Source organism: Stenotrophomonas sp. STEN063 (assembly GCF_056854515.1).
On record NZ_JBXFWF010000035.1, the window covers coordinates 1 to 46,022 of the forward strand.

The window sequence follows — 46,022 nt, forward strand, 5'->3', positions numbered from 1 at the left end:
CCCTCCCCTTGCCTGCGGCAAAGGGAGGGGTTGTAGTGCCGAGCAATGCGGGGCAGGGACATTCCCGGTATTGCCCCAGCCGAGCATGGCTCGGCTCTACAGATGAAGCTTTGTCGGTAATGCCCCAGCCGAGCATGGCTCGGCTCTACAGGTGAAGCTTTATCGGTTATGCCCCAGCCGAGCATGGCTCGGCTCTACAGGTGAAGCTTTGTCGGTATTGCCCCAGCCGAGCATGGCTCGGCTCTACAAAACAGCAAGGGCGCCGTCAGGCGCCCTTGCTGTTTGCGTAAGCCCTTCGGGCTTACTTCGCCATTTCCGACATCACCACCATGTCCAGCACATAGGCCTGCGACGGTGCATCAGCCGGCGGGTTCTTGATCTCGTAACGCTTCAGGCGCAGTACGTTGCGCACGCCCGGCTCGTGGGTGTAACCCTCGATGTTGCCGTAGAAGTTGGTGAACTCACCGCGCTTGCCCTGCTCCAGGCCCTGCTCGTTGTACTTCACCTCGCGCACCTGCAGGCAGGTGGCGTCCTTCATCAGCGGGTGCGGGCAGGGCTTGGTCTGCGGCTCCACTTCCATGAACACCGTCTCGCCCGGGCCACCGTAGCGGGTCTCGGCGGTCGGCTCGGCGCGGAAGCTCAGCACATCGCCGGAAGCGGTGACCAGGGTCAGTGCCGAAGCATCCAGTGCGCGCACGGTCAACTTGCCCTGCAGGCGCTCGCTGATCAGGCCGTCAACCGCCATCAGCGGGCCCTGGCAGGCCTTGTTGGTGGACATCAGGTTGCCGACGGTCAGTGCACCGGCGTCCAGTGTGTAGCCGCCGCCGATGTTGTTGCAGGCGTTGCTGACCGACAGGCGGTTGTCCTTGAAGTCCAGGGTCAGCGGCTTGTCAGCCTGTGCGAACAGGCCGTCGATGCGCTTGCCGCTGGCGTCCACGGCGTTGTCCAGCAGCCAGTGGTTGGCGCCGAGCTGGCTGGCGTCGATGTTCGCCGTTGCAGCGGCAGGCGTCGCGGCAGCTGCGGTCGCAGCAGGGGCCGCCGGATCGGTGGCGTCCTTGGCGGCCGGCGGGTTGCTGCAGGCGGTCATCAGGGCGAACGGCAGGGCCAACAGGAGGATGCGCTTCATTTGGAACTCCTTGGGAGCGTGGAAAGATTCAGGGCGATAAACGGGCCGGCGTGGGCGCCGGGGTCAACTCCGCAGTGACGCATTCAGTTTCCAGCAGGCAAAAACAACAGCAGGCCGATGCCCAAGGCGATCCGATACAGGGCGAAGCCGCTGAAGGAATGACGCTTGATATAGCTCAACAGCCATTTGACCACAATGAAACCGGTGACCACGGCGGCGGCGAAGGCCACGCCGACGTCGGTCCAGTTCTCGCTGCCAAGCTTGCCGTCCTTGGCCAGTTCCAGGAACGCATAAGCGCTGGCGGCGAACATGGTCGGGATGCCGACCAGGAAGACGAACTCGGTTGCCGCCGAGCGCCGGCTCAGGCCCAGCAACATGGCCAGGAAGATGGCCGCGGCCGAGCGCGAGGTACCGGGGAACACACCGGCCACCACCTGCGCCAGGCCGACGGCAATGGCCACCTTCCAGGTCACCGTTTCGTTGTCGGGCATGCGTGCGGCAAAGCGCTCGGCGACCAGCATCCAGACGCCGCCGATGACCAGTGCCCAGGCCACCGGGGTAACGGTTTCGGGCAGTTCCCAACCAGCCAGGCGCACCGGCAGGCCGACCAGCGCGGTGACCAGGAAGGCCACGCCCAGCTTCATCACGTAGTCGCGGTTCTCGCGCTGGTTCAAGCCGGTGGCCAGCGACCACAGCCGCTGCCGCAGCACCAGGGTGACGGCGATGATGGCGCCGGCCTGGATGACGATGTTGAAGAAATCCGAGCGCTCACCCAGCCAATGCTGGGCGATCAGCAGATGGCCGGTGCTGGAGATCGGGAGGAATTCGGTGAGGCCTTCGAGAATGCCAAGGAGCAGGGCGGAGAGCAGGTCGGACATGGAAGCGGATTGAGGGGAGTCGGGCACAGCATAGTCCATTGCGCTTTTCGCACCCGAACGGTGCGTGACGCATGCATAGCACCAATGTGGTGCGACCATAAAGGTGCAAGTGCAACCATTGCCTATTCAAAACAACGACTTACATCGCTTCAAAAGTTGGCACGGCGTTTGCTGTAATACACACATTCTTCATCCATCCGAGGTTTCACCCGATGTCCCTGGAAAACGTTGAGAAGCTGATCAAGGACAACCAGATCGAGTTCATCGACCTGCGTTTCGTCGACATGCGTGGCATCGAGCAGCACGTGACCTTCCCGGCATCGATCATCGAGCCGTCGCTGTTTGAAGAAGGCAAGATGTTCGATGGCAGCTCGATCGCCGGTTGGAAGGGCATCGCCGAGTCGGACATGGTGCTGATGCCGGACCCGGCCAGCGCCTACGTTGACCCGTTCTACGCCGACCCGACCCTGGTGCTGACCTGTGACGTGCTTGACCCGGCCACCATGCAGGGCTACGGCCGCTGCCCGCGCGGCATCGCCAAGCGCGCCGAGTCGTACCTGAAGTCCTCGGGCATCGCCGACCTGGCCTTCTTCGGCCCGGAACCGGAATTCTTCATCTTCGATTCGGTCCAGTTCGCCAACGACATGGGCCACACCTTCTTCAAGATCAACTCCGAGGAAGGCTCCTGGAACACCGGCAAGAGCTACGACGGCACCAACACCGGCTACCGTCCTGCGGTGAAGGGCGGTTACTTCCCGGTGCCGCCGACCGACTCGCTGCACGATATCCGCGCCGAGATGTGCAAGGTGCTGGAAAAGGTCGGCATCGAAGTCGAAGTGCACCACCACGAAGTGGCCAATGCCGGCCAGTGCGAGATCGGCGCCAAGTTCAACACCCTGGTGACCAAGGCCGACGAACTGCAGCGCATGAAGCACGTCATCAAGAACGTTGCCCATCGCAACGGCAAGACCGTCACCTTCATGCCCAAGCCGCTGGTCGGCGACAACGGCAGCGGCATGCACGTGCACCAGTCGCTGGCCAAGGGTGGCAACAACCTGTTCTCCGGTGACGGTTACGGCGGCCTGAGCCAGATGGCGCTGTGGTACATCGGCGGCATCTTCAAGCACGCCCGTGCCATCAATGCCTTCGCCAACTCCGGCACCAACAGCTACAAGCGCCTGGTCCCGGGCTTCGAGGCACCGGTGATGCTGGCCTACTCGGCCCGCAACCGTTCGGCGTCGTGCCGCATTCCGTGGGTGTCCAACCCGAAGGCACGCCGTATCGAAATGCGTTTCCCGGATCCGATCCAGTCCGGCTACCTGACCTTCACCGCGCTGATGATGGCCGGCCTGGACGGCATCAAGAACCAGATCGACCCGGGCGCACCGAGCGACAAGGATCTGTACGACCTGCCGCCGGAAGAAGAGAAGCTGATCCCGCAGGTCTGTTCCTCGCTGGACCAGGCACTGGAAGCGCTGGACAAGGACCGCGAGTTCCTCAAGGCCGGCGGCGTGATGAGCGACGACTTCATCGACGCTTACATCGCGTTGAAGATGAAGGAAGTCACCGCGTTCCGCGCAGCGACCCACCCGCTCGAATACCAGCTGTACTACGCAAGCTGAGTCAACAAACTGATGTAACGGCGGCCCTCGCATCGCGCTGGCCGCCGGCAACACCAGGTGTAGTTACTAGCTGTTTTTAGGCGGCGGTGGCGTGGACCCTCCCCCTCCCATCTGCGTCCATCGCCGCCGCCTTTGTTGCTGGGGAGCACACAGGCGAAGCAGCAGCCAGCAACACACCTGCAGGGGCAAGAGAATCCGAGCGCGCGGCATGGGCCACTCCTCCCTCCCGCGTGGTTGCGGTCGCCGGCAGCGATGCCGGCGGCAACAGCCAGGCCCATGATGCGTTCGGCGCAACAGCCAGCGGCCGCACAACGGCCGGTGGAAGACACGATGCCGGCCCGCAGCCGCAGGCCGGTCTCCTCCACATCGGGACATGCGCATGAAATTAATCTCCGCGATCATCCGTCCGTTCAAGCTCGACGAAGTGCGTGAAGCCTTGGGCGCCGCAGGCGTTTCCGGCATCACCGTCACCGAGGTGAAGGGCTTTGGACGGCAGAAAGGCCACACCGAGCTGTACCGTGGCGCCGAATACGTCGTCGATTTCCTCCCCAAGATCCGCATTGAAACCGCCGTCACCGACGACAACGTCGAGGCGGTGATCGAAGCCCTGCAGGGCGCAGCTGGCACCGGCAAGATCGGTGACGGCAAGATCTTCGTTACCGCGCTTGAACAAGTGGTGCGTATCCGCACCGGCGAAACAGGCGCCGACGCGCTTTAAGAGCCCGCTACCGACCCGTCCTCCGGCGGCAGCGACCGCCAGGTGGCAACAGGTCGCTGGCAGGTTCCACCCCCACAACCGGAGTCGACAATGCGAACGGAATTTTTCACCGGGTTGAAAGCCCGGCTCGGAGGCCTGTGCCTGTCTTTCATGCTCACCGCGATGCTGCTGGGCATGTTTTCCAGCAGTGCCTGGGCACAGGACACGCAGGCGCCGCCTGCTACTGCCACTGAAGTGGCAGCCGCGCCGGCAGAGGCCGCAGCCGCACCTGCTGCTGAAGCAGACGCCGCACCCAGCTTCGACAAGGGTGATGTGGCGTGGATGCTCACCGCCACCTTGCTGGTGCTGATGATGGTGGTGCCCGGCCTTGCGCTGTTCTACGGCGGCCTGGTGCGTGCCAAGAACGTGTTGTCGGTGCTCAGCCAGGTACTGGTGGTGTTCTCGCTGGTGCTGATCCTGTGGGTGGCTTACGGCTACAGCGCGGTGTTCAGTGCGGGCAACCAGTTCTTCGGTTCCTTCACCGAATTCGCCTTCCTCAAGGGCTTCACCCCTGACTCGGTGGGCAATACGCCGATCGCAGGCCTGCCGGACTTCCTGTTCGTTGCCTTCCAGTCGACCTTCGCCGGCATCACCACCGCACTGATCGTCGGCGCCTTCGCCGAGCGCATCAAGTTCCGCGCGGTGCTGCTGTTCTCGGCGCTGTGGTTCACCCTGAGCTACATCCCGATGGCGCACATCGTCTGGGGCGGCGGCTATCTCGGTGAAATGGGCGCGATCGATTTTGCCGGTGGCACCGTGGTGCACATCAATGCCGGTGTTGCCGGCCTGGTCGCCGCATGGTTCGTCGGCAAGCGCCTGGGTTATGGCCAGACCGCATTGAAGCCGCACAACCTGCCGTTGACCTGGATCGGCGCGATGCTGCTGTGGGTGGGCTGGTTCGGCTTCAACGCCGGCTCGGCCGCCGCTGCCGACACCGTCGCCTCGCTGGCCTTCATCAACACCGTGCTGGCAACCGCCGCCGCCGTGCTGGGCTGGACGCTGGTGGAAGCCGTCACCAAGGGCCATCCGTCGGCGCTTGGTGCAGCCTCGGGCGCGGTGGCTGGTCTGGTCGGTGTAACGCCGGCCTGCGGCACCGTTGGTCCAATGGGCGCCATCGTGATTGGTTTTGTCACCGGCATCATCTGCGTCTGGGGTGTTACCGGCTTGAAGCGCCTGCTGAAGGCCGATGACACCGCCGACGTGTTCGGCGTGCATGGCGTGGGCGGCATTGTCGGCGCCATCCTCACCGGCGTGTTCAGCGCGCAGTCGCTGGGCGGCACCAAGGTCGATCTGGATATCGCCCACCAGGTGTGGGTGCAGGTGGTCAGCGTCGGCTTCACCGTGCTGTGGTCGGCCGTGGTCACCGCCGTCATCCTGCTGGTGGTTCGTGCCCTGGTTGGCCTGCGCGTCAGCGAAGAAGCAGAGCGCACCGGCCTGGACGTCACCACCCACGGCGAATCGGCCTACGAGGCTTGAGCGCTTAAGCCCTGATCTAGAAAGAAATCAAAGCCCCTCTCCCGCTTGTCGCTTCAAGCCCCTCTCCCGCGTGCGGGAGAGGGGTTGGGGTGAGGGCAGCTTTGAGGCATTACCGGGAAGGCCCCTGCCGAGCATGGCTCGGCACTACAGGACGCCATCCCGCAAAAAGCAGAGCCCCTCTCCCTCCGGGAGAGGGGGCGGCGAAGCAGCATCACCGCACAGCCGGCATCAAACCGAAGAAACCCAGTGTGCGTCATCCCTCTGCCAGCACCAACGCCTTCACCTTCTCAGCCTTCTCGAAGTGATCCAGGCGATGGATCTTGATCCACCACGTAGCCGCTTCCATCAGCAGTTCCGGATCATCATTCCGATTCGCAAAAAACGCATAGAACGACAACCCAACCGACGGCCCCTTCGCCGCAACCTTTGCATCGCAGACCGCAACAATTTTCTGTTTCAGTGAATCACGCATTGCCGCTCCAGCAGATCGACGAACCATCCATCTGCATAGCCTAGCCACATCGGCCAGCCACCCCCAGCGGAAAGCGTTTTGAACATGCAACGCATGTTTCATGCCGGCATCACGTCGGCTCCCCAACTCCCTGAGCAGGCCCTCCAATGCAAGCAAGCCACATCGCCGCCGTCATCGGCCCCGTTGTCGTTCCATGCCCGAGCGCACTTGCAAAGCAACGCCCGGCAACGTGCAATGGCCCATATGAAGACCAAACTGCTGTTGCCGCTCGCCCTGTTGGCCACGCTGACTGCCTGTACCTCCACACCGGAGCGCAATCCGCTCGCGCACTGGGTGCCGTCGCCGAACTACAACGATCGCCAGCCGGTGTTGATCGTGCTGCACCACACCGAGCAGGACTCGGTGCAGGAGAGCCTGGACACGCTGCGCAGCGCCAACAGCGGCGGCAAGGTCAGCTCGCACTACCTGGTCGGCAGCGATGGTGAGCTCTACCAGCTGGTGGCCGATGGCGAACGCGCCTGGCATGCCGGTGGTGGCCGCTGGGGCGGCTTCACCGACCTCAACTCGACGTCGATCGGCATCGAGATCGACAACAACGGCGACAGCCCGTTCACCCAGCCGCAGATCGCCAGCCTGCTGCGCCTGCTCGACGATCTCTGCAAGCGCTACAACATCCCGCGCAGCCAGATCATCGGCCACGCCGACCTGGCCCCGACCCGCAAAGCTGACCCCAGCCGTTACTTCCCGTGGCAGCAGCTGGCCGAAGCCGGTTTCGGCCTGTGGCCAGACCCGAAGCACGGCCCGGCGCCGGCCGGTTTTGACAGCTGGATGGCGATGCAGGCCTTCGGTTACGCGCTGGACGACCGCGCTGCCGCTGCGCGTGCCTTCCACCGTCGTTTCCGTGGCAGCGACAGCCTGCCGGCCGAGCTGGACGCCGAGGACGCCCGTATCCTGTATTCCCTGCTGCAGCAGAAGCAGTGATCGGCCCGCTTTGCACTATATTGGTGCAATGACCGACGCCGATTTCTCGCCCACTCCGGAGTTGCTGGCCACGCCACTGGTCTGGTGTGGCGCGGACGGCCGCATCCAGGGTGCCAATCCGGCCTTCTGCCGGTGGCTGGGGGTCAGTGTGCGGCGCCTGCTGGGCCAGCCGCTGGTGTCGCTGGAAGCGCAGGGCGAGGTGCTGGCACAGCGCCTGGCCAATCCAGCCACTGACATGAGCCGCCTGCCACGGCTGACCCTGGCCCTGCCGGGAGAGACGCCGCGCTTCGCCGATGGCTGGCTGAGCGGCGTGGAGCAGGGCGGTTGGCTGCTGGAAGCGCACCCGGTGGACGAGTTCCAGGGCACGGACCCGGCGCAGGTCTTGCCCGGCGCGTTCAGTGCGGCCTTGAAGGGCCTGGCCCATGAGCTGCGCAATCCGCTGGCCGGCCTGAAAGGCGCGGCGCAGCTGCTGGCTCGCCGTGCGAGCGGGCGCGATGCCGACGAGCGCGAACTGATCGAATTGATCGGCGCCGAGATCGAACGGCTCAATACCCTGCTGGAGCAACTGCTGTCGCCGGCACCACAGCGCCCGCATGCGCCGCTGAACATCCATGCCGCGCTGGAACGCGTGCTGCGTCTGGTCGAGAACGAAGCCGGCTGGTCGGTGCGCCTGCTGCGTGATTACGATCCCAGCATTCCCGAGTTCCCCGGCGATGGCGACCGCCTCACCCAGGCTTTGTTGAACCTGGTCCGCAACGCGATCCAGGCCGGCGCCACCAGCGTCACCCTGCGCACCCGCGTCGAGCACGGTCTGCGCATCGCCGAGCAGCCCTATGCGCTTGCCCTGCGGCTGGAAGTGGCCGATGACGGCCGTGGCGTGCCGGAAGAACTGGCCGAGCACCTGTTCCTGCCGCTGGTCAGTGGCCGCGCCGAAGGCACCGGGCTCGGACTGGCACTGGCCCAGCAGGTCGCACGCGAACACCGCGGCACCTTGAGCTACCGCTCGCGCCCCGGCCACACCGTATTCACCGTACTGCTGCCATTGCCAGCCGCCGAGGAAGCGCCGGAGGTGGCAGATGCCTAAGTCCACGCAGGCCGCGACCGTCTGGGTCGTCGATGACGATCGCTCGGTGCGTTTCGTCCTGACCACCGCCTTGCGCGACGCCGGTTACACGGTGGAAGGTTTCGATAGCGCTGCCGCGGCGCTGAGTGCGATGGCGCGGCAGCCGGTGCCGGATCTGCTGTTCACCGATGTGCGCATGCCCGGTGACGATGGACTGGTATTGCTGGACAAGCTCAAGACCGCGCATCCGCAGTTGCCGGTAATCGTGATGTCGGCCTATACCGACGTGGCGAGCACCGCTGGCGCGTTCCGTGGTGGTGCGCATGAATTCCTGTCCAAGCCCTTCGATCTGGACGATGCGGTGGAGCTGGCGCGGCGCGCGCTGCCCGAAGCCGAAGAGCTGCCGCAGCCGGTGGCACTGCCGCCTGCGGCAGCGCAGAAGGAAGAAGGCCCACCGCAGCTGATCGGTGACACCCCCGCCATGCGCGCGCTGTTCCGCGCCATCGGCCGTCTCGCGCAGGCGCCGCTGTCGGTGCTGATCAATGGCGAGACCGGCACCGGCAAGGAGTTGGTGGCCAACGCCCTGCATCGCGAGTCACCGCGCGCAAAAGGCCCGTTCGTAGCGTTGAACACCGCTGCGATCCCGGCCGAGCTGCTGGAAAGCGAACTGTTCGGTCACGAAGCAGGCGCCTTCACCGGCGCGACCAAGCGCCACATCGGCCGCTTCGAGCAGGCTGACGGCGGCACCCTGTTCCTCGATGAAATCGGCGACATGCCGCTGGCGCTGCAGACGCGATTGCTGCGCGTGCTGGCCGAAGGCGAGTTCTTCCGCGTTGGTGGCCGCGAGCTGATCCGCGTCGACGTGCGCGTGGTTGCAGCCACCCACCAGGACCTGGAAACGCTGGTCGAACAAGGGCGCTTCCGTGCCGACCTGTTGCACCGGCTGGACATGGTGCGGTTGCTACTGCCGCCACTGCGTGAGCGTCTGGGCGATGTGCCGCAGCTGGCCGAGAACTTCCTGGCCAATGCCGCGCGGCGACTCGACATGCCGCCCAAGCGTCTGTCGGTTGCTGCGGTGAAAGCGCTGCGCGAGCACCACTGGCCGGGCAACGTCCGCGAGCTGGAGAACGTCTGCTGGCGCCTGGCGGCATTGGCTGTCGCCGATACGGTATCGGCCGATGATGTACAGGCCGCCTTGAACCGCGGCGGGCGTGCCACCGGCAGCACTGCCGCGGTGGCGCCGCAGCACTGGGACAAGGCCTTGGCGGCATGGGCCAGGCAGCGTTTGGCCGAAGGCGCCAGTGGCCTGCATGCCGAGGCGCGTGAGCGCCTGGACAACGTGCTGCTGGAAGTGGCACTGGATTTCACCGATGGCCACCGTGCCGATGCCGCGACCCGGCTCGGACTTGGCCGTAACACCGTTACCCGCAAACTTGGGCCTGGCCGCCGTCGCGGCAGTTGAACATGGCACCGGCCCGCCTGATCTGTTGCAAGGAGATATCGATGCGCATCCTGCTACCCATTACCGCCGCCGTCGCTGCAGCGCTGCTGCTCAGCGCCTGCGGATCGACGCCCGCACCCAAGCCGGAGGCGCCGCCGCCGGTGGCAACGGTCAGCACCGCCAGGATGGCCGAAGCGAATCTCGCACCGGCCTCGGCCAGTCTGGTCAGTGGCCGTCTCGCACTGGTGCCGGAAGCGGGCGGCGTGCATATCACCGGTGTGATCGGTGGCTTGCCGCGCGGCCAGCAGGCCGCCTTCCATGTGCATGAGAAAGGCGATTGCAGCGCGGTGGATGCCAGCAGCGCCGGCGGCCACTTCAACCCGGGCATGCAGCAGCACGGCCGCGCCGCTGGCGGTGCGCATCATGCCGGCGACATGGACAACCTGCAGGCCGATGCCAAAGGCGTGGCGAACGTGGACGTTCATCTTCGCGGCGTTACCCTCGGCGGTGGTGCTGCAAACGATGTCGCTGGGCGCGCACTGGTGGTACATGCGTCAGCCGATGATTACCGCAGCCAACCGGCCGGCAATGCAGGTGCGCGTGTCGCCTGTGCGGTGATTCGTGTGGTGCGTTGAGCGCCACCTGCAATTCCAATCCGGATTCGATCCAGACCAGCAAGGGAGTCAACCAATGCGACTGATCCACACCAGCCTGTTCCTCGCCAGCGCCCTGGCCCTCACCGCCTGCAACAAGGGCGCAGAGCCCGATGCCGCACCGGCTGAGACCGTCGCCGCTGAAGCGGCCACCACGCCAGTTGCCGACCCGGCCGCACCGCCGGAAATGGCCAAGCCGATCGCCACCGCACAGTTGCAGCCGACCAAGGACAGCACGGTCGCCGGCACCATCAACTTCAGCCTGGTCGACGGCCAGCTGCGCGCCAGCGGCGACATCACCGGCTTGAAGCCGGACAGCGAGCACGGCTTCCACATCCACGAGAAGGGCGATTGCAGTGCACCGGATGGCACCAGCGCAGGCGGCCACTTCAACCCGGGCAGCAGCGAGCACGGCAGCATCAGCACCGCCATGCATCACGGTGGCGACATGCCCAACATCAAGGCCGACGCGCAGGGCAACGCGCATATCGATGGCCCGGTGGCGAGCAACGTCAACGTCGGTGTTGGCGATGGCTTCGACATCGTCGGCCGCGGCCTGATCGTCCACGCCGACCCGGACGACTACAAGACCCAGCCGACCGGCAATGCAGGTGCACGCCTGGCGTGCGCGGTGATCGCCAAGGTGCAGTGATTGACCCCAAGGTGCAGTGATTGACCCCCTCCCTTTCGCGCAGCGAAGGGGAGGGTTGGGGAGGGGTGCTTTGGCTTTAGCTTTAGCTTTAGCTTCGGCTGTGGCTTTGGCCTTCACCTTCACCTTCGCACCTGCTCTCCACTCAGAGCGATCAGATTGACCAGCCGCTGAGCTTTCCGGTCGGAAGACCGAGGCAAGACAAAAGGCAACAGCAACAGCAACAGCAACAGCACCCCTCCCCAACCCTCCCCTTGCCTTCGGCAAAGGGAGGGGGCCGGTCGCGGCGAGCATCAACTTGCTGCATGCACTGCTCCCTCCCTTGCGCAACGCGCAGGGTTGGGGAGGGGTGCTGTTGCTGTTGCCCCTGCTTGACCCCGCTTCAAAACAGAAAAGGCCGCTTACGCGGCCTTTTCTGCATTCACCAGCGCACACTCAATGCGCCAGCAGGGCCTTCGCATCCTGCCCGGCATTCACGTGCACATACAGCACGTCGATGCCATGCGCTTCCAACACGGCGGCCATCTGCCGCTGGCGCATCATGTACTGCTCGTACACACGCTGCAGACGATCGCAGTCGTTCTTGTCCTGCGCGTAATGCGCGCACCAACCGGCCGGATCGAACAAGGCCATCCGCACTTCGCCGCCGACGTAACGCAGCAACGGCTCGGGTGAGGCCTCCAGCCACTGTTCTTCGTTCGGCGCAAACATCGCCGTCTCCAGTATTGGCCACAGATCCGCGAGGCCCTGGTTGTCATATTGCATGGCCATCATCGCGGCCAGGTCGTTGACGGTGAAATAGCGCGCGTGTTCGATCTGTGCAGCGAAGCTGTTCTGTGCCAGCAGCGCGGTGTCCGGCTGTGCCATGCCATTGGCCAGCAGCACGTCTTCCAGCGCATCGCGCACTTCATGGCGCACGGCTGCTTCACCGCCAGCCAGCACGAACGGCAGCAGCCGCAGCGCACCGCCGGTCAGCGCGGGATCGGCCTGCAGCGGCAGCGGGATCTCGCCATTGGCATCGGCACCAAACGCCAACAAGCGCGCGCCGTGGTTGCGGCCGGGGGCGCGCATCTGCAGCTCTTCCAGACGCCGATGAATGGGCAGGCCGGGACGCAGGACTTCGGCCGGGTCGAAATGCGCGGCGGCGAAAACCAGGTCCAGTTCGCTGACCTGCGGTACCAGCTTGGTCAGGTCACGGCCGATCAGCGCAGCCAGCTCACCGGCCTGCTCGGAGCCCAGGGCAGCCTTGCCGGGCTGCTCGCCGCCAGCCAGTTCCAATGCCACTACGCCAAGGGCGTTCACGTCGGGGTTTGAATTGCTCATGATTCGCGGTTGGCCCATCACGGCCTCGAAGCTACACTCAACACCATTATGCCTGCTATCGCGTGCAGGCCACTTTGAACACTCTTTCCCATGTCAGGTACCCGCATGCCCAGCGCTCGACCCGTCGCCATCCTCGGTGGTGTCCGCATCCCGTTCTGCCGTCAGAACACCGCTTATTCGGACGTTGGCAACCTTGGCATGTCGGTCCGTACGCTTGGGGCGCTTGTTGAACGGTTCGGCCTGCACGGCCAGCAGTTGGGCGAAGTAGCGATGGGCGCGGTGATCAAGCATCCCAGCGACTGGAACCTCGGCCGCGAGGCCGCGCTGTCGTCCGGCTTGTCACCGCTGACCCCGGGCATCACCCTGCAACGTGCCTGTGGTACCTCGCTGGACAGCATCATCACCGTCGCCAACAAGATCGCCCTGGGGCAGATCGAATCCGGCATCGGCGGTGGTTCGGACACCACCTCCGACGTGCCGATCGTCTACGGCAAGAAGCTGCGCGCGCGCCTGCTGGCCGCCAACCGTGCCAAGAGCACCGGCGACAAGATCCGCACCCTGCTCAAGGGTTTCAAGTTCTCCGAACTCAAGCCCGAGTTCCCGGGCGTGGCCGAGCCGCGCACCGGCAAGAGCATGGGCGACCACTGCGAGGACATGGCCAAGGAATGGAACATCTCGCGTGAAGCGCAGGACGAATGGGCGGTGTCTTCGCACAAGAAGCTGGCTGCCGCTTACGAGCGCGGTTTCTTCAGTGACCTGATCGCGCCGTTCCGCGGCGTCGAGCGCGACAACATCCTGCGCCCGGATACCTCGCTGGAAAAGCTGGCCACCTTGAAGCCGGCCTTCGACAAGGCCTCTGGCCGCGGCACCCTGACCGCCGCCAACTCCACCCCGTTGACCGATGGCGCCGCGGCGGTGCTGCTGGCCAGCGAGGAGTGGGCGCGTGCACACGGCCACGAGCCGCTGGCCTATCTGCGTGATTCGCAGGTTTCGGCGGTGGACTTCGTGCATGGCGAAGGCCTGCTGATGGCGCCGACCACCGCCGTGCCGGAAATGCTCAAGCGCAATGGCCTGACCCTGCAGGATTTCGATATCTATGAAATCCACGAAGCCTTCGCCGCGCAGGTGCTGTGCACGCTGAGCGCGTGGGAAAGCGAGGATTACTGCCGCAACCGCCTGGGCCTGGATGCAGCGCTCGGTCGTATCGACCCGGCCAAGATCAACCCGCTGGGTTCGTCGCTGGCCACCGGCCACCCGTTCGCCGCGACCGGTGCCCGCATCATCGGCACCGTGGCCAAGGAGCTGGCTGCCCGCGGCGGCGGTCGTGCACTGGTGTCGATCTGCACCGCCGGCGGCATGGGCGTGGTCGCCATCGTCGAGCGCTGATGCGCCGTTTGTAGTGCCGAGCCATGCTCGGCAGAGGCCTTACCGGTAATGCCCCCTGCCGACCATGGGTCGGCACTACAGCAGTGGCGTTGCCGGTAATGCTCCTTGCCGACCATGGGTCGGCACTACAATGTCTGCCTACCAAAGGATGGGGCAGGGCATGAAGCGCATTGCGATTGGTTTGGCTGTGCTGTTGGCAGGATGGGCGGCGCCTGCCGCCGCGATGACCTTCATGCAGGTGGAGCATGTCTGCCCGATCGGCGGCGAGCGCTTCAGTGCGCAGGAAATGGGGTCTGGCACGGCGTTTGGCCACTTCCTCGATGGACGCCTGCATGGCGCCATCCAATCGCCGTGGCCACTGGTATCCTGTCCGGGCAACGGCTTCGTCATCTACAAGGACGATTACAGCGCCGACGAGATCAAGCGCCTGACGGCAGTGGTCGAAAGCGACGACTACCAGCGCATGCGTGGTACTGAAACCAGCTACTGGTTGCTGGCGCGCCTGTTCGAAGCCGTCGATGCGCCGTTGAAGGATCGTGCCGGGGTGTTGCAGAGCGCAACCTGGCAGGCATCGCCGGAACAATACCCACGCTACGTGCAAGCCGCATCGGCGGCGGTCGCGCAACAATGTCCGGATGCGCGCGCCGCCGCTGATCAGGACGAACCCTGGCTGTACTGCCAGATGCTGCTGGGCGAATGGGAGCGCAGGTTGTCGCGCTTCGATGCCGCGCGCGCCCGCTTCGAGCGCCTGCAGCCACTGCCGGAGCGTCTGGTGCCTGGGCAGGAGCGCGAACGCGCGCGTCGCCAATACGTCGCCGAGATCGCACAGCAGCTGCAGCTGATCGCCGAAAACAGCGCGATGAACACCATGGCGGTGGACGCGAATGCGCCGCCGGCCAAAGAGGCGGCAGAGGGGGCAACTGCGCGCATTGCCGGCACCCCGGATATGTCGCCAGAGGCAGCGCAGGCGGCAGCAGATACCGCTGCGACGGCGGCCGATGCGTCAGTCGAAGCTGCAGCCTATGCGGCAGAAGCTGCTGCAGATGCCGCCTACACGGGTGGAACGACCATGGATGTCGCTGCTGCCGCAGCGGCCGCTGCGGAAGCAGATGCAGCCGCTGCCGCTGCAGCTGGGGCCGAGTCGACATCGACCAAACGCTGAGTGGCGTTGTTCCGCAGGCAGCTCAGCGGCGGGCCTTCCCCGTCGCGTGGAAAGTGCCAGCGACCGCATGTGATGCCAAGGACGCAGGTTCGGGTCGCCCAGGAGGCGGCCTGTTCGATTCTCACAGGGGACGTAAGGAATGGATGAGTTCAACCCGTATGCCGCGCCGGAGGCCTTGCCGCCACCGCTTGCCAACACCAGCCCGGACAACGGTACCTGCTGGCGTGATGGCGATCAGCTGCTGGCCTTGCCGCATGGCGATCTGCCGCGCTACTGCGTCAAATGTGGAAAGCCGGCGCTCGAGTACCGCCAGCGCAAGTTCTATTGGCACTCGCCGTGGATGTACCTGCTGATCCTGCTGCACATCCTGGTCTACCTGATTGCCGCACTGGCGGTGCGCAAGACGGCAGTGCACAACGTCGGCCTGTGTTCGGCACATCGCAAGCGGCGGCTGAATTTCATCCTGATGGCGTGGGCGTCGCTGGTGCCGCTGTTTGGCTGTTTTCTGTTCGACAGTGGCGCGGTGATCGCCCTGGGGATACTGACCTTCCTGGTGATGGTGCTGTGGGGCCTGATCGGCATGCAGATACTCAAGCCCAGGAAGATCGATGCGAGCTTGGCCGTGTATCGCGGGGTATCGCCGGCGTTTCTGGCACGCCTGCCGCGCTATCCGTATCGCCGCGACTAGTTCGACAGCGGCCAACGAAGCCCGGGCGAGGGCAATGCGCGCGGACGATGCAGCGCCAGCTCAGCCCTCGTTGGCCGCCTGTGCGTGATCCAGCAGGAACTGGCTGATGGCTTGGCGCAGTGGCAGGTCGTCCGTGCGCTGTGCCAATGCATCTGCGCGCAGCGCGTGTTCGTGGGCCGCGGCAACATCGCCCAGGTTGGAATGACGTTCGGCCAGTGCCAGGCAGATCGAGGCTTCGTAGTTGATGGCCTGCGCTGCGTTGGCAAGCATCAATGCGTGGGTGTAGTGCTTGATGGCGAGGTGATCATCGCCGGTGAAGTCTGCCAGCGTTTCCCACAGGAATGGATGATCACGGCCGGCAGCCGCGATTGAGTCGCAGTAAGCATGCAGCTGTGCATACAGCGATGCACTGGCGTCTTCTTCGCCATCTTCGCAGGCGTTGAGGATGGCGTCGGTCAGTGCGACCACGCGCGCATGGATATCCGGAGGTATGTTCATTGCGGCTCGTTACGGAAAGCGTCGAGGGTGCACCTGCAGAGACTCAGCCCGGCAAACGCGGAAAACCATGGGCATCGCGCTCTTCGGCCACGGCCTGGTCCTGGATCTGCTGGTGCAGGGTGCGGCGTTGGATCGGCTGCGGTGTTTCGCCGCGGCGCTGGCGCACTGCATTGAGCAGGCACTGGCTGGCCAGCGCCTGCTCGTCCTGTGCGGCAAACACCTCGCCCAAGGCTTCCCAGGCGTCGGCGCCGGCATCCCGGGCGATGGCCCGGTGCAGGAACTCCTCGGCCTGCGACCATTGGCCCTGGCCAACGGCAAGACGGGCCAGGCCCAGCAGCAGTGCGGGGCTGTTGGGATGCGATTGCAGCCAACGCTGGGCGCTGGCCCGGCGCGAATCGAATTTCTCCACCGGCAGCTGCGTGTACAGGCTGACCAGGGCTTCGTCCCAGTGGCTGTCCAGGGTCTGTTCGATGCTGCGCAGGGCGACATCGGTCCAGTTCAGTGCTACCGCGCGCTGTGCATAGCGCGCCACCGCCTGTGGGCTGACCCGCACGGACTTGGGCAGCACTTCCCAGCGAGCAGCCAGCGTATTGACGTCGCTGGCTTCGTCCAGCATCTGCAGGGCAAGCGTGGTTTCCAGGCCGGCAACCGCGCTGGGTGGCAGCACCTGCTGCTGGCGCAGCGCGCCAAGCTGGCCATAGGCCTCTTCGGCGCGGCCAGCGCGTTGCAAGGCCTCGGTGCGCAGCCACAGGCCGCGTGGCGGCAGTGGTTGCAGGGCCGGCAGGTCCAGCGCGTTGATCGCTTCCAGCGGCTTGTCCAGCTGCAGCCAGCGCTCGGCGCTGTGCAGGGCATGCAGGTGCGGGTCGGCTTCGGCCAATTGCTGCAGATGCTGGCCGGCGCTGCTGTTGTCCTCGCGTGCTTCGGCCGCGCGCATGGCGGCCACCAGGGCGATAGGGCGTACGGCTTTCTCGGTTGCCGCGCTCTGCAGCAGTTTTTCGGCGCGTTGCCATTGGCCGTTGTCCAATGCCTGCAGGCCGTCGATCAGGCGCGCGCGGCCCTGCTTGCGGCGATGCCGTGCCCAGGCCCGGAACGGGGTGCTGATCAGCGACCACAGCAGCCATACCAGTAAAGCGGCGATCAGTACCGCCAACGCGGCCTGCGGCAAGGTGGCGATGTAGTCGTGGTCGCCGGCACGGACGATCACTTCGCCCAAGGCACGTACGGAGTCCTGGCCCAGCCATTGCGCACCAAAGATGCCGGCAGCGGCGACCAGCAACACCAGCAACAGGGAACGGAAGGCCTTCATGGTGCGTCCTTGGCGGCGCGCGTGCTGCGCAGTTGCTGCAGGGTGCTGCCCAGTTCCGGCAGGTTGGGGCGCAGTTCCACGCCGCGCATCTCGCGCAGTTCACTGCGGCGCAGCTGGCGCTGCGGTGAATCCGGCCACAGCCGCTGCAGCCAGCCGTCCACGCGGTCCAGTGCCTGCTGCCAGGCCTTGCCGTCGCCGCGCTCAAGGGCGGCGCGGGCAAGGCTCAGCTCGATCTGCAGCGAGTCATTGGCGGCGATGCGTTCGGAGCGGGCAACCAGGACCTTGCCGTCGGCCGGACGGATCTGCACCAGCGGCGACAGCATCTGCTGCCACCACGGTTGCTGGGTGTCGGCGGCTAGCTGCAGGTGTTCGGGCAGGCGTTCCAGTTCAGTGGACCATTGCTCGAGCTGGGCAGCGGTGCGGGCGCGCACGCCCGGGCCCAGTGCGTCCAGCGCATTGCGCTCCTGGATCAACGCCTGGCGCAGGTTGAGGTAGTCGGGGCTGTCGATGCCTTCCAGCGCGCTGGCGGCCAGCGCATACAGGCGACGCGCACCGTCCAGGTCGCCGGCAAAAGTCAGTCGCTGCTGGGCCTGGTTGAGCAGCAGCTCGGCCTCTTCGCGGCGCACGGCCTGCGCACCCTGGCGCGAGCTGTCGGCCAACTGGGCAAGGTTTTCTTCCAGCAGCGCGTTGCGCTGGCTCAGCCCCAGCACTTCATCGCGCAGCACGCGATTGGTGGCGGCGGCGTCCTGGATGCTGCGGGCATTGGCGCGCTGGTCGCGGCGCAGGGCGTCCAGCCCCTGCTGCATGGCGTTCAATTGCTGGGTCGCGCTGTCGCGGGCCAGATCGGCCTGCTGTTGGCGGCTCTGCCAGCTGTGCCAGCCAAACCAGCCTGCAGCGACCAGCACGGCGATGGCGATCAGCGGCAGGAGCCAGCGCAGGGGCCGGCGCGGTTGAACGGGTGCGACGTCTTCATTCATCGGGGGGCAACATCCTTGGCGGGCATGGCCACGACACAAGGGTGACCACGCTGTTGGTGCAGGCAAAGCATCGCCCGCGCGCTGCATGCCTGCAAGTCGCCCTTGCGGGTGCGCTCAGCCTGCGGCCGGGAAAAGCGCGGCGTGGGCGGCGCTGGCCAGCTGTGCAGGCAGTGGGCCTGTGGCGATGCTGACGTTGCGGAAGCCAAGCTCGGTGGCAAGTTCGGCCAGCCGTGCGCTGGCGGTGACCGCTGCGGCCTGCTGCCAGCGCTGCAGCAGGTCTGGCGGCAGATACGGCAGCACCGTCTGCAAGGCTTCGCCGCTGCTGATCGCCACCACATAAGGCGTTGGCAGTGCCTGCAGGCGCGCAATGGTGGCCTTGCTGACCGGCAATGGCACGCGCTCGTAGACATCGATGCGTTGCAGCTTGGCGCCACGTTCCCGCACCTGCGCGGCAATCACGCCGCGACCGCCGGGAGCGGTGACCAGGGCCACGCGCAGGCCGTGCAGGTGTTGCATGGCAGGCAAGGCCAGCAGGCCTTCGCTGTCCATCCGGGCCGGCGCCTGCACACTGGTCGCACCGCGGCGACGCAAGGCGCGCGCGGTGCCTTCGCCAACGGCAATCAGGCTGCCTGCGCGAAGCTCGGCCAATGGCAGCAAGCGCGCGGCGGCTTCGGCGGCGGCGGGGCTGGTGAACACCAGTCGATCGTAGTCACGTGCTGCGTTCAGCTGCTCGCGTGTTTCCTCGTCGGCACGCATCTGCAGTCGCCAGGGCGACAACGCCAGCGTACGTGCACCCAAACGCGCCGCTGCGCTGCGCACGGTGTCGTGTTGCCCTTGCGGACGCATCGAGATGAGATGCCAGACCGTGTCGGCTGGCACATAGGCGGGGCGATTCATTCCATGCATTATGCGGGCGCTTTCCGTTTTGCGTGCGCGTACATGTCCGAACATTTTGCTGACCCCGTGTTGCTGGAGAATCTCCAGCGCACTCTTACCGCAATGCCGCCGGTTGCGGCGATGGGCATTCGCATTGCGGGCTATGACAACGGCGTGCTGCGCATGCAGGCGCCGCTGGACGTAAACGTCAATGACAAGGGCAACGCCTTCGGCGGTAGCCTGGCGTCGGTGATGACCCTGTCGGGTTGGGCGCTGGTCAGCATGCGCCTGGGCTTGGCCGGCCAGCAGGCCGAGGTGTACGTGGCCGACAGCAACATCCGCTACCGTGCGCCAGTGTATGGCGACCTGCTGGCAACCGCGCGGTTGGCGCCGGACCAGGACTGGGATGAATTCCTGACCACGTTCAGTAAGCGCGGCCGTGCGCGGGTGACGGTAAGGGCGGCAATCGAAGGTGGGGCGGCCGAGTTCGAGGGTCGCTTCGTTGCCCTCGGCAAAGGCTAAGATCGGCCATCACCGAGGGGGCCTGCATGTTCCGAAACCTGTTCCAGTCCGTTGTCGTCGTCCTGTTGCTGGTCGCTGGTTCAGCCCAGGCAGAGGGCCCGAGCCGCTCACAGCGCAACAAGCTGGTGCCTACCCAGGAGGCCTATGTTGCGGCCGTGCGCTGGGGCGATTTCGACAAGGCGGAAGAATTCATCGACCCGCTCTACCTGCAGCAGCACCCGATCACCGACCTGCAGCGCGAGCGCTACCGGCAGGTGCAGGTGTCCAGCTACCGCGAGCGTTCGGCAGCTGCGGGCGCCGACGGCAGCATCGAGCGACGCGTCGAAATGGGCGTCATCAACCGGAATACCCAGGCAGAGCGGACGGTCATCGTGAACGAGCGCTGGCGCTGGGATCCGGAAGCCAAGCGCTGGTGGCAGGCAACCGGTTTGCCGGACTTCTGGCAGGGCCAATGAGGCATTGGCTGCATTTTCACCGGCTGTGCGACAATCCATGCCCTCTTATCGACCCGTGACCTGAGTGAATTACGAAGAGTTGCTGGCCTTCGCCGGCCGAAATCCGATGCTGTCGCTGGCCCTGGTCGGCCTGACGGTGGCCATCATTGCCACCGAGATCGCCCGCCTGTTCCGTGGCTACAAGTCGCTCAAGCCGTCTGAATTGACCCATATGATCAATGCTGGCGGCGCGACCGTGATCGATCTGTCGGCTGCCGCCGACTTCGAGAAGGGCCATATTGCCGGTAGCCGCAATGTGCAGCCGGCCCAGTTGACCCCCGCGCACAAGCTGCTGGCCAATGCCAAGCAGAGCCCGGTGGTGTTGCTGTGCCGTACCGGCAATGCCTCGGCAACAGCAGCCAAAGCACTGAAAAAAGCCGGTTACGAGCAGGTTTATGTGCTCGACGGTGGTTTGCCGGCCTGGCAGGCAGCAGATCTGCTGCTGGTCAAGGGCCGTAACTGAGTCAGCAAATTTTCAGTCAGGGCTTGTGTAGGTGGGCAACCGCCCCCATCGCAGGTCTTGTACTAATCCCATTCAATGAACAATCTGTTCTGGAGTCTTGAGCAATGTCCGAAGAGAACACCAACGGCGTAGTCCCGGCCGACGAATCCGCCAACGGCCCGGCTTTCACCATCGAGAAGATCTACGTCAAGGACGTTTCGTTCGAGTCGCCGAATTCCCCGGTCATCTTCAACGAGAACGTGCAGCCGGACCTGCAGCTGAACCTGAACCAGAAGGTACAGCGCCTGTCCGAGACCGCTTTCGAAGTGGTGCTGGGCGTGACCCTGACCTGCAAGGCCGGTGACAAGACCGCCTATGTGGCCGAAGTCGAGCAGGCTGGCGTGTTCGGCCTGATCGGTCTGGAGCCGCAGGCGATCGACGTGCTGCTCGGCACCCAGTGCCCGAACATCCTGTTCCCGTACGTGCGTTCGATTGTCTCGGACCTGATCCAGGCTGGCGGCTTCCCGCCGTTCTACCTGCAGCCGATCAACTTCGAAGGCCTGTACGCTGAAACCCTGCGTCAGCGTCAGCAGCAGGGCGAGCCGTCGCTGGCCGACTCCGAGCCGGCTGGCAACGCCTGATCGGCGTCTGCGTTTCTGTATGAGTACGAACGACGCAGAAAAGATCGCCGTTGTCGGCGCGGGCTCCTGGGGCACCGCGCTGGCCACACTGTTGGCCCGGCACGGTCATACTACCGTGCTGTGGGGACGTGATGCAGCGGTAATCGAGGCGATTGATCAGCGTCATGAGAATCCCCGGTATCTGCCGGGGATTCCCTTGCCAGAATCCTTGCGCGCCAGCACCGACCTGGCTGCCACCGTTACCGGGGCAGACTGGATCCTGGTGGTGGTGCCTTCGCATGCCTTTGCCGAAACCGTGCGCGCGCTGGCGCCGTTGCGGCCGGCCGGGGCAGGCGTGGCCTGGGCGACCAAGGGCTTCGAGCCCGGCTCAGGCCGTTTCCTGCATGAAGTAGCGCGTGAGGTGCTGGGCCCGGACGTGCCGTTGGCCGTCGTCACCGGCCCGTCCTTCGCCAAGGAAGTCACCCTCGGCCTGCCCACCGCCATCACCGTCCACGGTGATGACGATGCGTTCTCCCAGCAGGTGGCAGATGCCATGCACGGCCCGGCGTTCCGCGCCTATACCGGCGACGACATGGTCGGTGCCGAGCTGGGCGGGGCGATGAAAAACGTGCTGGCAGTGGCAACCGGCGTGGCCGATGGCATGCAGCTGGGCCTCAACGCCCGTGCCGGCCTGATCACCCGTGGCCTCAACGAAATGCTGCGACTGGCGGCTGCCATCGGTGGCAAGCCGGAAACCCTGATGGGCCTGGCCGGCCTCGGCGATCTGGTGCTGACCAGTACCGGCGACCTGTCGCGCAACCGTCGCCTGGGTCTGGCGCTCGGACGCGGCCAGAGCCTGCCCGATGCGGTCAAGGAAATCGGCCAGGTGGTGGAATCGGTGCAGACCGCCGATGAAGTCATGCGTCAGGCCGATCGCCACGGCATCGACCTGCCGATCTCCAAGGCAGTGCAGTCGGTACTGCACGGCGAACTCAGCCCATCCGAAGGCCTGCAGCAGCTGCTGGCCCGTGAGCAGAAGCCGGAGTACCCGGACACGCTGTTCAAGTAAGGATGAGCGACGATTAAAAAAAAGCCCGGCATTGCTGGGCTTTTTTGTTTTTTTGTAGTGCCGAGCCACGCTCGGCAGTGGCTCTACCGGTGAGGCCTCTGCCGAGCATGGCTCGGCACTACAGAAAGCCAGGCTTGCCGAGCATTGCTCGGCACTACCGCAGGATGCCGCGCAAAAAAGAAGCCCGGTCGGGGGAGGACCGGGCTTCCAGCGGCGCGTGGGAGAGAGGTCACGCGCCATACAACACCACTACTTGTCGCTTGTTGCTGTGTCGCTTACCAGGTGAAGCGCGGGCCGACGAACCATTCCTTGTCGCCAGCCTTGGCCAGCTTCACTTCGCCGGTCAGGCCCCAGTTCGCGTTGAACTTGCCGGTGGCGCCGACGCGGCCGTAGAACTCGCCGTCCGGGTTGTAGCCGTTCTTCTTGCTGTAGTCCTCGTAGCCAGCCAGGGCATAGCCTTCGAAGTTCGGGGTGAAGGCGGTGCGCACGCCGACTTCAGCGCTGTAACCGTTGAACTTCGGGCCGTACTCCAGATCCAGCTTCTGGTAGGCCGCACGGGCCAGCAGGTCGGTATTCGGGGCAACGGTGTAGTTGTAACCAACACCCAGGCGCCACTGGTCGACATCAGCCTTGAACTTGTCGGTTTCCTGCGCGTTGTACTCACCGAACACATGGAAGTTCGGATGTACCGCGACCGAGCCCTTCACCGCCCAACCATCGGCGTCGCCGCCCTTGGCGTCAGTATTCACATAGCCGCCTTCCACATAGTTGTAGGACAGGCCATCGGCAGCCGAAGCGGCGAACGGCAGGGCGGCCAGCAGGCCCAGAGCGATCAAAGAAGTCTTCATTTCGGCATTACCTCGTTATTGGTCTTGATCGTTACGGCCTGAATCTGTGGCCGTTCGATAGTTGTGAATTATCCGTTAGCCGACGGAATCCGCCCTGAATATCAAACTGACCAGTACATAAATTAAGGTGAAGAGCGGGGAACTTCTCCCGCACATGGACAGCAGGCGCGGCCGGGCCTGCTGTAAGCCATTGCTGTGGCAGCGCCACTCAATTGCGACACTTTGATCGACGGGCGGCTCGATCAGCAGGTGCATCGGCCAGGGGAAGCTGCGGCGGTATCGAAGCGGAGGACAGCCCTCGACGTGCGGTTTCCCCGAAACAGGCAGAGACGTTCGGGGGACAGGTGCTTCCCGCAGCTGGCTGCTGCTCAAACGGATGGTTGCGTGGCCGCCGCCAGCGGGTTCTGCCCAGCGCCAACTGGCACTCGGATGTTGCTTGGAGCCGGCATTAGCCGGTTGTGGCAGTGCGATGGGTCAGATCGATGAGATCTCTTTGTCCGCGCTTGGACTGCTCATGCATGGCTTGCAGCAGCTGCTCGAGCTGCGCGGCGAATTTGTGTGACTGGTAGAGGACCGAGGTGTTCAGCTGCTCGCCAAGCTTGCGGCGGATTGCTTCCCGCTTCGATGGGTTCCTGGCCAAGTCGATGGCGAGCGACACGTAGTCAGATCGACACGTGGTGGAGAGTTCCCGCATGCCCAGCGTGTGCAGCAGGCTGCCCGCCATGCGGCTGACGAAGGTTTCGCCCATGCAGGTAACCAGTGGAACACCTGCACGCAATGCATCGCTTGCCGTTGCGCCTGAGTTGTAGGGATAGGTGTCCAGGGCAATATCGGCAAGGGCAATACGGGCGCGGTGATCTGCCAGCGATTGGCGGTTGGCGAAAACAATACTTGTGGGCGCCACGCCACGCTTCTCGGCTTCCTTCAACAAGTTGCTCCGAATGACTTCAGAGGATCCAGGAGCGATCCACAGTACGCTTCGGGGCACGTTGCGCAGGATTTCACACCAGTCATCCCAGAGCTGTGGGGTGAACTTGAAGACCTGGTTGAAGCTGCAGAACACCACGGCATCGGTCGGCAGGTTCTCCGCCTCGCGCGCAGGCGGTTCCGCCAGCGGCGCCAAAGGACAGTTTGGCTGGAAGCATTCCGGCATCAGCGCCAACGCTTCACTGAACTGGCCAGCGTGCGCAGGCGGCGTGGCTACCGCATCGCTGATGATGTAGTCGGCGAGCCGCGCTTCGCCCAAGGTGCCGACATAGCCAATCCACGACGCGATGACAGGTGCTGGGCGCAGCGCGCAGATTCCAAGGCGTGCATGGGTGGTGTAACCGGTGAGGTCAATCAGGATATCGATCTGGTCATCGCGGATCAGCTGCGCAGCCTCCAGATCATCCATTCGGCTGATGACGGTGAAGTGATCGGCAGCTTCAACCAGCCTGCGTCGTTCTTCATCGTCGGCTTCCGGACCATAGGCATACAAGTGTGCCTGGAAGTGCTTGCGGTCGTGCGCGGCGATGACCTCGGTGATCAGGTGGGCGACCGGATGGTTACGAAAATCGGCGGACAGATAACCGATACGCAGGCGTCCGTCGTGCGCCTTGGCAATTGAGGGCACCAGCGGATCTGCCGCCAAGGCGGCTGTCCAACGTTTGCGGCCAAACTGGCCAGCGAGTCTGTATTGCATCGTGGCATCGAACTCTGGCCAGGCGAGCAGGTCGAGTGGTGAGAAGTCGTTGGCGTCGCCTTGCATCAGCAAGGAGAGAAAGTCGTCCATCGATGGCTGCCGGGCTTCCCAGTCAGCCAGTTTGCGGCGCAGGCTCAGAATGCGCCCGACTATTCCGATATTGCCCGGATGGAGCTCCAGCGCCTGTTGCAGGCAGGCAAGGGCTTCAACGTCCTTTCCGGTTTTTTCCAGGATGCCTGCGAGGTTCAAGCGTGGCTGGAGGTAGCCCGGCTTGCAGGCAATGGCCGAACGAAAGCTTGCCTCCGCGGCGGCTTTGTCGCCATCGATTGTGTCCTGTGCGTGGCCGAGGTTGTTGTGGGCGTTGGCATACGTCGGATCAGCCTTGATCGCCCGCCGATAGCACTCCATGGCTTCTGCTTGCCGGTCGGGCGTGAAGCTGTTCTTGAGGATGTTGCCCAGGTTGTTCCAGGCGTTGGCCTGGTTTGGATTCAACGCCAGGGAGCGACGGTAGGCCTCTTCTGCTTCAGGCACGCGGTGCATGGCGTTGAGCGTCAGTGCCAGATTGATATATGCGTCGGCATTGTCTTCTGTGGCCGCTGCCACGTTGAGATACCGCTCGGCGGCCTGGAAGTCCTTGTTGAGATAACAGATCACGCCTGCGCAGACCAATCCACCGGGATGCGCCGGCGATAGCTTCAACAGCTTCCTGCGGCAAAGCTCCAGCGCCTGGTTCAATTGGCCCTGGTGGTACAAGCCCAGTACATTTGCGTAAATTGCGTCAACGCTGTTCGCCGGGCGGTTGTTCGATCGTTGAGGACGTTTTCTGTGTGGCCGACTCATTCAGCTCTCCGCGGTGATGGGCTTTGGTCTTGCCCCAGCCACAGACATGCGAGCCCTGGAAAGCTGAACCCTCCGGACCCCCGGATCTGCCCAGCGCACGGGCTAGGTCAGGTAGCTATCCAGTCCACTATGGCGAGGAATTGGCGGAAGAGTGCTTCAACTTGTGGAATGTATCTGTAGGACAATGCCTATTCTGAAATCCTGGCTTGGCCTGTTTTTGCTCCAACAACGGGCTGATCCAGACTGCGCCCGCCAAATCAATACAGGATGCTGCCCAATACAGCACGAACTTCTATCAAACCGCCTGCGGCTTGGAGGAATCTCCTGAACTGCCGGTGGGACAAGCACGGATACCCAGCACGGATGTCACAACCGGGGAACGGCCCGCACTGGCGCCGCTCGATTACCACCGGCAATTGGTGGCACGCTTGAAGCAGCACGAACCCGATGTGTGGCGCTGGGCGGTATCGCAGAGAATGCAGCGCTGCGCGGCATAGAACCAGAACCGGTCGATGCATTTGATCTGATGGTCGCACAGCCACAGCCACAGCCACAGCCACAGCCGCGTAGAGCGTGCAGGTCAGCGTGGACGACGTGCCTCCTCTGTTGGTAGAGGCTTGTGTTACCCGCAGCCTGGTGTTCGATCAGGGCTGTTCGAACAAGTTCTGGCGCGTGTCAGTCAGTGGCAGCGAGTTGGCGGTGAACTATGGCTGCAACGGCAGCATTGGCCAGCGCTACGTGAAAGTCTTCGATAGTACCGAGCGTGCACGCTTTGAGCTGGAAAAGCTGGTGGCCGAGAAGCTGGGCAACGGTTGTCGCGATGCTTGAATCCCTGATGTGCGAGCGATGGCAGGATCACGCATTGGCGTGATGGTGGGGTTCGTGATGCCGTGGCCACGCTAGCGACGTTCACGTGATCATGGATGCCGTCGCTATGAGCCGTTTGCTCTCTGTAGCTGCGGTATCGCCGATGACATGCGGGCGATGCCATCGTCCCATCAGCTGATGGAGCACGATGATCTCGTTTGGCAGGTGCCGTCGCTGCGACGGCCAAACCTGCGCTTTCGATGCGGACTGGAGAGTTTCACCAGGGAAACCGTCGGGGGACATGTTTCCGCTTTTTTCATGCGGCAAAATGCCTTTGGCGCTGAACGCGCCAGCCCAGGGTTCAGGGTTCGGAGTTTGAGTGGTTTCCCATGTATCTATTTCGGCGGCACGCGGATAATCCCCTCGCTGGCACTGCCCCGGTCGCTTGCAACAGCGTTACCCGGTATGACTGCCGAAAGCCCTGACACAACACACGCATAGCCGAAGGACTGCCCGTTCCCGCGAGCAGTTTCTTTTGCATGGACTGGTGTTGCTTGGATGGGACTTTCACAGTGAAGAAGCAGCTCCAGCAGGAAGCAGGCGATGCGCGAGCCCGCTGTGTCCAATTCGATGATTGGAAGAGACGATGAGCCGCTGGAAGCAGGTCCGGCACGGGCATCTGTGCCCAGCTGTTTCGTGGTCTGGCACATGTTGGTTCGCTACGGCGTTCATCGATTGTAGGCAAGGGCGCGAAGTCGTGCGTATCGATGCAGGCCCGGGTGCAGGGAAGGTTCTGGAAGTCAGGTGTGCAGTCGCTGCGACGCGACTATGCGATCAATTCAATGGAGGCAACAGGTGAGCGTAGTGGGCAACGATCGGATCGCGCAGATGATTGCGATCAAGGACAATCATTCTTATGCGGCGGACAGTGCGCCGGCCATCGATACCATCGTCGATGACCACGGCGACAGGACCGGCACTATCAGCAACGGCGGCTATACCGATGATGGCCGTCCTGAGATCAAGGGCCAGGGCCGGCCAGGTGACCTGGTGCACGTGTATGACGGCAACGATCTGCTTGGCCACGCCCAGGTTGGACTCGATGGAACGTGGACATTCACTCCGATCTATCCGTTGGCCGATGGCAAACACAGTCTCAGCGTCATCCTAGAATCGGCAAGCGGCGAGATCAGCGACGAATCCGCCCCTTATGTCATCTTCGTGGACAAAGTGGCGCCCGAAAAGCCCTCGATCATCGAGGTGGTTGACGACGTTGGCCCGCAGACCGGCCCGGTAGGCAATGGCAGCGGTACCGATGACACCACCCCTACGCTGTCGGGCAAGGGCGAGGCAGGCAACATCGTCACCATCATCGACAATGGCCAGGTGATTGGTGAGGTGCAGGTTGCCGATGACGGCAACTGGACCTTCACGCCGGATGCCGAGCTTGTGGACGGCCAGCACGAATTCGAAGTGGTGATGACTGATCAGGCCGGCAACGTCTCCGAGCATTCGGAAAAGCACCTCATCGTGGTCCAGGCCAAGCTGCCTGCACAGATTGCCACTGTCACCTCGATGAGCAAGGACTGGGGTGTCAGCAGCAGTGACTGGCTTACCAATGACGGTGGCGCCGGTCGTCTGATGCAGGGTGTGCTCAGTGCACAGCTTGGTGCCGACGAACGTCTGCTGGTTTCCACCGATGGCGGCTTGAGCTGGAGCCAGGCGATGGTGGATGGTCTGAGCTGGGCGGCGCAGGATGGCAACAGCCACAGCGGCGACTGGTCAATCCAGACCAAGGTAGTGAACGATGCTGGTCGCAGTGGTGCAGTGGAATCGCGCGACGTGTTTCTCGATACCCTGGCACCAGACGCGCCTACCAAGTTGACGGCTGACGGCTCCTATCTGACAGTGGCATTCAACAAGGCTGGTGTCTCTGCCGGCGATACCGTCAGTGTTGTGCTGAACGGCCAGCGCTTCGACTACTCGTTGACCGCCAAGGATGTGGATGCGGGCAGCGTGCGAATCGCTCCTGGCTTCTCGGTTGCCAGCGGTGACGTCATGGCCGCGATCATCGACAAGGCCGGTAACAGCTCAAAGTACCGCGATATGGGTGAGCAGAAGTACATCGATTTCACCGGCGCAGGCTACGTCGATCTCAATACCGGGCAGAGCACCAGTCACAAGGGGCTGCGTATCACCTCCGAGTATGATTACAACCTGTCCAAGATCTACGGGCTGATGACCGGCCTGACCAACTACGATCCGGCGATCAACACCGGCATGAAGCTCGGCGTCACCGGTCGTACCCGCATCGACTTCACCGAAGGCCCGGTGTCCGAGGTCAAGTTCTTGGTGACCAACCTGCAGGCCGGCTATTTCGCACCGACAACGGTGAGGTTCTATTCGGCCAATGGCGCACAGGTTGGTCAGCAATCGCTGTCGGCATACTGGCCGAACACCGTGAATGCATACTTCAAGGCGCCAGCAGGCCAGGAGTTCTCGTACATGGTGGTGACTACCGGAGCCAGGATCCCGGGCAAGTGCGTCATTGGTGATTGGGATTGGATCGGCCTGGACAATTTCGAGTTCCGTGGCGGCGCAAGCGAGCTCAACGTACTCGCCAACCAGACCATCGAGAACAAGGCCGGCACCTACTACGGTGGCAACGAGGACAACGTGTTCACGCTGGCCAACGTCGCCCATATCAACGCGGCGACCAGCGGTGGCGTTGCCGGCGGCGGCGGTGCGGATACGCTCAAGCTGACCGGCGCCAAGCAGGTGCTGGACCTGGCGCTGTTGAAGGACAAGATAGATTCCATCGAGATCTTCGACATCACCGGCAGCGGCAATAACACGCTGAAGATGTCGATTGCCGATGTACTTGGCACTGGTGCACGTGATCAGTTCGTTGCCGATGGCAACGTGCAGGTGCTGGTCAAGGGCAATGCCGGCGACAACGTGGTGCTCGGTGCAATGATGAACGGCGCGGTCCAGGGCGAATGGCAGTTGCAGAGCCAGGTAGTCGTCGCTGGCGTCACCTATGACGTTTACAAACACTCGGTGTTCGCAGCGGAAGTACTGGTGCAGTCGGGTGTCGGCGTGCAGCTGGACATGTCCATCGTGATGATGGGCAAGGACAGCCACACCGCCGGCGATTACAGCACCGCCGATGGCAGCTCGGGCCGCCTTGTGCAGGGCGAGTTGGCTTCGGTCCTGCCTACCGGCGCCCGGATAGAAGTGTCCACCGATGGCGGCAAGCAGTGGGGCACCGCGCTGGTCAAGGATGGCAAGTGGTACTTCACCGATACGCAGGCGCATGCGCAGAGCTGGAACATCCAGGCCCGTGTGGTCAGTGCATCCGGCACCATCGGCCAGACCATCGAGCGCAATGTCGAGTTGACCGCCCAGCTTGGAGCGCCGTCGATTATAAGAATTGCCGAGGCCGAAGGCGTGCTGACTGCCGCCGAAGCAAGCAATGGCGTGGACATGATTGTTTCCCTGGACGGCTCGACCGCCAACGCCGGCGACATCGTGCACGTGCAGTGGGGTATCGCCACCTACGCACATGTGCTGACCGCCGCGCAGGTGACTGCCGGGCAGGTCACGGTGAAAGTGCCGGCGGCGGTGACCAGCAATGCCGTTACCACCGCGCAGGGTGTTGCCTATGACTTCGAGGTGGCGGTTAGCATCGTCGCCAATGGCGTGCAGGGCCCGAAGTCGGACGCCTACAGCGTTATTGGTGGTGGCTTTGCCGCCAAGGCGCTGAGTGACACGCTGAATGTTGCCAGCACTCTGGTGGTCGACGATGCGTATGCGGGCAAGGGCGTGACCGTGAGCGCGGTGAACGGAACCCTCAGCAAGGGTGCGGCGACCACCGCCACCCTGGCGGGCCTGACCCTCACCGGTAGCGAGGATGCCGTGCTGCATTTTGCCTTGGAGAAATCTGCCAGCAAGTTCCAGCTGACCTTGTCCGGCTTGGACAATACGGCAGGCGGTGCGGTGATCGTCATCTATGACGTGGCCGGCAACGTGCTCAAGCGCGAAACCATCACCGGTACGCTGACTTCCAAGCGTTACGTCAAGGCCTATGCCTTCACCGCGCCGGAAGGCGTGGATGTGGGTAGCTTCGACATCATTCCCGCAGGCGGGAAGATCACCGTTGGTGCTTTCAGCCAGACGCAGGTCACGCATGTGTCGGACGTTCGCGACGTGAACACCGTTGATGAGCTTGTCGACACGTATTACGGCAGTGCGGGTGATGACGTGATCACCTTGAAGTATGCCGCTGCCACCTATCTTGCCAATGCCGGTAACAAGGGCATCCATGGCGGTGATGGTATCGACGTCCTGAAGATCGCAGGTGCAGGCCAGGCCTTGAACCTCAACCTGACCACCTCCGCGGGCAAGCTCTCCGGCGTTGAAGTCATCGACCTGACCGGCACTGGCAACAACACCTTGACCCTGTCACTGAAGGACGTGCTCGCCAATGGCCAGGTGGACCTGTTCCATCAGGGCGACAAGCAGACCGTGCAGATGATGGTGAAGGGCAATGCCGGCGATGTCGTCAATATCGATGACCTGCTGGGTACGGGCGGGCCTGATCTGGGTGATTGGGCGTCGATGGGCAAGCAGTCCATCGAAGGCGTCTCGTATGTTGTGTACCAGCACTCGGGCTTGGATGCCGAGCTGCTTGTGCAGGACACGATGAAGGTCGGCTTGATCTAAGCATGCTCACGCAGCCGACTGGATTGCCGGCTGTCGGCGACTGAAACGAGAAAGCGGCACCGTGAGGTGTCGCTTTCTCTGTATCCGATTGATGTTTATCCAGGGACTATGGCTTTATCAGTGGATCAACATCAGTGGATCAACGCGCGGGTGCGACCGTCAGTGCCGAGCTGTTCACGCTCTTCACGCCCTTGATTGCACGTGCGGCGGCAATGGCGCGGTCGGCTTCCGCCTTGGTGGCGACGGCGCCGGTCAGTGTCACCACGCCGTTGACCGTTTCCACCTTTATCTCGGTGCCGGATACATCCTTGGTGGTAAGTAGATCGGCCTTCACCTTGGTGGTGATCCAGGTATCGGTGCCTGGCTGCTCGGAGGCCTGATCGTGCGTGGAGTGGGCGGCCTGGCCTGCGGCCTGCACGGTGAGGGCAGTGCCTGCGCAGCCAACAGCGATCACGCCTGCGAACAGCAGTTGCTTCATCTTGCGGGTATCCATGACGCGTCTCCGATCAGAGCAACGATGCTCCAGCTGCAGGATGCAGCAACCACGATTAAGTGGATGCCTGCATCCGGTGACGGGCAGGTGCATGAAAAGGAAAGTTCGCGTAATGCCAATCATGTGATGCAGCACGTGCTGCGCTCATGCAGATGAATGCCGGTTGGCTGCATTGCACATGATCAGGCGATCATCAGATCCCATGGCAGGTTGGAGTCACGGAACTTGAAGCGGTAGCCATCGAAGTCGATCTGCTTGGCGATGTTGCCTTGCTCATCGATCATCGTATGGAAGCAGACGTCGCTCAGCCCCATGGTCGCGACGCGGCGACCATCGCTGCTGCCCTTGGCGACGTTCCTGGATTCAGTAGCCAGCAAGGTCACCAATCGACGCTGACGGCCGGGCCCTTCAAGGAAAAATTTGATCTTGTCCAATGACATTGCTCCGGTATGTGATCCCCCCGGATCTGGCTTTCCAGCTATAGCCGGGATCGTGAACAGGCGGCAATGCGTGAATACGCAGAATCGGGTATCGCTGCGTATTGTGCGAACTGCACTGCGGCCATGACGTGCGCTGCACCGCGCTATGCCACGCGGCGTTAACAACTACCAAGGCACCACCGACAGCGCGACAACAGCGGCGATGACCGCGATGCCGATCAGGATGATGCTGCGCTGGCTGAGTCTTCTGCGCTTCATACATGCTCCCTTGCCTTGCAGGCAGTGATGCCGACTATTGCTATAGCACGGCCTTCAGCAACGCCAGCGAAACAAGCCAAGCCTCAATCCAACACCCTCACTCAACAACCGGAAGCGTGATGTAACTTGGATGCTCACTGCTGTTCCAGATGCGCTGGGTGGCCTTGCGATAGTCACCCGGCTGGGCGAAGAAGATGTTGTCCACGTAGTGCTGCGGGTTGCGGTCGTAGAGCGGGAACAGGCTGGACTGCACCTGCACCATCAAGCGATGGCCAGGCTGCAGCGTCTGGTTCACATTCGGAAGATCGAAGCTGTAGCTCAGCGGTGCATCGGGCGTGATCGCCTTCGCCTGGCTGAAGCTCTCGCGGTAGCGGCCACGGAAGATGGTGACGGCCAGCGGTAGCTGGTAGCCAGCCATCTTCGGGTTGTCGGGATACTGATCCGGATAGACATCGATCAGCTTGACCACCCAGTCGCTGTCGCTACCGCTTGTGGAAGCACTCAGTTGTACCTGCGGAATACCGGCCAGCTTCATCAGCTTGTCCAGCACTGGTCCGGTATAGGTGAGCACGTCGGTACGCCCGTCGACGAAGCGTTGATCGCGCACCAGCCACGTGGTCCAGACATCGCGGTCACCCATGTTGACCGGACGCGGCACGAAGGGCACCGGTTTGGCGGGGTCGGAAATGTACTCGGCGTATTGCGTGCCGGTGGTGCTGCTGCTGAAGCCCAGCTGTGCGTCGGCATTGAGGTAGAGCTTGTGTGCCGTGGTCGGACAGCCCTGAGCGCAGCTTTGCGGCCAGTTGTTGTAGCTGTCCCAACGGTTGTTGCCGGCGTTGTACACCCACACCGGCGGCGTGTCGGCGACCGGCGCGCCGTCCTTTAGGTATTGATCGAAGAACGGCTTGAGCACATCGCGCCGCCACTGCAATGCGGTATCCCCGTTGAAATCCAATGCGCCGAGCGAGCTGCCGTTGTAGTTGGCGCCGCTGTGTCGCCATGGCCCGATTACCAGGAAGTTGCGCTTGTTGTCGTGGTCCTTGGGTTCCAGTGCGGCCCAGGCGGTGTGCGCGCCGTAGATGTCTTCCTGGTCCCACAGGCCTTGTTCCCACATGGTGGGAACGGTGATCGCCGGTAGCTTGGCCAATAGTTTGTCCAGCGCCTGCTGCTGCCAGAACGCGTCGTAGGCGGGGTGCTCGCTGACCTTGTGCCAGGCCGGGATCTGCTCCAATCCCAGCGTCTTGGCGAAGGCGCCCACCGAGCCTGCCTGCAGGAAGCTGCTGTAGTCGTCGCCGCTTGGCATGGCGACTCTCGCGCCGGCGCCGCGTGCGGTCATCTGCCCGCTGAAGTAGCCCAGGTTAACCTGCCGATAGGCGCCGTGCTGGAACCAGTCATCGCCCATCCAGCCGTCGATCATCGGACTCTCCGGCGCAGCCACTTTCAATGCGGGATGCGGATCGAGCAGCGCCATCACCACGGTGAAGCCTTCGTAGGAGGAGCCGAGCATGCCGACCTTGCCATTGGACTCGGGCAGATGCTTCACCAGCCAATCGATGCTGTCCCAGGCATCGGTACTGTGGTCGATCTTGCTTGGGTTGAGCGGACCGCGTGGCGGCCGCGTCATCACGTAGTCGCCTTCCGAGCCGTACTTGCCGCGCACATCCTGGAACACGCGGATGTAGCCATCCTCGGCGAACACGGTGTCGCCCTGGGCGAGGGCATCGACCAGGCGCGTTGCGCCGGGTGTGCGATCAACCCGGCCAGCCGCGTTGTAGGGCGTGCGGGTGAACAGGATGGGCGCGTTGTGCACGCCCTTGGGAATCATGATCACGGTATAGAGCTTGACCCCATCGCGCATCGGGATCATCACCTCGCGCTTTTCGAAGTCACGCGCTGGCTGCGGGGCGACGAATTTCCTGCCGGTGATGTCCGGCGTCATCGGCGTGACCTGCGCGGCTGCCGTCGCAGCTGTTGCAAGCGTGGTGATGGCGGCGATGGCGACGGCGAGAGTCTGGATCCGCATTGCTCTACCTCAGGCGCTGGGGGCAAGCGCTGACGCTATGCCTGTGTAGTGGTGCTTACACATGGCAAAGGTCATGGGGAGCGTTGAAGCGACAGCGGGAGCAAAGCTGCGGCAAGGCAGGAGCAGGGCAAGAGCTAACCCCTCCCCAACCCTCCCCTGCGCTATGCGCAAGGGAGGGGGCTGTTGGCTGCGCTCTGCCAGATCAACGCGGCGCCGCGTCTACCCCCTCCCTTGCGCATAGCGCAGGGGAGGGTTGGGGAGGGGGGCTTTTGAGCTGTTGCTGTTGCCTTCACCAACAAACAACCCATCACCCAGCAAGCAACTCCACATGCTCCCCAGCCGGCCCACGCAGGCTGCGGCGCTCACCGGCATCCATCACCACCCAGCCGGCTTCAGCCAGCACAGCGGCATCCACCGCCGGCAAGCGCAGACCAAGGCTGTACTGGCCCGCCTGCCGCAGCTTGGCCGAAGCAGGCAGATCCACCTGGTCTATCTCCACCATGCACTGGCCTGGCATCGGCACCACGGCCACCGGATAACGCCCTTCCAGCGCCCGCCCATAGGCACGATTGAGCACGGTGATCCTGGTATCAAATGCCCAGCCCTTGGCGCCCAGCAATGCAGACCAGGCGCGTTGCGAGGCCTCGCGGTCCGGCGTCGTCATCACTCCGATGAAGGTGCTGGCAACTGCAGCGTCCGTCATCGGCAGATCAAACGGCGGCACCGCTGCCTTGATCTGGGTGAGGTAAAGCAGTTCGCCACACGGACCCAGCACCTGTGCCGCTCGGATTGCATCACTGAGCTCCAGATTGGCAGCTGCTCCCACTACCTTGAAGGGCGCGTGCAGGCCGGCTGCCAATACATCGATGTCGCCGACCAGCACTTCCAGTGACAACCAGCCGTGCCGGAACATCGGCTCAGCCACGATGGCATGTGGATCTTCGATCACCCGCAGCACTGCTTCGCCAGCACTGTTGGCCAACCAAGCAGACGCTGCGCCGGTCAGGTCCGGCAGCTGCAGCACCGCCGCGTCCTCTACGCTGAGCATTGCACGTTGCTGCACCTGCATCGCTAGTTGCACGACGTAGGCATCACAGACCTGTTGCAGGTCCGGGGCGATCAAGGTGGCATGGACGATGCCTTGTTTCATTGGCGGCGCTCCGCAGCGAGCTTGTGTTGCAGCCATGGCATCAGGCCACCACCGGCAACAATTTCCATCAGTTCAGGCGGGATCTTCTCACAGCTGAATTCAACGCCCGTGCTGTGATTGATGATGCGCCCCTCAAGCGGACGCACCTCCAGCTCGTCGCCGCGTGATGCTTCCAACGTTGTACAAACCAACGCGGGCACGCCGAGATTCAACGCATTGCGATAGAAAATGCGTGCGAACGATTTGGCGATGATCGCGCCTACACCAAGTTCGGCCAGCGCCTGCACCGCCTGCTCGCGCGAGGAACCGATGCCGAAGGAGTCGCCGCCGACCACGATGTCGCCACGGCGCACCTCGCTGGCGAACGCCGGATCCACCGCTTCCAGGCAGTGGCTGGCGAGCACGCTCATCGGTTCGCGCATATAGGGGCCGGGCGCTAGCACATCGGTATCGATGCGGTCGCCAAACACGAAGGCCTTGCCACGGACGTTCAAACGTTCTCTCCCAGCAGCTCTCGCGGATCGCAGATTTCGCCCTTCACCGCAGCGGCAGCGACGCTGTATGGCGAGCCCAGGTAGACCTGTGCCTCGGCCGAGCCCATGCGGCCCTTGAAGTTGCGCGCGGTGGTGGACATGCAGATTTCACCGCTGCTGAGCATGCCGGCACCCATGCCGGCACAGGCGCCGCAGCCGGACGGCAGCAGGATCGCACCGGCTTCGGTCAGCGTCGCCAAGGTGCCCTCGGCTGCCGCCTGTGCCGTCATCGCCACCGAGGCCGGCGCGATCAGCAAGCGCGTTCCCTTGGCGACCTTGCGGCCCTTCAGTACTTCGGCAGCCATGCGCAGGTCGGTGAGTTTGGCGCCGGTGCAGGCGCCAATGTATGCCTGGTCAATATGCACTTTGCCGTGTTCGCCGACCGGGCGGCTGTTTGCCGGGCTGTGCGGTGCGGCCACATGTGGCGCGATCTGCGCGGCGTCGTAACGGTGTTGGTGCAGGTAGTTGGCGCCAACGTCGCTACGCCACTGCGCCAGCTCACCATGGAAGGGCTTGCCGGCCTGATCGAGTGCGGCAAGCGTGGTCGCGTCGGGTTCGACGATGCCGGTTTCCGCTCCGAGTTCGGCGGCCATGTTGCACAGGGTCAGGCGCTCGTGCATCGGCATCGCCTGCACGGCGCTGCCACCGTACTCGAATACCTGGCCTTCGTTGCCCATGCCGTGTTGGCCACACAGCATCAGCATCACGTCCTTGGCGCTGACGCCGGCGCCGAGCAGGCCGTCGAGCTGCACGCGCGTGGTCTGCGGCACGCGCAGCCATACTTCGCCCGTCACCAGGGCGCCGGTGATGTCGGTGGCGCCCATGCCGACCATGAAGGCGCCGAACGCGCCGCCACTGGGCGAGTGCGAATCACCGCCGACGCAGAACATGCCCGGCTGCACGTGGCCGTGTTCCTGCAGCACCACATGGCAGATGCCGAGCATGTCGTAATGGGTGACGCCCTGCGCCTGCGCCCACTTGCGGGTCAGGGCGAGGATGTCGGCGCTTTCCATGTCCACGGCGGGTACGAAGTGATCGGAGACCACCACCACCTTGTCCGGGTCCCACACCTTGGCGCCGAGCTTTTCCAGCCGTGAGGCGACCCGGCGCGGCCCGCCGGAGTCATGCATCATCAGCAGGTCGAGCCTGGCGGTGAGGATCTCACCAGCACGCACCGCCTCGCGTCCGCAGGCGCGGGCGAGGATTTTCTCGGCAAGCGTTGCCGCCGCATTCGTACTGAGGGTCGCACTCAAGCGCGCGTCTCCGGGGTGTTGGTTTCGTAGTCCATGCGCATCTGGTAGCGCAGCTGGTCCGGGCGGTACTGGATTTCCAGTACGTCCTGCAGCTGCTGGTTGGCATCGAAGGAGTGCCGGTCCAGCGTCATCACCGCCTGCCCGGTCGACATCTGCAGGTGCATCGCCGCCAATGCGTCGACGCGGGTGGCGGAAACGGTCTGCTGCACTTTCATCACCTCGATGCCACAGCGGCGGAACAGCTCGATGCGCGAGCCATAGGCAAGGTTCTCGGCGTTGAACTCAGGGTGTGCGGTGCGGGTCCAGCTGGCGTAGTAGCCGAACGGATGGCCGTGGCGGCTGCGCACGCGCACGCAGCGCACCAACGTCTGCGCGGGTCCAGTGCCGAACAGGTCGCGGACCGGCTGCGGTGGCAGCAGGCGTTCCCAGCCGAGCAGGCGGACCTGGGTATTGCCGGCCAGCGTATCCAAGCTGTGCAGCAGTTCGCCCAAGGGTGTCTTCAATGGCATCGGGATGGTCGAGCTGCGCGCGCCGCCGCCAACCACGCGGGTACCACGGCCACGCTGGCGCACCAGCAGTCCGTCGCTGGCCAGCAACTGCAGCGCCTGGCGCACGGTGACGCGCGAGATGCGCAGGCGCCGGGCCAGTTCCTCTTCGCGAGGCAGTTGCTCGCCGTCGCCAATCTCGCCGCGCTCGATCAAACCGCGCAGGAAGCCCTGCAACTGGTGGTAGAGCGGCGCATGCACGTCGCGGCGGAGGATGCCTTCCAGGGATTGTGTGGTGAACGGGTCCATGGCGTGGGTCCGGCGGGTTCGCGATAATCTTAATGATATATCTATATAACTATATTTGAGGCCGACTGCAATCGGCTCCCGGGGCTATATCCGACGTCCGGTCTGTGCCATTCTTTGTCCGGACATTAGTCCAGTGCCATGCGTTCCCCGTTCACCCTTTCGCAGCAGGTGTACCGATGAAACGTTTCTACCCGTGGCTGATCTGCATCGTGGCCATGCTGATGTTGGCGATCTCCAATGGCATGACCATGACCGGCATCACCGCCTTCGATCCGTCGCTGCTGGACGAATTCGGCTGGAGCCGTGGCCAGCTCAAGTTCCGCGACATGTTCAACCTGTTGCTGGCAGCGCTGATGTCACCCTTTGTCGGCGCCTTGATCGACCGCGTCGGTGTACGCAGCCTGGCCTTGTTTGGCAGCCTGCTGCTGGCAGTGCTGTACGCCGCCTACTCACAGGTGCACTCCATCACCCACGTGTACCTGATCCATGTCGGCTTTGCCGCGGTAGTGGTCAGCAGTGGCCTGTGCGTGGCGGTGATCATGGTGTCGCAGTGGTTCCAGACACGACGCGGCACGGCGTTGGGCATTGCGCTGGTGGGGAGCAGCCTGGGTGGCATGCTGGTGCCCAAGATCATCATCGCCTTGCTGCCCGAGCATGGTTGGCGCGGCAGCTTCCTGCTGATGGCAGTGATACCCGTGGCTCTGTTCGTGCTCTGCCTGGCGTTGGTCCGCTTGCCGGGCAGCAACGGCCTGCGTCCCTGGGGAGATGGCCAGGCAAGCGACAACAGTACGCCGGGCCGTGCCAGCAGCTTGCCGGACCTGGGGTACCGGCAGGCGCTGCGCACCCGCACGTTCTGGGCATTGGCCGTCGTGGCGGTGACCACGTTCTGGGGAATCATGTCGCTGTCCTCGCACCTGATCCTCAACATGAAGGACCTGGGCTTCAGCGGCGAGCAGGCAGGAGATGGCATGTTCCTGCTGTTCGGCCTGGGCATGGTCGGCAAGTTCCTGTTTGGTTTCCTCGCCGACGTGACGACCTCGAAGAAAGTATTCGTCTGCAACGTTGCGCTGATGGCGCTGGGCTCGATGATCATTGCCCTGCAGCAGCGTGAACTGTTGTGGAGTGGGCTGATCGTGATGGGCCTGGGCTGGGGTGGCCTGTACGCGATCCTGCAGCTGCAGATCGTCGAGGCATTCGGGCTCAGCGCCGCCGGCAAGATCCTCGGCACGATCTCGTTGATGGATGCTACGTCTGCCGGGCTGGGCATCTGGCTGACCGCGGTGATGTTCGATCACTTCGGCAACTACCACGTTGCGTTCACGCTGATCGCGGTGCTGGTGGCGATTGGTCTGTTGGCCTCGTTCTTCGTGCGCGATGAGCGGAGGCTGGCGTTTTCTGGAGCAGCGGGCGAGGGTGCAAATGCGGATTCTCCCTTGGTGCGTGGAGTAGCTTGAGGGCTGAGCCATAACCGAAGGTGCTGGTATCTGTTGTGGGAGCGGCGTAAGCCGCGAAGCTGATGTTGCTGGAGCACTCTGCATACCTGCCGTCTGAACATGTGCTTGCTTCGCGGCTTACGCCGCTCCCACAGAAGCAAGGCTGTGCGACGTCGTCAAAGCAAAGGCCCGCGCAAGCGGGCCTTTGTTGTTCACAGCATGCATTGCAACTCAGAACGGCTTGAGCTTGCCCAGCGCCATGATCACCAGAATGATCAACCAGATGCACAGCACCGGAATCTTCACTCTCGACACCAGCTGCATGAGTGACTGCTGCTCGGCATCGCTTGCGGTCCCGGTCGCCACCTTGCCAAACAGCGGGCCAAACGGACGCAGCTGGATGCGCACCAGCAGGCCCATGCTGATGATGCCGGCGAACAGGATGAGCTTGGCCCCCAACCAGCGGCTCTGCGCGATATAGCCACCGTCGCTGAGCGCATCGATGCCGGCCACAACACAGCCGACCAGCACCAGCAGGCGCAGGTAGAAATCCACGCGCGCGATGCGCAGGCCGCTGGCCGAATGCTCCTTGATGAAGGCCGCCCAGGCCAGGCCCAGCCATGCCAGCGTGCCCACCCACACCAACCACAAGCAGCCATCCAGGGGCAGCAGCCCGGCCTTGGTGGCAATGGTCAGGCCGGTGCCCAGGGCCATGATCAGGCAGGTACGCGGGATCATGTCCAGCAGCATCATCGCCTTTGCCGAGAACAGCCGCACCGGCAGCGGCTGCGCCGGATCGGCAATCTTGCCGGCGATGAAGAACACACCCAGGTCGCCGCCCAGCCAATAGCCGCCGATCAGAAGGTGCAGCAGCAACAGCAGTTGATAGTCCATCGTGGTCTCCAGAAGACATCACTCCCGGTTGGGAGCATTGTTATCCGCAAAAAACATCGCTCCCGGTCGGGAGCGATGGGCGCAGCAGGCAGTGAAGGCTTACCAGAAGCGGTACTTGAACTCGACCCCGTAGGTGCGCGGCACGTTCGGGTAGATCACGCCGATGCCCAGCCCGGCGATATCGAAGCCACCGGTGGAATAGAACTTGTCGCCGAGGTTCTTGCCCCATGCCGCCACCGACCAGTTGGCATCGCGTGGCTCATAGGAGATGCGTGCGTTGTACTCGGTGTTGGCGCGGGTCATGATCAGCCGCGAGGTGTCCTGGTTCTGGTAGTACTCATCGGTGTGCCGCGCCTGCGCGCTGAACACCAGGTCGGCATTGCCAACCGGCTGCACATAGGTGCCGGCCAGGGTCCACTGCATGTCCGGCGAGCTCTTCATCGAGCGGCCCTTGAAGTAGGCGGCATTGACCGCCGCATAGTCCTTGTACTCGCCGTCGATGGTGCCGATGCTGGCATCCACGCGCAGCTTGCTGGTCAGCTGCGCCTGCGCTTCGACTTCGATGCCCTGGATCAGCGCGCCGGTGGCGTTGGTCATCACGAACACGCCGTCCGAGTTGACCGCAGTCAACTGGATGCCATCGTAATCCAGCCGGTAGTAATCGGCGTTCAAACGCAGGCGGTTGTCCCACAGCGTGGATTTCACGCCAACTTCGTAAGCACGCAGCGTCTCCGCGTCGACGGGTGTCACCGTGGCATAGGTGGTGCCGCGGCCGTTGAAGCCGCCACTCTTGAAGCCGGTGGTGACGCTGGCATAGCCCATCACGTTGTCGCTGAAGTCATAGGACAGCAGCACTTTCCAGTCGGGCCGGTTCCAGCTCTTCTCCAGCGCCTTGCTGTAGTTGGGGTCGCCGTTGGCCTTCACCGAGCGCACCGAAAAGTCCTTGTTCTCGTAGCTGTAGCGCCCGCCAAGGGTCAAGGTCAGCTTGTCGTTGAACTTGTAGTCGCCCTGCGCATACAGCGCATAGGCCGAGGTGTCCTGCTCGACGAAGTTGGTACCGCCACGGGTGAAGATGTCGTTGCGGGTCGGCTGGTTGTTGTGTTCCCAGAACGCGAACACACCGGCAACCCAGCTGAACGGACCGTCCAGCTGCGAGGTGAACTGCGCTTCATAGCCTTTCTGGTTCTGTTTCTGGTCCTGTTCCAGGTGGTAGCGCATCTGGCTGGTGCCATCGACGTCCATGTAGAAATGGTGCTCGAGGGTGCGGTAGTGGGCGATGCTGCGCCAGGAGAATGCGCCGAAGTCGGTTTCGTTGGTCAGCGCAATGCCGAACTGATCCAGATCGTTCAGGCCGCGCGTGTCAGTTTCGGTCTTGTAGTAACTGCCCAGCTTCGGCGAGACCGTGTCGGTCGTGGTGTCCAGCGCAACCGGCGTGCCCCAGGCCGGGGTGGAACGCTCGCGCAGACGATCGATGCTCAGCGTCGCATAGGACGACTCGCCCCAGGTGCTGGCGAAGGCCAGGCGCCCGGCCAGCACGTCCTGGTCATTGACCCAGCGGTTGTTGGTGATGTCATGCATGATGCCGTCGCGATTGCGGCTCAATACCGCCGCCGAGACGTCGAGCGTCTCGCCGATGCGGGTGGTGAACATCGCGCGGCCATCGAACCGGCCAAAGTTGCCGATGCTGCCATCGAAGCTCAGCTTTTCCTCACCGGTCGGCTTCTTCGAGATGTAGCGGATGGCGCCGCCGGTGGCGTTGCGGCCGTACAGCGTGCCCTGCGGGCCGCGCAGCACTTCGATGCGGTCCACGTCGTAGAGGTCGAACATCGCGCCGTTCTGGCGGGCGATGTAGACGTCGTCTATGTACAGTGCCACCGCCGGATCGTTGGTGAACATCGACTCATCGGCGCCGACACCGCGCATGATGATCTTGGCGCCGGAGCTGGTGCCGGTGTTCTGTTCGATGATGATGTTGGGCGTGGTGAACTTGATGTCGTCCACGCGCTTGATCTGCATGCGATCCAGCGCCGGGCCACTGATCACGCTCATGCTGAGCGGGGTCTTCTGGATCTGTTCTTCGCGACGCTGGGCGGTCACGCTGACCTGGTCGAGCTGCACAGCATCCTTGTCGGACGACTGGGCGTAGGCATCGCCGCTGCCGATGGCCGTCATGATCGCAACTGTTAACGCACTCCGGTACAGAACATCTTTCATGACTCGCCTCGTAGCGTGATGAAGGAAAAGCTCGGTCGGGTGGGGGAAAGCAAGGACATATAGATATATCAATGCTTCCTAAGGAGTATTCCGCCATTTGTCCGGACAATCAACAGGACTATTGCAGGTTTTTTACGCCCGCTGCCGAACGCTGGAAATGACAACAACCTGTTGAAATAAATTACTTTTATGAAAATGAATGGGAAGGGTTATTTGTCCTATAGGTGTGGTCGATAGGTCATTTCCAGTGTGTGCTGCAAATGCAGCACACACTGCAAACCGGCGCTTTGGCAGGCCGCTCAGTACGCAGGCTTGATTGATTTATTGATATAACAATAGTCATATCGACCACCGTGATTACGCCCATGCAGACCGCAACGTCCGTCCGTCGCCAGTTCATCCGCATCGGTGATCGCACCGTGCATTACCGATATGCAGGGCAGGGGCCGGTGCTGCTGTTGCTGCATCAGTCGCCACAGAACTCGCGCATGTGGTTGCAGATGATCGGGCGCTTCTCCGATCGCTATACGGTGATCGCACCGGATACTCCGGGCTTTGGCTATTCCGATGCATTGGCGGATGCTTCACCGGGCATCGATCGTTTTGCCGAAGCCACCCTGGAGTTTGCCGATGCGCTGGGTATCGAGCGCTTTGCTCTGTTCGGGATGCACACCGGCGGTTTGATCGGCATGCATCTGGCGTGGATGGCGCCACAGCGCCTGCATTGCCTGATCATCGATGGCTACGCGTTGTTCAACGATGCCGAGCGCGCACGCTATAGCGACAAATACCTCCCGGTATTCCTGCCGACATGGGATGGCGCGCACCTGCGCTGGCTGTGGTCGCGCATGCGTGAGCAGCTGTACTTCTTCCCATGGTGCGATCCATCCGCCGAATGCGCGATTGCACTGCAGCCGTATAGCGCGCAGGGCACGCACGAGGCGGCGATGGACATCCTCGATGTCGGCGACAACTACCGCAGCGGCTATGGCGCCGCGTTCCGCTACAGCGAGCGCCAACGCGTTGGCGAGCTGCGTTGCCCGGCCTGGCTGGTCTATCGGCACGATGATGTGCTGCTGAGCCATCGGCAGCGCCTGCCCGCATTGCCGGACAACGTGATCAGCGTGGAAGAGCCCGCCGGTGTGGAGGGCCTGCATGGGCGCATGGACACGATCCTGCAGCAATACGCCGTGCCGCCCGCCGTGCCCGTGGAACTGGCCGCACGTGAGCTGCAGGGCTGGACACGGCGTGTCATCGACACCGCGCTTGGCGAGGTGGCGGTGCGGCTGCGACGCGGTACTGCAGATGCCGTGCTGCATATCCATGCGCCGGGACAGGCACCGTTGCCGGTGTCAGCGTTGCCGGAGGATGCACGTACCCAGATCGCCATCGAGCTGCCTGGCCACGCGGGCTCAGCCGAGATCAGCGCACCGTTGAGCGCGGAGACCATGCAGACGGCGTTGCGTGCGGTAATTGCCGATCTGGCGCCGGATCAGGCCGTTGCATTGCATGCACAGGAAGGCGCGGCAGCGTATGTGCCCGCGCTGGCCGAATGGTTGGGCACGCGCCTGAGTGAGGTGGTGCTGCACAAGCCGTGGCTGCTGCGGGCTGGCGAGTGCGAGCGCCTGCTCGCACAGTTGCCGGATCCTGCCGTTCACACCGCCGGCGGTCATATGGCCGAAGTCTGGCAGTGGGAGCGTGAGCGCCACCTGCTGTGGCCGTGGCTGGCGCCCAGCGCCGCCGCGCGCAGGTTGGTAGCGGGCCCGGAGACCGCACAGGTGCACGCCAATGTGGTCGAGCTGTTGCGGCTTGGTTCGCAGTTGCCGGTGCTGTTTGCCGGCGTTGCGGTGGCGGACATCGAGCGCGAACTACTGGCCTTGCAGGTGGCGATGACGCTGCATGCCGATCCCCAGGACGACTATCAGGGGCGCACCGCCGCGCTGACGGCACAGCTGGCAGCACGTTGAGCCGATACAGCGCAGCCGCTTCAGGGCGGCTGCGCTGTGCACGCATCAGGCCGGTTGCAGCAGCTCCAGCTGTTCACCATCCGGGCCGAGCAAAGTGGCGATGGCGCAATGCCCGAAGCCGGGCACATCGAGGACGTCACGTGCGATCAACTGCGCGCCCAGTTGCTGCAGCCGCTCCACATCGGCGTCCAGCGCATCACTGAGCAGTGTGGCCGAGAGGATGCCGATATTCGGCGGCACCGCGACATCGCGCAGCGGTGCATCGGGCAGGTGCTGCATGTCGAGATAGGCGAACATCTCCACACGGCCGGGCACGATGTGACCGTCCTTGATCAGGTTGACGTTGTGGATGCGCACCGGCCGGTCCGTGCCCAGCAGTGTCTGCAGCTCGGGGAAGTCGAGCACGCGGTCGAACAACACCTCAAAACCAAGCGCCTTGTAGAAGGCCACCGAACGCGCTACATCGCGGGTGGCCAGAGCAATGGTCTGCACCACGCTGACATCGGTATCCAGTGGACCACGCAGCTCGCCGCCGCGTTCGTAGGAGAACACGTCCAGGCGGATGCCATCGGGGTCATCATTGATTGAATCGCGTACCGCGACCTGCTCGCTGACTTCCCAATAGCTGGGCTCATGCGCGCTGCTGCCGCCGGCAGCCGTGATTGCCTGCATCGTTGCCAGCGCATCCGCGCAGCGGAAGTTGAGTGCGTAGTAGCCGCTGCCGTTGTAGAGGTTGTCGGCGTTCCACAGCCGCTGCCCGGGTGCGTCGAAGGCGACCAGTCGGATCCTCCCCAATCCCGAGTCGTCGGGCGCGATGACGGCGTACTCGCCGCGCAGCGTGGCATCGAAACGCCATAGCGGCGCCAGTCCGGCGTGCAGCGCCCCGCGTGCCTGTACACGGTAACCAAGTGCGTTCTCATAGAAGGCGCAGGCTCGCTGCAGGTCGCTTACGCCAAGGGTGACTGCCTTCACTTCGGACAACATGCCGGACTCCTGGATCAGGAACGTGGAAAGGTCATACCTGTTCCGATCCTGCTATATGTCCGGACAAATTGTCCAGTGAAGCTGGTCTGGTTGGGGCCAGGTGTAGTGGGGGGGGGGCGGGAGGCCGGGGGGCGAGCGCGGGCGCGGGCACCCGGCCCGGCGAGGGGCGCCCCAGGGAGACACGCAGCCGAAGCCACCCGC

40 protein-coding genes are annotated in these 46,022 nt (G+C 63.5%); 20 read left to right on the top strand and 20 right to left on the bottom strand.

What is annotated here, in order from left to right; translation table 11 throughout:
* Positions 1-301: 301 nt before the first annotated feature.
* Both AC1VWL_RS10950 and AC1VWL_RS10955 read right to left on the bottom strand, forming a co-directional pair.
* A complete protein-coding gene (locus AC1VWL_RS10950) occupies positions 302-1,126 on the bottom strand; it encodes a DUF4377 domain-containing protein (protein ID WP_482986703.1) in 825 nt (274 codons plus the stop codon).
* A gap of 83 nt (positions 1,127-1,209) precedes the next feature.
* Positions 1,210-2,004, bottom strand: a complete 795-nt coding sequence (locus AC1VWL_RS10955) for an undecaprenyl-diphosphate phosphatase (RefSeq protein ID WP_296252737.1) — start codon at positions 2,002-2,004, stop codon at positions 1,210-1,212.
* Between the two features lie 212 nt (positions 2,005-2,216).
* Here AC1VWL_RS10955 and glnA point away from each other — a divergent pair, with 212 nt between their 5' ends.
* From glnA to AC1VWL_RS10970, 3 genes are all read left to right on the top strand, one after another.
* Positions 2,217-3,626, top strand: coding sequence for a type I glutamate--ammonia ligase (gene glnA / locus AC1VWL_RS10960; RefSeq protein WP_481533925.1), 1,410 nt, complete (start codon positions 2,217-2,219; stop codon positions 3,624-3,626).
* A 379-nt stretch (positions 3,627-4,005) separates the two neighbouring features.
* Complete coding sequence (locus tag AC1VWL_RS10965) at positions 4,006-4,344, top strand: P-II family nitrogen regulator (protein WP_057627937.1); 339 nt, start codon at positions 4,006-4,008, stop codon at positions 4,342-4,344.
* Between the two features lie 90 nt (positions 4,345-4,434).
* Positions 4,435-5,859 carry an ammonium transporter gene (locus AC1VWL_RS10970; protein ID WP_482986704.1) on the top strand — a complete coding sequence of 475 codons (1,425 nt, stop codon included), beginning with the start codon at positions 4,435-4,437 and terminating at the stop codon, positions 5,857-5,859.
* 253 nt (positions 5,860-6,112) lie between these two features.
* Here the strand turns inward: AC1VWL_RS10970 and AC1VWL_RS10975 are convergent, their stop codons facing one another.
* The gene (locus tag AC1VWL_RS10975) at positions 6,113-6,331 is read right to left on the bottom strand and encodes a DUF6500 family protein (protein WP_482986705.1); all 219 of its coding nucleotides are present in this window, start codon (positions 6,329-6,331) and stop codon (positions 6,113-6,115) included.
* A 243-nt stretch (positions 6,332-6,574) separates the two neighbouring features.
* On the opposite strand from AC1VWL_RS10975, the gene AC1VWL_RS10980 reads away from it, so the two are divergent.
* Genes AC1VWL_RS10980 through AC1VWL_RS11000 form a run of 5 tightly spaced genes read left to right on the top strand, consistent with a single transcriptional unit; the run spans position 6,575 to position 11,121 of the window.
* The gene (locus tag AC1VWL_RS10980; protein ID WP_482986706.1) at positions 6,575-7,312 is read left to right on the top strand and encodes an N-acetylmuramoyl-L-alanine amidase; all 738 of its coding nucleotides are present in this window, start codon (positions 6,575-6,577) and stop codon (positions 7,310-7,312) included.
* A gap of 28 nt (positions 7,313-7,340) precedes the next feature.
* Positions 7,341-8,396, top strand: coding sequence for a two-component system sensor histidine kinase NtrB (locus tag AC1VWL_RS10985; protein ID WP_296248484.1), 1,056 nt, complete (start codon positions 7,341-7,343; stop codon positions 8,394-8,396).
* Positions 8,389-9,837, top strand: coding sequence for a nitrogen regulation protein NR(I) (ntrC, locus tag AC1VWL_RS10990; protein ID WP_482986707.1), 1,449 nt, complete (start codon positions 8,389-8,391; stop codon positions 9,835-9,837). Before AC1VWL_RS10985 ends, ntrC begins: the two co-directional genes overlap by 8 nt.
* Positions 9,838-9,878: 41 nt before the next feature.
* Entirely contained in the window at positions 9,879-10,451 is a 573-nt protein-coding gene (locus AC1VWL_RS10995; RefSeq protein ID WP_481533920.1) for a superoxide dismutase family protein, read from the top strand.
* A gap of 55 nt (positions 10,452-10,506) precedes the next feature.
* Positions 10,507-11,121, top strand: coding sequence for a superoxide dismutase family protein (locus tag AC1VWL_RS11000; RefSeq protein WP_481533919.1), 615 nt, complete (start codon positions 10,507-10,509; stop codon positions 11,119-11,121).
* Positions 11,122-11,553: 432 nt separating this feature from the next.
* Here the strand turns inward: AC1VWL_RS11000 and AC1VWL_RS11005 are convergent, their stop codons facing one another.
* The gene (locus AC1VWL_RS11005; protein WP_296248492.1) at positions 11,554-12,441 is read right to left on the bottom strand and encodes a hypothetical protein; all 888 of its coding nucleotides are present in this window, start codon (positions 12,439-12,441) and stop codon (positions 11,554-11,556) included.
* 90 nt (positions 12,442-12,531) lie between these two features.
* On the opposite strand from AC1VWL_RS11005, the gene AC1VWL_RS11010 reads away from it, so the two are divergent.
* The 3 genes from AC1VWL_RS11010 to AC1VWL_RS11020 all read left to right on the top strand — a co-directional run bounded on the left by AC1VWL_RS11010 (position 12,532) and on the right by AC1VWL_RS11020 (position 15,677).
* Complete coding sequence (locus tag AC1VWL_RS11010; RefSeq protein ID WP_282269672.1) at positions 12,532-13,827, top strand: acetyl-CoA C-acetyltransferase; 1,296 nt, start codon at positions 12,532-12,534, stop codon at positions 13,825-13,827.
* 160 nt (positions 13,828-13,987) lie between these two features.
* Complete coding sequence (locus tag AC1VWL_RS11015; protein WP_482986708.1) at positions 13,988-14,989, top strand: hypothetical protein; 1,002 nt, start codon at positions 13,988-13,990, stop codon at positions 14,987-14,989.
* Positions 14,990-15,128: 139 nt separating this feature from the next.
* Positions 15,129-15,677: a hypothetical protein gene (locus tag AC1VWL_RS11020; protein ID WP_482986709.1), complete on the top strand. Its 549-nt coding sequence runs from the start codon at positions 15,129-15,131 to the stop codon at positions 15,675-15,677.
* 60 nt (positions 15,678-15,737) lie between these two features.
* Here the strand turns inward: AC1VWL_RS11020 and AC1VWL_RS11025 are convergent, their stop codons facing one another.
* The 4 genes from AC1VWL_RS11025 to AC1VWL_RS11040 all read right to left on the bottom strand — a co-directional run bounded on the left by AC1VWL_RS11025 (position 15,738) and on the right by AC1VWL_RS11040 (position 19,355).
* Positions 15,738-16,175: a hypothetical protein gene (locus AC1VWL_RS11025; protein ID WP_482986710.1), complete on the bottom strand. Its 438-nt coding sequence runs from the start codon at positions 16,173-16,175 to the stop codon at positions 15,738-15,740.
* Between the two features lie 43 nt (positions 16,176-16,218).
* The gene (locus AC1VWL_RS11030; protein WP_481533914.1) at positions 16,219-17,481 is read right to left on the bottom strand and encodes a heme biosynthesis HemY N-terminal domain-containing protein; all 1,263 of its coding nucleotides are present in this window, start codon (positions 17,479-17,481) and stop codon (positions 16,219-16,221) included.
* Complete coding sequence (locus AC1VWL_RS11035) at positions 17,478-18,458, bottom strand: uroporphyrinogen-III C-methyltransferase (protein ID WP_481533913.1); 981 nt, start codon at positions 18,456-18,458, stop codon at positions 17,478-17,480. Before AC1VWL_RS11035 ends, AC1VWL_RS11030 begins: the two co-directional genes overlap by 4 nt.
* Positions 18,459-18,572: 114 nt before the next feature.
* Complete coding sequence (locus AC1VWL_RS11040) at positions 18,573-19,355, bottom strand: uroporphyrinogen-III synthase (protein WP_481533912.1); 783 nt, start codon at positions 19,353-19,355, stop codon at positions 18,573-18,575.
* A 42-nt stretch (positions 19,356-19,397) separates the two neighbouring features.
* Between AC1VWL_RS11040 and AC1VWL_RS11045 the strand changes: the two genes are divergently transcribed.
* The 5 genes from AC1VWL_RS11045 to AC1VWL_RS11065 all read left to right on the top strand — a co-directional run bounded on the left by AC1VWL_RS11045 (position 19,398) and on the right by AC1VWL_RS11065 (position 22,481).
* Positions 19,398-19,856 carry a YiiD C-terminal domain-containing protein gene (locus tag AC1VWL_RS11045; protein ID WP_482986711.1) on the top strand — a complete coding sequence of 153 codons (459 nt, stop codon included), beginning with the start codon at positions 19,398-19,400 and terminating at the stop codon, positions 19,854-19,856.
* Positions 19,857-19,882: 26 nt separating this feature from the next.
* Entirely contained in the window at positions 19,883-20,311 is a 429-nt protein-coding gene (locus AC1VWL_RS11050) for a hypothetical protein (RefSeq protein WP_482986712.1), read from the top strand.
* A 64-nt stretch (positions 20,312-20,375) separates the two neighbouring features.
* Positions 20,376-20,813 (top strand): rhodanese-like domain-containing protein, encoded by a 438-nt coding sequence (locus AC1VWL_RS11055; RefSeq protein WP_057629188.1) that lies wholly within the window; start codon positions 20,376-20,378, stop codon positions 20,811-20,813.
* 104 nt (positions 20,814-20,917) lie between these two features.
* Positions 20,918-21,433: a protein-export chaperone SecB gene (gene secB / locus AC1VWL_RS11060; protein WP_282269650.1), complete on the top strand. Its 516-nt coding sequence runs from the start codon at positions 20,918-20,920 to the stop codon at positions 21,431-21,433.
* Positions 21,434-21,452: 19 nt separating this feature from the next.
* The gene (locus tag AC1VWL_RS11065; RefSeq protein ID WP_282269648.1) at positions 21,453-22,481 is read left to right on the top strand and encodes an NAD(P)H-dependent glycerol-3-phosphate dehydrogenase; all 1,029 of its coding nucleotides are present in this window, start codon (positions 21,453-21,455) and stop codon (positions 22,479-22,481) included.
* A 275-nt stretch (positions 22,482-22,756) separates the two neighbouring features.
* On the opposite strand, the gene AC1VWL_RS11070 is transcribed toward AC1VWL_RS11065, so the two are convergent.
* On the bottom strand, positions 22,757-23,329 hold the full coding sequence (locus AC1VWL_RS11070) for an OmpO family porin (RefSeq protein ID WP_296248516.1): 573 nt from the start codon (positions 23,327-23,329) through the stop codon (positions 22,757-22,759).
* 448 nt (positions 23,330-23,777) lie between these two features.
* Positions 23,778-25,853: an O-linked N-acetylglucosamine transferase, SPINDLY family protein gene (locus tag AC1VWL_RS11075; RefSeq protein WP_482986713.1), complete on the bottom strand. Its 2,076-nt coding sequence runs from the start codon at positions 25,851-25,853 to the stop codon at positions 23,778-23,780.
* Positions 25,854-26,438: 585 nt separating this feature from the next.
* Here AC1VWL_RS11075 and AC1VWL_RS11080 point away from each other — a divergent pair.
* The gene (locus AC1VWL_RS11080) at positions 26,439-26,681 is read left to right on the top strand and encodes a WGR domain-containing protein (protein ID WP_481533907.1); all 243 of its coding nucleotides are present in this window, start codon (positions 26,439-26,441) and stop codon (positions 26,679-26,681) included.
* Positions 26,682-27,515: 834 nt separating this feature from the next.
* On the top strand, positions 27,516-31,385 hold the full coding sequence (locus AC1VWL_RS11085) for an Ig-like domain-containing protein (protein WP_482986714.1): 3,870 nt from the start codon (positions 27,516-27,518) through the stop codon (positions 31,383-31,385).
* A 139-nt stretch (positions 31,386-31,524) separates the two neighbouring features.
* Here the strand turns inward: AC1VWL_RS11085 and AC1VWL_RS11090 are convergent, their stop codons facing one another.
* The 7 genes from AC1VWL_RS11090 to AC1VWL_RS11120 form a co-directional block, all read right to left on the bottom strand.
* Positions 31,525-31,878, bottom strand: coding sequence for a BON domain-containing protein (locus AC1VWL_RS11090; protein WP_481533905.1), 354 nt, complete (start codon positions 31,876-31,878; stop codon positions 31,525-31,527).
* A 182-nt stretch (positions 31,879-32,060) separates the two neighbouring features.
* Positions 32,061-32,312 (bottom strand): hypothetical protein, encoded by a 252-nt coding sequence (locus tag AC1VWL_RS11095; protein WP_303747999.1) that lies wholly within the window; start codon positions 32,310-32,312, stop codon positions 32,061-32,063.
* A gap of 361 nt (positions 32,313-32,673) precedes the next feature.
* Positions 32,674-34,593 (bottom strand): CocE/NonD family hydrolase, encoded by a 1,920-nt coding sequence (locus AC1VWL_RS11100; RefSeq protein ID WP_482986722.1) that lies wholly within the window; start codon positions 34,591-34,593, stop codon positions 32,674-32,676.
* Positions 34,594-34,906: 313 nt separating this feature from the next.
* A complete protein-coding gene (locus tag AC1VWL_RS11105; protein WP_482986715.1) occupies positions 34,907-35,749 on the bottom strand; it encodes a hypothetical protein in 843 nt (280 codons plus the stop codon).
* Positions 35,746-36,243 carry a LeuD/DmdB family oxidoreductase small subunit gene (locus AC1VWL_RS11110; protein ID WP_482986716.1) on the bottom strand — a complete coding sequence of 166 codons (498 nt, stop codon included), beginning with the start codon at positions 36,241-36,243 and terminating at the stop codon, positions 35,746-35,748. The genes AC1VWL_RS11105 and AC1VWL_RS11110 overlap by 4 nt, the downstream gene beginning before the upstream one ends.
* Positions 36,240-37,535, bottom strand: coding sequence for a 3-isopropylmalate dehydratase large subunit (locus AC1VWL_RS11115; protein WP_482986717.1), 1,296 nt, complete (start codon positions 37,533-37,535; stop codon positions 36,240-36,242). Before AC1VWL_RS11115 ends, AC1VWL_RS11110 begins: the two co-directional genes overlap by 4 nt.
* On the bottom strand, positions 37,532-38,329 hold the full coding sequence (locus tag AC1VWL_RS11120; RefSeq protein WP_482986718.1) for a GntR family transcriptional regulator: 798 nt from the start codon (positions 38,327-38,329) through the stop codon (positions 37,532-37,534). The genes AC1VWL_RS11115 and AC1VWL_RS11120 overlap by 4 nt, the downstream gene beginning before the upstream one ends.
* A gap of 176 nt (positions 38,330-38,505) precedes the next feature.
* On the opposite strand from AC1VWL_RS11120, the gene AC1VWL_RS11125 reads away from it, so the two are divergent.
* Positions 38,506-39,783 (top strand): MFS transporter, encoded by a 1,278-nt coding sequence (locus AC1VWL_RS11125; protein ID WP_482986719.1) that lies wholly within the window; start codon positions 38,506-38,508, stop codon positions 39,781-39,783.
* Positions 39,784-39,993: 210 nt separating this feature from the next.
* Here the strand turns inward: AC1VWL_RS11125 and AC1VWL_RS11130 are convergent, their stop codons facing one another.
* Positions 39,994-40,656 carry a hypothetical protein gene (locus AC1VWL_RS11130; RefSeq protein ID WP_482986720.1) on the bottom strand — a complete coding sequence of 221 codons (663 nt, stop codon included), beginning with the start codon at positions 40,654-40,656 and terminating at the stop codon, positions 39,994-39,996.
* Between the two features lie 99 nt (positions 40,657-40,755).
* Positions 40,756-42,870: a TonB-dependent receptor gene (locus tag AC1VWL_RS11135; protein WP_482986721.1), complete on the bottom strand. Its 2,115-nt coding sequence runs from the start codon at positions 42,868-42,870 to the stop codon at positions 40,756-40,758.
* 365 nt (positions 42,871-43,235) lie between these two features.
* On the opposite strand from AC1VWL_RS11135, the gene AC1VWL_RS11140 reads away from it, so the two are divergent.
* The gene (locus AC1VWL_RS11140; protein ID WP_481533896.1) at positions 43,236-44,837 is read left to right on the top strand and encodes an alpha/beta fold hydrolase; all 1,602 of its coding nucleotides are present in this window, start codon (positions 43,236-43,238) and stop codon (positions 44,835-44,837) included.
* A 45-nt stretch (positions 44,838-44,882) separates the two neighbouring features.
* On the opposite strand, the gene AC1VWL_RS11145 is transcribed toward AC1VWL_RS11140, so the two are convergent.
* A complete protein-coding gene (locus AC1VWL_RS11145) occupies positions 44,883-45,821 on the bottom strand; it encodes a VOC family protein (RefSeq protein ID WP_481533895.1) in 939 nt (312 codons plus the stop codon).
* Positions 45,822-46,022 lie beyond the last annotated feature (201 nt).

Bases quoted from the DNA above. Each gene is read 5' to 3' on its own strand.
- AC1VWL_RS11140 (WP_481533896.1), top strand. From the start codon at position 43,236: ATGCAGACCGCAACGTCCGTCCGTCGCCAGTTCATCCGCATCGGTGAT.
- AC1VWL_RS11090 (WP_481533905.1), bottom strand. From the start codon at position 31,878: ATGGATACCCGCAAGATGAAGCAACTGCTGTTCGCAGGCGTGATCGCT.
- AC1VWL_RS10955 (WP_296252737.1), bottom strand. From the start codon at position 2,004: ATGTCCGACCTGCTCTCCGCCCTGCTCCTTGGCATTCTCGAAGGCCTC.
- AC1VWL_RS10975 (WP_482986705.1), bottom strand. From the start codon at position 6,331: ATGCGTGATTCACTGAAACAGAAAATTGTTGCGGTCTGCGATGCAAAG.
- AC1VWL_RS11125 (WP_482986719.1), top strand. From the start codon at position 38,506: ATGAAACGTTTCTACCCGTGGCTGATCTGCATCGTGGCCATGCTGATG.
- AC1VWL_RS10970 (WP_482986704.1), top strand. From the start codon at position 4,435: ATGCGAACGGAATTTTTCACCGGGTTGAAAGCCCGGCTCGGAGGCCTG.
- AC1VWL_RS10950 (WP_482986703.1), bottom strand. From the start codon at position 1,126: ATGAAGCGCATCCTCCTGTTGGCCCTGCCGTTCGCCCTGATGACCGCC.
- AC1VWL_RS11045 (WP_482986711.1), top strand. From the start codon at position 19,398: ATGTCCGAACATTTTGCTGACCCCGTGTTGCTGGAGAATCTCCAGCGC.
- AC1VWL_RS11020 (WP_482986709.1), top strand. From the start codon at position 15,129: ATGGATGAGTTCAACCCGTATGCCGCGCCGGAGGCCTTGCCGCCACCG.
- glnA (WP_481533925.1), top strand. From the start codon at position 2,217: ATGTCCCTGGAAAACGTTGAGAAGCTGATCAAGGACAACCAGATCGAG.
- AC1VWL_RS11030 (WP_481533914.1), bottom strand. From the start codon at position 17,481: ATGAAGGCCTTCCGTTCCCTGTTGCTGGTGTTGCTGGTCGCCGCTGCC.
- AC1VWL_RS11070 (WP_296248516.1), bottom strand. From the start codon at position 23,329: ATGAAGACTTCTTTGATCGCTCTGGGCCTGCTGGCCGCCCTGCCGTTC.
- AC1VWL_RS11145 (WP_481533895.1), bottom strand. From the start codon at position 45,821: ATGTTGTCCGAAGTGAAGGCAGTCACCCTTGGCGTAAGCGACCTGCAG.
- AC1VWL_RS10995 (WP_481533920.1), top strand. From the start codon at position 9,879: ATGCGCATCCTGCTACCCATTACCGCCGCCGTCGCTGCAGCGCTGCTG.
- AC1VWL_RS10965 (WP_057627937.1), top strand. From the start codon at position 4,006: ATGAAATTAATCTCCGCGATCATCCGTCCGTTCAAGCTCGACGAAGTG.
- AC1VWL_RS11010 (WP_282269672.1), top strand. From the start codon at position 12,532: ATGTCAGGTACCCGCATGCCCAGCGCTCGACCCGTCGCCATCCTCGGT.
- AC1VWL_RS10985 (WP_296248484.1), top strand. From the start codon at position 7,341: ATGACCGACGCCGATTTCTCGCCCACTCCGGAGTTGCTGGCCACGCCA.
- AC1VWL_RS11040 (WP_481533912.1), bottom strand. From the start codon at position 19,355: ATGAATCGCCCCGCCTATGTGCCAGCCGACACGGTCTGGCATCTCATC.
- AC1VWL_RS11130 (WP_482986720.1), bottom strand. From the start codon at position 40,656: ATGGACTATCAACTGCTGTTGCTGCTGCACCTTCTGATCGGCGGCTAT.
- AC1VWL_RS10980 (WP_482986706.1), top strand. From the start codon at position 6,575: ATGAAGACCAAACTGCTGTTGCCGCTCGCCCTGTTGGCCACGCTGACT.
- secB (WP_282269650.1), top strand. From the start codon at position 20,918: ATGTCCGAAGAGAACACCAACGGCGTAGTCCCGGCCGACGAATCCGCC.
- AC1VWL_RS11065 (WP_282269648.1), top strand. From the start codon at position 21,453: ATGAGTACGAACGACGCAGAAAAGATCGCCGTTGTCGGCGCGGGCTCC.
- AC1VWL_RS11015 (WP_482986708.1), top strand. From the start codon at position 13,988: ATGAAGCGCATTGCGATTGGTTTGGCTGTGCTGTTGGCAGGATGGGCG.
- AC1VWL_RS11135 (WP_482986721.1), bottom strand. From the start codon at position 42,870: ATGAAAGATGTTCTGTACCGGAGTGCGTTAACAGTTGCGATCATGACG.
- AC1VWL_RS11005 (WP_296248492.1), bottom strand. From the start codon at position 12,441: ATGAGCAATTCAAACCCCGACGTGAACGCCCTTGGCGTAGTGGCATTG.
- AC1VWL_RS11120 (WP_482986718.1), bottom strand. From the start codon at position 38,329: ATGGACCCGTTCACCACACAATCCCTGGAAGGCATCCTCCGCCGCGAC.
- AC1VWL_RS11025 (WP_482986710.1), bottom strand. From the start codon at position 16,175: ATGAACATACCTCCGGATATCCATGCGCGCGTGGTCGCACTGACCGAC.
- AC1VWL_RS11035 (WP_481533913.1), bottom strand. From the start codon at position 18,458: ATGAATGAAGACGTCGCACCCGTTCAACCGCGCCGGCCCCTGCGCTGG.
- AC1VWL_RS11000 (WP_481533919.1), top strand. From the start codon at position 10,507: ATGCGACTGATCCACACCAGCCTGTTCCTCGCCAGCGCCCTGGCCCTC.
- ntrC (WP_482986707.1), top strand. From the start codon at position 8,389: ATGCCTAAGTCCACGCAGGCCGCGACCGTCTGGGTCGTCGATGACGAT.
- AC1VWL_RS11075 (WP_482986713.1), bottom strand. From the start codon at position 25,853: ATGAGTCGGCCACACAGAAAACGTCCTCAACGATCGAACAACCGCCCG.
- AC1VWL_RS11050 (WP_482986712.1), top strand. From the start codon at position 19,883: ATGTTCCGAAACCTGTTCCAGTCCGTTGTCGTCGTCCTGTTGCTGGTC.
- AC1VWL_RS11105 (WP_482986715.1), bottom strand. From the start codon at position 35,749: ATGAAACAAGGCATCGTCCATGCCACCTTGATCGCCCCGGACCTGCAA.